Below are 54304 nucleotides of genomic sequence, written 5' to 3' on the forward strand. Positions count from 1 at the left end.
GGCGTGCAGGTCAGGGTAGTACGCATCGGCCTACTTGCAAAGGAGCAATCCAGTGAAGATCAGAGTGGAAATCGAGGAGGCGGAGCTGGGGCGGCTGGAGCTGAGCCCAGACGATTTGGCCGCTGCAGTCCAGCGAGCGCTGGAAGGAGGGTTGGACCTCGACGGCGAGGGCATGCTCTACCTCAATGACGTCCGGGTTGAGGTGGAACCCGTAGGCGATGCTGCCGGGGTCCCCATCTAGTCGAGTCACGCTGGCCAGCGGCCGGTGCTTTCAATACAGGAGCAAAAAATGATTCTCGCCAAGAAGAACGGATGGCTGATTGCGGTTCGTGTCCTGCGCAAGACGCGCTACGGTTCGCACGTGCAGCCCATTGACAGTGCGCACCCCCAGTTTGTGTCCAAGCGCGACGCCGACAGCATGCTGTGCGAGAACGTAGCGACGGCAATGGCTTTCATCAACGGCAAGTAGCGATGGCAGAGTTCCAGATCACCGCCGATGTGCGCGAGGTGCGGTCCGGGGTTACGCAAGCACTCGACGCCAACCAGGTGGTGGAGGTCCACTACGCGGAGCTGCCCATCGGCGACTACCTCCTGGCGCCGCACGTCTGTGTCGAGCGGAAGGCTGCGCACGACTTCGTGGCCAGCATCTTCGACAAGCGGCTGTTCGGCCAGGTCGCGCAAATGAAGGCCACATTTGAGCGAAGCATCGTGCTTGTCGAAGGCGATGTTTTCGCGACACGATCCCAGATTGCTCCGGAAGCGCTGCGCGGCGCTTTGTCCTGGCTGGCCGTGATCGAGGGTGTCACTCTCATCCAGACCCGCAATTCCGTGGAAACAGCGGCCTTCATTGAGGTGATGGCAAGGCACGCGCAGGAAGGGCTGGGCTATGAGATTTCCATGCGAGGGTCCAAGCCTAAGGACTTTAAGGTGCTCGCGCAATACGCGGTGGAGGGGCTGTGTGGCCCGGCGACGGCTAAGAAGCTGCTCGCACACTTCGGTTCCGTGGAGAAGGTGTTCGCGGCTACAACCGACCAGCTGTGCGAGGTCAAGGGGGTTGGTCGTAAGACTGCGGAGCAGATTCGCGAACTCGTCACCTTCCCGGTGAACGGCTGAGCAAAAGGGTTTTCATGTCCACTGAATCGAGTCCCCAGCACAACCCGAACAACGAACGCCTGAAGGCTTTGGTTGCTGGCGCTGGGCTCACCCAGGCAGCGGCAATGACCGCATTCAACAAGGGGATCAAGGTGCGCCCGCTTTCCGAGTCGGCGTGGAAGGCGTATTTCTGCCAACCGGGGACTGCCCGCTACAGGAACTTCCGCGATGACCTGCTGGTGCATGCCGAAGCGGTGTTCGGCAAGCTGCAGAAACCTGAGGAGATGCGGTGAAGGTGATGGCGCAGGCAAGCGCGTTGGAGGAGGACCGCCATGGCATTTGAGGGGATTGGCGGCGGCCGTCGCTTGGTCATCATTGCTGCGACGGTTGTAGCCTTGCTGGCGGTGATGATGGTGATTGGGCAGGAGTCCGGAAAGGCGGCTGCAATGCGGAACGTCGCGCGCCTCGACGCCGACTTGGGTTTTTCGGTGATGGGATTGCCGCAGCCCGCCCGCGCGCTCGTCGCAATACTCGCCCTGGACTGCGATCTGGTTTCCAAGCCACCGGGTCGAATCGAAACCCTGGCGTGCCTGCGTTCGGCCGCGTCCTCACGTGCGGCCGATGATCAGATGTTGCCGAACGCCGCTGGCCGCCTCGAATCGGTGCTCTCTATCAAAACCGACCGAAAGTAGACCTTGAGCAGGTCGGGGGCTGGGGCTCTGCCGGCATTTCCGATACACTCCGAACCTGGAATGGTGGCAGTCTGCGATTGTGCATCACAACCCTTCACCCGGATGCCTCGGCTCCGGTGGATACCGGTAGCTGGCCGTACCGAAAGGTGAATCAGCATTCAAGGCGCCACCGCGCGCATTTCAACCCACCGGGGAGTCGATCCCCACGACGGGTTTTGCTCCTCGAATTCACTGAGGAGCACAACATGAACCAGCAGCGCACCCTTGGTGCCAGCCAAGAATCCCCGCCAGAGAGCTAGAAACGCGCCCAGAAGGGCGGGGAAACCGGTCCCAATGGGGAGTGGTACCCGGCAGGGTCCTTCATCGCTACAACGGACCTCCCAAAGCGGACCCAAGAGTGGCTGGCCAGGCGGTCGTGGGATCGGCCCGTGGCGGTTGAGCTGGCGACTCGAACAACTGGGGCGAAACTAGCCGCTCGGGAAATCGGCATGAGAGCCATTGCGGAGGCGGTCTCGGATGTCCTTGTCTACGGCGAGTCCATCAACGAGACCTACCTTGCCTACCTCCGGGCACGGGGGGCATGGCGCCTACGCCGACCAGTTGCTCGATTGGCTACGGCTGTACCGTTCAGGCGTTCGCAAGCTGAGCCTGTACGAGCACCCAGCGATCGCAAGGGTCGAGGACATCGTCCTTCTTGCGATAAGTGGACGAGCTATTCCAGATACCTTGTTGGAGAAGTTCGAGCCCAAGATTCGTACACACGTCCAAGCCATCGTTCAAGCCCGATCGCGCTAGCGCCACAGGCATCGAGCAGACAGCTATATAAGACAGCACGTACACCTCAATCGAGGGTGCTTGCCCAGCCCCCCCCCCTGTTGGGGCTCGGCAAGCATTCAAGCCCAGTGTCTACGACACGCGGCATGACGGCAGCTGGCCAGGTCATTGACCAACGCAGCATTCACCGTGTTCGCTAGAGCACATCAACTTTGACCCCCGGGGATTCACCATTCCTTCGGGGATGGTGGTCTCCTCATTTCAACAGGAACCATCGACATGAGTATCTATTCCTTCCCCGACCGTGGCCCGTGGGGCGACTCGAAGTATCGAGGCAACTGCTCCGGGCACGTGTACAAGGAGCTGTACGAGCAACTCAAGCCAGGCTCTGTATGTGATCCAATGATGGGATCGGGCACGTCCATCGAGGTGGCGCAGGAGATGAACATCAAGGCTTTTGGCTTGGACCTGAGGCTTGGTTTCGACATCCTCCGAGAGAGCATCGTTGAGCGCATCGGCCAAGAGGTAGAACTTTGTCTCTCTCATCCAGCGTACGGAGGCCAAATTAAATTCTCAGGGGAAGTTTGGGGCGACCCACACCCCAGCGATTTATCTCGCTGCAAAGATGACAACGACTTCCACGAGAAGCTCCACATCGCGATGCTGAATCAGCGGACCGCAACGGTCCCGGGCGGCATCTACGGCGCGATACTTGGTGATTGGCGCCGGAACGGCAAGTACACCTCCTACCAGGCCGAGTTGATCGCGCGGATGCCCAGCGATGAGCTGGCAGCAGTGTTGATCAAGGCTCAGCACAACACTACGAGTGCGCGGCGCAGCTATGGCGCCATGCGGTTTCCGTTCATATCCCATGAATACGTCCTGCTCTTCCAGAAGCCCAAGAAGGTGTTGTCGATGCTCACCGATCTTGCGTCCATGGCGCGGCAGCAAAGCACTCGACTGACGTCAACTTGGAAGGCCATCGTCCGCTCCGTGTTGATGGGCCTTGGAGGTTCGGCAAGTTTGTCAGAGATCTACGCCAAGGTCGCAGAGCACGCGCCTGACCGTCTCGCCGCCAACCCCAGTTGGCAGGCGAAGGTGCGTCAGACGCTCAACTCGAACTTGGACTGCTTCGCGCCCGTAGATCGTGGTGTGTGGAAGCTGGCCGCATGACAGGCTCAGCGCACTCAAGTGCTTTGAGCGCCTGGTTCGCCGGCAGCAAGGTAATTGACGACGATGGATCTCCGCTGGCGGTGTTCCATGGCACGCGCGAGCGCTTCTCGACTTTCAGCCGAGGGCGTTGGCCAGGCACCATCAACGATCTCGGGTTCTGGTTCGCGAGCGACCGGCAAACAGCCGCAGCGTTTGCGTCTCCTGAAGGCCATGTGATGGAGGTCTACCTCAAGATCCACCGACCCTTCTACATCGACTCCACTGCGGAGTTGGTGGAGGTTTGGCAGCAGGTCGCAAGGGGTGACGCTCGTTTGAGATACGGTGACAACGAAGCCATGCGTGCATGGCTTCGGTCTGGGGGCTTCGACGGCATCTCGATGTCGGCCAAGCTCATGGACGGTTTCGCCAACGGTGTGTATGTCGTGGCGCTGGAGCCCGAGCAGATCAAGAGTTCCACAGGCAACTGCGGGCTCTTCAACTCTCGGGACCCTGACATCAACGGCTAGTTGCCGCCAGGCCGCACAAGCGGCATTGTTCAACCCTGCCGGGGCTCCTGACCCCGGTGAGGGGAGGGCGCTCCGGCTTTTACCGGAGATGCACATGATCAATGAAATTTCGCACGTGAGGGTCACCTTCGCGTCGTTCGCCACAAGCATCCCTCCTGCGGACCAGTGGATTGCCTGGCACTACCGAAACCTGGACCGTGCATACGCAACGCTCGCATGCGAGCGCTCGGAGGATGGCACCGAAACGTGGCGCTGCATCGACACCTCACTGACTCGCGTGAACTCGGTCCTGTATGAAGCCTTCAAAAAGGGCGCTCTCTACGAGGCTGAGATTGGCGTGCGGTTGGTCCGTGGCCAGAAATTGTCTGCAGAGCGCTACTTGGGCTTTGTGGATGGGCTGCAAGGCCAGGACGTTTCTGGGCTCAGCGGGCGCGTGCTGGCCACTGCCAAGTTCCCAGCTGGGAACATGGCGCAAGTGGTTGGATACGACCGACACAGGTGGGACCATAGCCGATCGGCGATCGTCGAGACGGCGGAAGGTATCCAGGTGGATATACCCCTGGACACCGCCGAAGCGCTCGCATTCGTTGAAGTGGCGTGCGATCGCGTCGAACTATGCTACGAGCGCACTGCCGGCGTGATGGACGATGAGAACAATCGGCGAGCGCAGCCGCAGGAAACTGCAGAGCTGTTCGCCTGAGGAGAACCCCATGAGCATCACCATCTACCACGATGTTCGCGTGGTCAGCGTCGCTGCGGCTGCGCTGGATGCCTCGGATGCCCATCTAGGCCTGCTGGTACTGGTCGGAGATAGCAGAAGCGCGGCACGGCGCTGGGTTCTGCAGTTCTTCGCGCCTGAGCAAGCTCTGGTGGCATACGCGGTGGCGAGCAGCTGTTACTTCCGCAAGGGCGCAGCTGCCTGGAAGACGCATCGCCGGGACTCCGCTTTCGATGCCGCCAAGTGGATCACACGGGTGCGCAAAGCGATTGCCGGGGCAGAGGCGATCAACGAAGCGCTCCTCGACCGTACGCTGACCTCTTGCGGCAATTTGCTGCTTGAGGGGCGATTCGAGTTCGAGGGAAAAACGATCCGTGAGGCCTTGAAGGCTGCACGCGATCATGCATGCATTGACACAGGCGAGCCAAGCCACGGCTTCGTGCGTGTGTATGGCCCTGACGGGGTCAAATAGGGCTGCAGGCCGTCCACCAAAGAGTGGGCGGCCCGTCAGCTCCCAAGAGACCGAAAGGTGTCTTGGCTCAGGGCTCTCCGAGTCCTGCGCCAAGGTTCCTGCCGCAGTCGTAAGACCGCGCGCTTGATGCACCCAGCTGGGGTGCCTAAACACCAGCGTACCTCGGCACTAGCCGAACAACCCGCCTTTGGCGGTTTCATCAACCCGAACGGGGCCAATCCCCCGTGGGGTGCGGCTTCGTGTTTTTCAGGAGAGAAGCATGAAAGCATATGAAGCAGTAAAGCTCGGCGAACACCGAGGCAGTCCTCGCCTTTGGCTGCAGGGCATGAAAGCAAAGATCGCAGGGTTCCTGCCAGGCATGCGCTTCAACGTCCGCAAGGATCCCGAGAAGTTCATGCTGGTGCTGGAGCTGAGCGAACACGGTGACCGCGTAGTCTCGCGCAAGTTGCAGGGCGAGAAGGTCATCCCGATCATCGACATCAACTCCCACGAGACACTGTCGATGTTTGAAGGGTTCGACTCGCTTCGCATCACGATCGAAGAGGGCGGCATCACCCTGCAGCCTATGGCTGTGGAGATTGCAAAGAAGGAGCGACTGGCGCGCCTGAAGGCAAAGCTGCAGGCTGGCGAGCCACTTTCCGTAGGCTCTCTGGCCCACGGTGGCGGCGTCCTTTCGCATGCCCTGCACAGGGGCCTTGCGGACGGCGGTGTTGCGGCGCGCCTTGCGTTTGCCAACGATATTCGTGCAGACCTGTTGGAGCATGCTCACGAGCACAACTCGGCATGGGACGCAGGAACAATGCCGCTGGCCGCGCCAATGCAGGCTCTCGCTTTCGACGAGGCTGCTATGAGCAGGCTTCCGAAGGTTGAACTCGTGGAAGCTGGAAGTCCTTGCACGGCTTACTCACTTTCTGGACGGGCACGTCGCGGCGGGGGGCATCCAGAATCGCATCCGGACGTCGGCCATCTAGTAGTCGCGCTGATCAACATCATCGCCAAGGTCCAACCTGCGGCGGTGCTGTTCGAGAACGTCAAGCCATTTTCGACAACCGCTTCCATGTGCATCTTACGGACTTCCCTGCGGGAGTTTGGCTACGAGGTCCACGAGACGGTGCTGAAAGGGAATGACTTCAACGAGCTCGAAGCACGCGCGCGTCTTTGCATGGTTGCGGTGACTGAGGGGCTCGACATCGACCTCGCACAAATCACCATGCCGGAGCCCGTCGCTCGCACCATCAGTGAGGCCCTTGACCCGGTTGCGGCCGATGATCCGAGCTGGGATGAGATGGCATATCTGAAGCGCAAGCAGGAAAGCGATGCCGAGAAGGGACGATTGGGCCGGAAGGGGACAAACTTCAAGATGCAAATCTTGACCCCCGAGAACCCAGCTTGCCCAGTGATCGGCACGTCGTACTACAAGCGTCGCAGCACTGAACCGAAACTGGCCCACCCCACAAATCCGGCGCTGCTTCGGCAGTTCACTGTGGCGGAGCATTGCCGCATGAAGGGCGCACCGCTCGACCTGGTGGAAGGGCTAGGGGTGACCATGGGTCACCAACTGCTGGGGCAGAGCATCTGCTATGGCCCGTTCCGCGCAGTCGGGCGATTGATCGCTGACTCCCTTCAAGCCTTCAAGGCAGGTGCGGCGATCGCTAAGCGCCCCAGAGTTGAGCAGGCCCAGGGCGACCTGTTCTCCTACGATCTTGGGGTTCCCGCATGAGTCTCGCTGCAAATGAAGAGCGAGTGGGGAGCGTTCTGGCTTTGCTCGAACGCTACGAGGGTACTCCGCTGACGCGAATCGACGGGTTTTCCCTTTTGAAAGCAAGAACGTCGGGCACGCGAAAGCGGGGCATCTTCGTGATCGAGGGCAACTTGAACCGGGACGGCTTCAAGACTTGCCATGAGGAAGCTCGTGTCGCCGGGTTGGAACTGGACAAGCTGTACATCTACGGCCATCTGGGGCTCTACTCGGGGAGAATGATCGAGTTCACCAAATTCGAAGATCTGGGCCTGTAGGGCTCACAGTGCTCGCGCATCAGCGTCGAGCTTTCATCACCACCCCACGGGTCGCCCCGTGCGGGTGCCCGTGACTTTGCATGGAGGGACCATGTCCATTCGTACCCCTGTAGTCAAGGCCAACGCCAACGCTGTCGCTGAGCTGCTGATCCGAGCCGCTGCCCACCTGGGCAACCTCACGGAGGAGGAGCTGGCCCACGTCGAGCACACCACTGGATTGCCTTCGGCTATCCGAACGGCGTTCGGCTGCGCAAGCAAGCTGAGCGATACCGCTCAGGATTCGCTCAAGCGCAACCCACCCAAAGGGTTCGACCTCACCTGAAAAGGCATTTCGACCCCCGACCAGTATTGCCTGGTCTAACAACGGAACGCCCTTCGCTTCGCGCGAGGGGGCTTCCCAAAGGCTCTCATCTGTGGGATCCTTCGGGAAGTGATTTTTCAACCGCTGGTTTCCTCCATCGGTCGTCGCTCTAGCTGAAGAGTCTAAACACGCAGCAATCAAGCCTGGCGCACGCCAGAACTACCAACCCAATGGGCCAGAGCCCAGTGGGCCATGGCCTCAAACCGCAGGCCATGTCATGGAAACTGATTTCACCGGAGAATGGAATTTCTCCGATGTGCTCGCATATTGCAACCGCCTGAAGCAGACCGGGGAGATCAAGTCTTTCCTTGTCAGCTGCGAATCGGATCGCGGGCGGCTCATCCACGTAGAAAGCGACAGCGGCTGGAATCCGGAACCCCTCTTTGAGGAGTTCCCTGCAGAGTCGCTGGATCCGATTCCAAGTTAACTTTTTTCAACCCACGTCGGGCGCAACTTGCCCGAATGGGCCAGTAGCGCTCGTCGTCTTTCACCGAAAGGTAATACATGTGCGCTACTCGTTTCCCCCGTGATGCCGAGTACCGTGTCGCCGTCAATGGCGCCACGGTGCTCCAGGGTTCGCCCCACGACATCGGCTTGTTGTTCTTTAAACTGATCGGCATGCCCTTCGTGGGTAAGCCCAATGGGTCGGAGAGTCACGCGAAGTGGCTGGCCACCATGAACACGTCTCTCGTCTCGAAGCTTGGCCTTGGCCATGCCGTCGAGATGTTCAACCCTGAAGGTAAGTTGCTGGATGCTGGCGCCATTGGTGATTCCTTGGCGACTGCCCCCGTAGTCGAACCAGCGGAGTGTTGACGTCATGGAACTCGCAAATGAACCGCAAGCGGAACTCATCGTTGATGGCGTGCGCTTTGAGCTGGGGACTTCCACCACCATCGGGAAGCTTTTCGTGAAGCTGACTGGCGAGCACTTCCTCAGCGATGAGGACGCAGGCTCCAAGCTTGTGCAGTGGCTCGACATCCTGAGCATCGTGTCGCTGGTCAACCTGTCTGTCGGTCAGGCCATCCAAGTGAGAGACCACCTCGGTCAAATCACCCTGGAAAGCTACATCGGCCAGGCGGTGGCCATCGCAGAAGAGCAAGTCTGAATATTCATTTTTAACCGCCGTGGGCGCATCCCACGGTGGGGTGTGCTCATGGTCCTTTACTTCTAGGAGATAACCATGGCAAACGCTACCCCCATCCTTCGTTCGTTCAAGGCTCAAGCAGCCTCGGACCAGACCAACGTCAAGAAGGATGACGCATTCAAAATCCCCCCACAGGACCTGATGGAGGAGCCAGGCTTTAACGAGCGCGACTACAACGACCCGGACGTCATCGCCCAAATCGAAAAATTCGCGGCTGCCTTCATCGCTGGCGAGTTCATACCGCCTGTTATCGTGCGAATCGACCCCGCCACTGGAAATCGCTATGTCGTGGAGGGCCACCTTCGTCGCAAAGGCGCCCTGCTGGCCATCGAGCGCGGGTTCACCGTGAGCTACCTGATGTGCATTCCGTTCCGAGGGAACGATGCAGATCGTGTGGCCTGCATGATCAATAGCGCTGAGGGCCTGAAGCTGAATCCAGTCGGTATTGCGCGCGGCTACCTTCGTTTGCTGAACATGCTGCAGGACGTCGGCGCAGTTGCGAAGCGAGTGCATCGTACCAACCAACAGGTTGAGGCCATGCTGGTCCTCGCGGAAGCCAGCACGTCTGTGCAAAAGATGGTCTCCACGGGCCAGGTATCTGCGACAGCTGCCATCGAGCTGGTGCGACTGCACGGTGACCAGGCCGGGGAGCATCTCGAACAGCTGCTGGCGCAGGCCAAGGCGAGCGGTAAGTCGAAGGTGAAACCTTCGGCGTTCCGTGAGTGGGTGCCCCCGCGCAAGCAGTCGTCGGCAATCTACACGTCGTTGGGCGTGCTGGCTGCATCGCTGAAGTCGCAAGGCGTCCCTCACTCGATCCTCAATCCCGGCGAAGTCCTGAACACAGAGGCCCTCACGGGTCAGCTCGTCCAGGTCGATGCCGGCGCTCTGGCGCAACTCCTACAGGCTTTCCAGCAGGCGGAGCAGCTCAAAGCAAAACGGGAGGGTGGCGCCACCAGCCAAGAAGAATCGGGTGACAAACCCGACGCAGACCAAGTGCCTGCCTGACATCAAACCGTTCCCTTATGGGAATACCGCCGCGCGCACCTGGTGCTCGCTTTTTAACCCTAGCCGGGGAGTCTCCCTGGCGGGGGCGACTCCCGGCGAACTTTGAAGGAGAAACCTATGGTCCAAACCATCGGATTGATCCTGCTCTGCTCGCCTTTGGCGGTGCCTTTCGGACTCGGAGCCTTCTGGCTTCTGGGGACGTTGGTTCGCGCTTACGCGCGCTCCCGGCACGCTTGGCTGGCGTCTGTGCTGCTTCTGCCGCACATCGCCTCCAAGGTCCTGGATCGCATCGTCGATGCCTGCCTTGCAGGAAACCTACTGGATGCGGCGATGCTCTCGCTCCCTCTGGTATCCATTGTTGTAGCTCTCAAGCTGCTTCTGAACGTGCATGACAGTGCGCAGGATGATGGGCAGTCAAAGACGCTTCCTTGAAACGCCGGGGAGACCCGGTCCACTGAGGACACATCATGAATGCACTCATCACTGATCCCAACGCAATATGCCTCCTGACAATCAGCTTCGTGTTGATCGTCGGCCGAGCAGCAATGCGTCTTCAGGACAAGTTTGAGAAAGAGCGATCAGCAAAACGGCGCAAACCCTGCCCGTGATGCTGGAGGACTTTTCTGGCAATTGCCAGGGGGGTTCCTAAAGCCCCTGCGCTGGGGCTTTGGAAACCTCGCCGCCGAATGCGAGGACTTGTTCACGTGCACGCATACCGCGCGCACTGATTGGCAGCTGGCCACGCGGCATCGCGAAATCAGCACCTACCGCACATCCGTGCAAATCATCAACCTGCGGGTACTTCATGCCCGCTGAGGCATGAACTCCTGCGTTTCTTTGGAGAAATCATGTCCAACCAACCCAATGCCTTGCCCGCCACGGCTCCGGCAGTTGCCGGCAAGCAGCCGGTGTTTGTCCGCGCAATCGCGGATGCGCTTGAGCGCTACCTCGCCAAGGCCGAGACCAGCGTTCACTGGGTCTGCGCCTCCGGAGACGCCAACTCATGGCAACGTCCGGTTGCGACCTGGCCAGAGGAGGAATTCTTGCCCGTCGTCGCAGTGATGGACGGGGCGAACGAGGGGTCCCGCATCGAGGTGCTCTTTGAGCCGACGAGAAAAAGCGGCGTGTACAAGCCGCTGCTGCGAGTGAAAACTCTCAGTGGGATGCGGCGGGCCTTCGAGGAGGCCGTTCATGTTCACACCTTCCTCCGCGAACTCGACCTCGACGCCTTACGCGAGAAGAGCGACCTGCGTTCTAACGAACTGGCTGTTGCAGCCTAAATCAACTCTCGGGCCCCCTCGTGGCGGTCCGGATCGACTATAGGAATCCCATGTCAGAAGAGACCAAGACGCTTCCGCGCGTCATGAGCGCGACCGAGAGATGGTCCGCGAGGATAGTCGCAGCATCGCGCGCAGGTGTGATGGTGGGCTATGCAGATGTGGCTGAACGCGTGCTCAACGGGGGCACCGTTCCCGAAGACGTGGCCACCTCATTGTGTCGCGAGGCGGCAGCTCTGAATCACCGCTTGTGCGACGACGAAGGCGCTGTCCACGAGGCCAACGAAATACTGGCGGCCGTGCTCGATGAGTTCGGTTTGTCAGAGGTTTGAGGAGCCGCGATGCGAGCCAATACGGTGCTGCTTGCGCGAGCAGGCATCCAATCGGTCCAAGCGCGGTCGATCTCCGACGACGACGTCTGTTCGGGCTGCGCGCACTGCGCGTTCGAGCCCGGTTCATTGAGCACCTGCTCAGTGGGCTGGCCAGGATCGGTGGACGCAGACGGCTATGTTCAGGAGTGCAGCGCACTCCAGTCGGCGGAATAGCCGCAATTCACCCCCCCGGACGGGCAATCCCCTTCCGAGGTGGTTGCCCGCCCTTCACGTTTTTGAAGGATATTGACATGGCAATTGCCCCGACACCCCATTCGATACTCGCGCAGGCGCTCCAGGCACTGGAATTGGCCAGGGAGCGAGGTGATGAGCACCAGGCTACCTTCGCCCAGGCCCACATGGGCCTCAGAAGCGCGGTTGAGGAGATCGTCCAATACGACGGCAATCTCGACTGGCGCGAGATCTCGCCCACGGGCGACGACTACAACTGGCTGCTGCAGCGGCTCGGTTTCCACGGAGCTTAGTGCCCTTGGAAGGCCGATGCGGTGCAGTCGCACAGAGGCTATGAAGAATGACACCATTCCCATAGCCTCCAAATCTTCAATCAACTATAAGGCCCCTGACTCTCCTTTCGAGGAGATGACGGGGCCTTTTTCATTGGGGAATCATGCAGAGTTCATTTGCTGGTGATAGCATGCTTCGATGAGCATCAAACACCCTAAGATCCTGCCCGTCATTCATCACCTTAATGCGCGGACGACAAGAGAGCAGGCGGGGCTGGCGCTCGAATGTGGCGCCGATGGCGTGTTCGTTATCTCGCACCATGGCGACGATAAGGCAGTGATCGGGATGGCCCGGGAGCTGAAGGCGCTTCACCCCACGGCGAGCATCGGTATCAACTGCTTAGAGACGGACACGCTCCAGGCAGCAACTCTTGCCATCGAGGCGGGCTTGGACATGGTCTGGGCCGATTTTATGGGCGTGGATTCGGCAGGCCTGACCGAGCAGGGGTGGGCACTAAGTCGGCTTGCTGCCGAGCATCCAACCATCGGATTTTTCGCTTCCGTGGCATTCAAATATCGGCCGTTCGAGCCCGATCCCGTAGAAGCAGCGCTCAAGGCCAGGAACGCTGGTTTTATCCCCACCACGAGTGGGGCGGCGACCGGCGCGCCGCCCGAGTTGGGAAAGATCGCAGCTATGGGAATGGGGGGCTCGTTGGCCGTGGCCAGTGGCATGACACCTTCCAACGTCGGCGCCTTCGCGCATCACCTAACCCACATCCTTGTCGCAACCGGTGTTTCGGCGGACGAGCATCATTTCGACTACGAACTGTTGACTGTGTTCCTTGCGGCCGTGCGCGGCTCGCATTGAGTTATCCACAGTGAGTGCTTATAACTCGGCCGTATTAACGCGGCCGTCCCTCGCGGGCCGGCGCCAGAACACGTTATAGTCACATTGCGTAAAAATTAAGCGCCGCCCGCCAAACGGGCAGCACAACGCCGCGTCATTGGAGCTTTCGTTCTAGGGAATGAACATTTATATTACATGATCTGCCAAAGGCGTAAATCTTATCCTGTCTCCATTTGAGGGGCTGACGATTGCCATAACAAAGATGGACGATTGGATAACAAACCTGGATCAAGAATGGCATTTGCCTTGGTGACAAGGTCGCCATATGCCTACATAATCGGGCTCCATTCCTCCAGGAATGACCATCCATGCTTCATCCCATTCATCCCTCCGTTCAAGAACCGCGCCCGGAAGAGGCCGGCCTGCTGGATTCCTGGCTCGCTGCGCGCGCGGCTTCCGACATGGATGTGATCAGGGACCGCGAGACCTACGACCATATGTGGAGCACCTGGTGCGGTTACCTTCACGACACGGGCCAAAAGAGGGGGGGTAAGCAACCCATTCGCTGGTTCGATGTGACGCCCGAGATCGCTAAACATTTCCTTGACAACGGGCCAGTGAATCGCAAAGTCAGGATTGAGGCCTCCAAGAGCCAAACGACCAAATATCGTTACTGGCGGCTGCTTGATCGCATTTACAACTTCGCGAAGGCGAAGAGATGGATAGATGCCAATCCCTTGGCTGGGATCGAGGAAGGCGATCGGCCGCTGCACAAGGACACCGAAGGAAGCACTCTGGATCCCAAGGTGTGGGCCGCCGCCGAGCGATTGCTGGCGAAGCCGGAGAAGTTCGACGCGGTGTCGGTCCGGAACAGAGCCATCCTGCAATTGCTTTTCGCGCTCGGTCTTGCGCCGCTAGAAATCAGGGGGATGCAACTGACCACACTCGTCTTCGAGGCCGTGCGAGGCGAGGGCAAGCGGGTCGTCGCGGTGCAGACAGATGGACCCGGAACTCTACGACCACGCAGGCTGCCGCTACGGTCGTGTCAGGCGGAGGTGGTGGAGGAGTGGCTGAAGGTGCGCCCCCTCATCGCAACCGAGGCCTCGGGCGAACTGCTGTTCTGCACCCCGAAAGGCCCCGTCAGTTCCGTGAGCCTCTTTCTCCTGGTACAGAGCTTTTTGACAAAAGCCAGCGAAGAAGCGGGACGCCCTGAGCCAGCGCAGAGCGGGCCACAGACCATTCGAAACTCGCTGTTGGCTCGCCTACTAAATAGCGGTGAGCACTCGGCCGTCTGGGTGGCCACCTTTGCGGGCCTGAAAAACGCGAAAGGGCTTGACCATCTGTTGCACGTATTCAATGAGCCCGCGAAGCTGTCGTGGCAGAAGGCTAGGGCGGGGCGCGAGTAGCTCTGTCAGCGTTGCGAAGCGATCGCAGCAAGGCGGTTATTTGCCGCACGTTTTCCCAGTTTCAAGAGCTGGCGGATCTGCTGCACTTGGTGCGAGCGAGGCTGGACGGTGCCGGTTTCCCACTTGTAGACGGTTTGGCTGGACACACCCACCAGCGACGCGACTTGCGCCTGGGTGAGGCCGAGGGCCTGCCGCTTCGTGACCAACGTTTGTGCGGACACCGAGCGCATTGGCTTCGCCGCAGCTGCCTCATCATCTGGCGGCACCATGAGTGCAGCGGGAGCCGAAGTGGCCTTTTTCAAACGCTTCACCTCGGCCTTGAGTGCGGAAACCTCGCGTTTGAGCGAAGCGATTTCGGATCGGTGTGCCGTTGAATTCTTGCGAATTTGCTCCAATTCCTTTTTGAGGTGCTGGCGAGCAACACGGCCGATCTCAGCCTTGAGTGATTCTTGGAATGCGGTTGCCAATTGGGGTATCCCTTCGCCATCTGGGGCCAGTTTGTTTCGGGAGTAGGATAACCGCAGTGGTTTGAAAGCCGGGTACTAGACCTGGCCTGAGTTGGGAGGTTGAAATGGTTGCTGGAGAGAGGGTTGCGCGCAATCCGCGCGATTTCTGGATGGCCACGTGCGGCATCGACACACACGCGCGGGGTTCTGGCAATGCTCGGAACGACACGCCGTGGGTCGCCTTCACGGCTGACCGAAAGGGCTTGGTGTGCACGATCTGGGAAGACCAGATTGCACGGGTCGTTGATCCAAGGGACAACCGCGCCCGCAGCTTCGTGATGCTCGGAGGGAAGTCCACCGCGTGGAAGGCCGGCGCTGTCAAGCGAGGTCGCGAAGCGGAGGTGGCCATCACGGCAGCGCGGACCGCGAGCATTCCAATCTTCGGCTTCGAAGCGGTGGCGTGCGTATGCCGGGCGCACCTGAACACCGAGTCCATTTCAATTTGAACACTCCGCCGGCGCCAAGGACAGGTGAGCAGCCGCCCAGTCCAGTCGCTCCTCTACGGCAGAATTCGGCCGACAGCCGTCCTTCAACCTTCCGTCATGCCTAACCACATTGAATTGCAGATAGTCAAAGCTACGCGGAGCCAAGTTGCCGCCATAGTCTCCGTGCTGACAGACGCGACGAGGTACAAGGTTGAGCGCGGCGATTCCGCTTGGGGTAGTCACGGTCCGACCGAAGCCGCTGTCCTGGAGCAGATGAAGAGCGGCGAAATGTACGTCGCGCTGAACGACCGCGACGTCATCGCCACCGCCCGCCTCCAATGGGAGGATGAGCACTACTGGGGGAAGCAACCCCCTGTGGCGGGCTATCTGCACGGACTGGCCGTCAGGAAAGATTCCCACGGCAAAAACGTGGCGACGCACCTTCTAACGTGGGCCGCGCAAGAGGTGGCCGTGCGGGGCCGCCAGTACCTTCGGCTTGATTGCACCTCAACGAACTTCGGCCTTTGCCGCTACTACGAAAGACAAGGCTTCAGTCAAGCCGGGCAACGCGTTCTGCAAAGCGGCTGCATAGCTGCGCTATATCAGCGACACGCTGCTTTATGAAATGAGCGTGCAGTTCTCCAAGCTCCCGGGAGAACGAACGCCTGGGACCAACCGGTACAGCCGCTAAGGGCCCTGAGCCGTCGTTCAGCAACGACGTGCAGATTGAGCGTCTTATGATGTTTGGCGTATAGCATGGCCTAACCCCGTGCGAAAGCTACGCCTTATGAATCAAGTTGCAGAGCCATTCGAGATTCGCCGTCTGGGCGCTGATGACGCTGCGGCGTTTTCGGCACTACGGCAGGAAGTCACACGAGATAACCCTGTGCCTATGGGTTTGACGTTCGAGGAAGAGCTTACTCGCACTTTGGATGCTTTTCGAGCGCAGCTCTCTTCCCCTCTTCCGAATGCTATGTTCGGTTGCCTTCTCGGGAATGAGCTTGCGGCAACAGCGGCGGTCAGCCGCGCAGGTCAGTTCCCGTCTTCACATCACAAAATGGTGATGTGGGGTGTTTTCACTTCGCCGCGCTATCGGCGACGAGGCCTGAGCCGGCAGGTTGTAGACACCGCGCTTCAACATGCCTTCGACCACGGTGTGAATCGAGTCAACTTGCAGGTGTACCTGCCCAATGAACCGGCAATCGCGCTGTACAAAGCAATCGGCTTTGTGGAATACGGAGTTGAATCTGATGCCGTATGCCTTGATGGCTACTATCACGACGGGCTTCATATGACGCTTGTTAGAGCCAAGCACAACAAGCCGCGACCTCCGACCGCCCCCGGCAGCAGCTGAGCGCCGATATTGACCGCTTTCATTGGCGGTGACAGACCGTTCTTGGCCGCCTGCGACCGTTGACGGAGGATACCTGCTACAGGTGTTGATGGTGCCGGACTGACTGGTCATCATCACCGGAATGCGCAGTGGCGGCCGGTGATGATCCCGGTAAGGTGACTCGTCACGTGAAGCATGTCAGCCTTGATCGGGTCCATTTGCTCAAGCCTATTTACGGCCGCGCTGACGACGATCCTGGGGTACGCCTGAACCTGGCAAAGGAGCTTCGGGACCGCTGGAAAAGCCCAGATGTCGATGCGCTCGAAACGGCGACACTCTTCGAGTTGGTCAAGGCGCCTGGCAATGTTCCCGGGGCTACGTGGAGCCCATTGCTGTCCCCACCTGCAGGGCGGGACGAGGCGGCGGAGTATGCCGGAAATGTGCTCGCAGCCCGGATGGTTCTGCCGTTCCTCGTTGAGCACATCCAGACGCAAACAGATGGCATCATCAAGCCCGTCACCTACTCCGATTTAGCCCGTTTGGTGGGCTGGGTGAAGGCAGATGGCAATGCGTACGCAGTGGGGGTCGGAAAAGTCCTGGGTGTGGTGATCGACCTGATTGCAGTTGGTACGCGCGACTGGCCTGAAGAAATGCGGCCACCTCACATCACCTCGATCGTGGTCGCCAAGTCGGGGGCAAATGCGGGTCTCCCGAGCGATGGGGTCAAAGGCTATTGGCCGGGATTCGAAGCGCTGACGCCTTCTGAGAAACGAGCAAAGGTTCGGGATGAACATACTCGCATCCTGGCGTACGGGCCGAAGTGGCTGGAGGTCCTCGATAGTGTGGGCCTCGGACCTCTGCCGGCGCCTGTCGTGCTAGATCCCTCAAACGGCAAGCACAAACGCTACGGCTGGGGAGGGGGCGAGTCCGAGGAGCACAAGCAGCTGCGCCTTGATGTCTTGGCCAGGCCTGAGTTGTTTGGCCTGAAGGATACGCTGCTCTCCGAGACCGAGTATCCGCTGCTCTCCGGAGACCGGCTGGATGTGTTTTACCGCAGCCAAACACGATGGGTGGGTGTCGAGGTGAAATCCATCCGCTCGGGCGACGATGATTTGGAGCGTGGCATCTATCAGTGCGTGAAGTACGCGGCCGTGATGGGCGCACAGGCGGCGGCAAACGAAAGCGACAGCGCGGAAGTTCAGATCACAGCCATTCTGGTCGTCCAGAAGCAGCTTTCCGACGACCTTGAGGCGCTGGCTATGAAGCTGGGGGTGAATTGGATGGTGCTGGCACCGGGGCATTTCTCTTGACCCATTCCGCCAGAGCGCCTTTCTCTGTCCCCATCGTTCGCTCGATGTAGGTTACACCATCCTCCTCGAACTCGGAACACTCCTCAAGAGGATGGTCCCTAAAGCCCAACCTGTCGTAGAACAAGCGGGCGGCTGTGTTGGGCTCCCCATCCCGGTAGCACGTTGCTATCGCGCACCCTGTGTCGCCTAGGTACGCTGACACGCGCCTGACACACTCGACGACGAGTCTCAGTCCGATCTTCTTCCTGCGATATCGACCATCGACCGCTAAGCCCTTGAAGTACCAACACGGGGCGTCGTCTTCGTAAGGCGCTCGCTGAAAATATCCGTAAGTCACAACTCCTACCAGACGCTCAGCGTCATACATCCCGAGAGTGGTGGACCGGCCCTGAAGCTCGTCTCTCACTGCGGCTGTGTCCAGAGCAATGCGTCGATCCTCGCGCTTACCTAGCGTGGGTTCGTTGTCCATGCGGCTGCGCAGAGCGATCAATGGCGTCAGTTGGTCGGGACCCAGTACCAGGATCTGAAGCTGGCTGGCAGAGCGGTGCATTTTCGGATCAGCAGCGAAGGTATTCGGTCGATGAGGTTCAGATTGCATAGGATGAGCCGCGCCACAGTGTCCTCCCACCTGTGGGAAGCTTTGCGCCTGGAGTAAAGAGAATCGACGTTTCGGTGCAGCTGGACCAAAACCAGCTAAGTGAGTTACTTTTAAATCAACAGCTTAGATGCATTTTTGCGATTGATGAAGGGATCCCGGCCGACCCGCGCGGCCAGCAAGCGCCAGGCCCGTCGCCGCACCAGCTCACGATCTGCGTAGAGGCTTCCGCTTCAGGGGTGCCGGCCGCGCCGATATCCGTGCAACACCAGCCTTGGCCAGCTCCCTGACCCTGTCCTGCAACTCAGCCACTCGGCCCTCCAGCGAAGCAGTCTGCGCTCTCAACTCTGCCACCCTGCCCTTTGCGGCGGTGGACGCCTCCTCGGCGCTGTTCATGCGCTGGCGATAGGTCGCCACCTCACGCTCCCTATGCCCTTTCTCGGCATTCAGCTGCTCACGCATTTCTTTCTCAGCGACGCGTGCGGTGTCGATCTGCCGCTTGGCGAAGTTGATCTCCCCTGTGAACCGATCGGCCTCGCGAACGCGCTCGGCGCGCTCCAGCTCAAGCTCGCGGGAGAAGCGCGCCTCCGCCTCGTGGCGTGCAATCGCTTCCACTTCGAGCTTTTGTTGCCACGAAGACAGCGAACCCTGGAGGCCAGCTATTTCTCCTGCCTGGGCAGCGACTCTGCGCTCGGCTTCGCCCCGGCGTTCCCGCTCGGCAAGCAACTCCGCCTCAAGCAGCGCCAGTCGTTCAAGCGTCCTGTCACGATCGCGTTCGGCACCAACTCGCGCTTCGCTGGCACCCTGGACCTCAAGCCGGCACTGCTCACGCGCTCCTTCGAAGTGCTGCGTGGCCGCGTGCTGCGCCAGGCCCCAGATCTTAGCTAGGCCTTCGCCAAACGCGGTAGCCAGTTCGTCAGGAATAAACGGGGCATTGAGCTGCACTCGCATCTTCTTTCGGACCTCAGTCCAAAAGTCCCGTAAATCGCGATTGATGTCCGTCATCGAGCCCTGGCTGGTGTGGTCGTGCACCACCTTGGCGGAAGGATAGATGCCGTGATCTATCAATAGCAGGTTTGCCACCAGCAAGGTTTTGTCGCGGCGCGAGGCCTTAGCTGGCAATGCGTCCAGTGCCGCCTGAATCGACTCCCGGACCTCGATCTCATTGAATTTCGACTGGATCATTTCGCACCTAAAAAGGAACCAAGTTACTTGATTTTACGCCATCCTTTAACGGTGTATCCATTACGAAATACGTATCATCTGCAACCCTTGGCAGTCGATGTTTTATGATAACCTATCTTATCAATACAAATGCGTGCTATGCTCTCGGCGAGCGCGTTTGAGAAGTTAGAGTGTTTCCGGTGAGCGCCGTGTAGCGGGCTCATCCAGCTTCAGCGCGGTAGAAAAAACGCTTTGCAAATCAACAGCTTATGAATTTTCAGACTGCCGCGCGGCAGCTCCGAATTCCTGTCATAGTGTCCAACTGCATGACACAGTCGAAAACTGCCTTGACCGGCCTGCGGTTCCACCATGGGGATGCCTCCCATCCACTGCCTCTTTGACGTCTGAACTTCGCGCTGTGTCAAAAACGCCAATCGTCACCACTCGCCTGACTGCCGAGGCCAGGCCGCGGCAGCGTGCGGGCGGCTTCTTGGCGGAACGCCTGCGCCGCAAAGGCTGGGCAATTCGTGACGCCGCTGAATACCTGGGTGTGTCGCGCCAGCGACTCTACTACGTTTTTGGCGACCCGTCCCGCGCACGGCTCTGGGAATGTGCAATAGATGGCATGCCGGTATGTAGCCCGGAGTTGACCGCCCAATTGCGCGCAGCGCGCGCGGCCAAGCCAGGGCGGAACAAGCCGACAACGCTTGTGATGGGAGAGTTTGAGATCGGCGACGAGGTGATGGCCACCAGGGCGAGTGGCCTCGCCGACGAAGATGGCACGGGAGAGATCGCTGCCATACGGGGCACAAAGAAAGGGAAGGATCTCGCAATCCTTGTCCGCACGGATGTTGGAGAGGACTGGTTCCCGGAGGTCGATTTCCACCACTACTTCGCAGTCACGGGCTTGAACCGCCTGAAGCCCTAAGGAATTACCATGAAAACACGCCACGGAACGAGGGTTCAAAGCGCCTACTTGGAGCTAGCACCAGAATGAGTATTCCCGCCACTCGTGTCCATGTCGTTCCAGTGGAGAACGAGCCACTGCCGGCGACGGTGGTCAGTCCGTACGTCCAGGACGATCTGACAGCAATTGGAATTTTTCTGGCGACCTACTCCAGGAAGTCCCGCCACACCATCCGCTCGTACAAAAAAGAGGTCTACCGTTTTCTACTTTGGCTCCGCAGAAGGCGTCCGCCTGGCGATGCTTTGCTCCCTGATGTGGAACTGGCAGACATCAACGCGTACGTTGCCTTTCTCGACAACCCGCAGCCATTCGACGAGGACTTCTTGCGGTCCCAGGGCTGGAAGCACCAGCCCTTTCGGAAACGGTTGGAAGCCGAAAGCGTCACCCACTGCCTTACCGTACTGCACAAGCTTTTCCGTACGATGCGGGAAATGAAACGGTCACGCAAGGAAGTCTACTGTCTCACCAATCCGGTGGAAATATCCTATGGTGTCAATAAGTCCAAGAAGAATGAGGAGCCTATCGAGCAGGCACTCACGGAAGAAGAGTTGGAGATCGTGCTGCAGGTGATCGAGTCCTTGCCACGAGAAACCGAGCGGGAACTCAAGCACTACCACCGCGCAAGGTGGATCGTGCAGCTGCTGTACCGGGCATTCTTGCGGCGGGAGGAGGCGGCCAATCTAAGGATGTCCAACTTCGAGCCTGTGAGGGACGGCTGGGTAGTCCGTGTGCACGGAAAAGGTGACATCGAGAAAGTTATCGTCGCGACGAAGAAGCTCATGCAAGAACTGGGGGTTTACCGGATGTCGATGGGGCTATCCCCGGTTCCCGGCCCAGACGAGGACACCCCCGCTATCCTAGCCGTGACCGGGAAAAACAAAGGTGTGACCGATCAGGTGGTCTACCTTGTGTGCCGCGAGTTGTTCCAACAGGCGGTGGAGGTGGTCAAAGGCACCGACCCTTGGACCGCTAGGCGGCTTGCCGCAGCAACAACCCACTGGTATCGGCACACCGGCATTTCACACGCTATGGAGAGGGGTGTGGGCCCGCGTTACGTCCAATCCCAGGCACGCCACTCCAGTCTGCTCGTGACCGCGCGCTACGACCATAAAAATTCGGTGGCTTGGCGCAAGGCTTTCGAGGATTCCGACAAGAACGGTTAGCAGGTCCTGAGAGTTTCCCGGGCCGCACAAATGCGTCTAAAGCGGATCCCAAATGCCCTACCGGCGCACTGTGCGCATAGAAGAGTTCCGCAGCAAGAGCACCGAACAGCAGCGGGGAAAAAGGGCCTAAAACTTCATTCTTCGACATTCCGAGCCTGATCGGGGCGTGTTGCCCCGAAAAGGAGTCTTATGTTCTATCGTCCTCTCTTCCCGAACCATTCAATCCCGCAACTGAAACGTACCGTGGCCCAATTCCTGGCTGAGTTCCCATCGCAGCCAATTGACACAATTGACCTCCATGTCCGTTATGGTGGTGGCGGGTGTTCAGACCCCGGAACGACAGTTATGAAGTCGCGTCTAGCGGCTTTTGGGCGATTTGTCGCCAAGCACGCAACTGCCATCGGAATACACAAAATCGACAAACGCAAAAACCGTTGCGATCCAACAGGTAGACGCACAACCTGTGCAGTCTGGATGCCCCAGTCTTAGAGGCCGACGTGCGCCCGGGTACGCGCGGGCGCCAACGGATGCGAAAGTATCAACCGTGCTGCTTGGTCAGTCCTGGAAGACGGACACACGCAGCAGCCTTTTCCCCAAAACGACCACTTCCGCGCTGGCGACCGAGTAGCCACCGAGTTGCCATCGGCGGGTACCGTCTGAGGACCGCTGTTGCTCCCCGAAGGCACCTACCATCCGCTTCTCGAACGCAGACATGTCCTCGGCCGTGACGCTGCAGGTCACACTCACCATGCCCCGGCGCGGCTGGAAGTCGAATTGCACAGGCCGGTCCACCGAGCAGGGCACGAACCCGTCGCTCAAACGGATGGGCGGCGGCATACCGGCCTGGTAACCCATTCCGCACCCCATGCCGCCTCCCAACGAAAAGGCGCTGCAGTTGCGGACATCGAAGCCATAGAGATCGCCCGCATCCCTGGGGGACATCCCCAGCGGGACGGCGACCGACACCCCACCCCCATCCCCCGGCTTGGCGATGTAGACCATCTGAGCCGAACCGCAGCTCGGGTAGAGCCGCACCTTGTAGCTGGTGCCGTCTTTGAGCTGGCTGGACACGTCGAAGAAGCCCTCTGTCGAAAACGAGGTCTTCACGTTCCACGGACCCTCGTGCTCCAGCACTTTGCCGATGGCCTCGATGAGGCTGGACTCACGGCAGGAGCCGCTTTGGGTCGCGGCGAACCAGGTTGCCTTGGCCTGCGCCGATGTCGTCACGTCATCTGTACAGCGCAGCCAGGACTTGTCCGCGTTGGCGGCGGCATAAGGGCCCCAGCACCACCCACGGGCCTGCACCAACTCCTCTGCAAGGTTCGCGCGGCTGCACGGCGATCCCGGCTTGTCGGAATCCTGGGTCGCGGCGCGGCACTCAACTCGCTGGTGCAAGGCCTCAGTCTGCAGCTTTTCGTCGCTCATGGCACCGTAGGCCTTGCGAAGGTCTTCGAGGGTCGGTTCACCACAACCCGCCAACACCAAAGCTGAGGCTGACACAAGAGGCAACAGAAGAGGAAGTTTCATGGGGCCGGAAGCTAACAGGAAGTCGCGAGCTTAGCCGGGAGCATGTTCAGCCGGACGCACATGGCGCCCAGTCCAGTGAACTTGGTCACATACCCATCACATGCAGGAAGGGGCGCAACAGCCATATTTCTGTTGCAGCTGGAAACACCGCACGGGTATCTTGCAGGTCCACCAACATGAGAGGGCTTGCTGTGCAACATTCACCCACATTCACATCACTGGCCGCCATCCTGACCGCCGTCCTCGGAACAGGTTGCGCGACCACTTCGCCTGGTATTGCCTACTACGACATGAACCGGACGGATGCGCCGCGACCAAAGGGCGGCGTCAACGATGTATTCGTGTTGGACAAGGCGATCTTGAAGTTCGCCTTTCCCGAGGGCTCTAAATCGTCGCTCGCTAAAACGAACACGACTGGGGGTGTAGGCGGAACCGAGCCCGCTACAGGCCAGGCTGGCGCACCCTCTTCAAGCACGCGGCCTCTTCCCGACTGGAAGACTATTCCATCGCCGATCAACGCAGGAGCCACCCGTACACCGGCGAAAAAAATGGAATCCGCTGATCCGAGCCAAACACAAAACCAACCTCCGGCGCAGAAGGCGCCCGAACCACCCAAGCAGGTAAAGGTTACCGTTGAACTAGCTGAGAGCAGCCAACGAATCGGCTTTGCAGGCGCTAACGACTTTCGCAAGACCACCACCTTCAACATTGTTAAACGGCCGGACACCGAACTCGTGCAGAGTGCGGGAGCCAGCACTACCGCGAATCTCCAAACCTCCATCAACAAAATCGGAACGCTCCTGACAGGGCTTGCGGGTGTGTTCCGGACTGTTAAAACAAACGACGAATGTGATTCATTTGGCAAGGATGTCATCACAGCCGTGAATCGAAATGCCCAGACGGGCCTCAACGCCGGCAACTGCGCCACGTATGAGCTGGGAGCTATCCCGGCCGACGCTATTCCTGTTCAAGAGATTCCGTGGGGAAAAGAGGTCTCGGATTTCTACTATTCGGCTTGCCGAACCCTTAAGGTGACAATTACCGCTCAGGGCGCTGACAAGGTCGAGCCATTAACCTTCAAGATTCCCGACCCTAACTTTGTGCAGGCTGTACGAATTCCATTTAAGGGTTCAATCAACAAACATGCGACCTGTGGAGTCTCGACAGTGACTGAGGCACAAGCGAGTCCAACGGCGTCAATCGAGGCACTAACCGAGCTGGTCACTCAGCTCAACGCGTATCAAGCCGCGAAAGACGACAAGAAGGATGGAAACTGATCTATCGATTTGCCATGCTGCTACGCTACAACGGATTTTCCATCGACTGCAATCAACTTGAATGAATTAGTTAATGGAACTACAATGGAGTCATCAATCAAATCATCGGAGGTTTGTATGGCAACAGTAAGTATCGGGGCGGCAGCGCGAATGATGGATGTACCTGTCGAGTGGGTGGCGGGAATGATAGAGGCCGGCGAGATTGAGGCTTTCGATGGTCCGTCTGGGCCTGAGGTCGAGGCCGATGTCATCCGGGGCCACGGGTGGGACGTTCAGTGTGAGCTGGACGCGGTACCCTACGCACACACCAACGCATTGCTGGTAACCCTCAGCCTCCGCGTTCTGCATTGAGTTACCCCTCCGAGGTCCACCAGGCCTCTTAGCCACGCCCCGTCCGAAGGCGTGGCTTTTTTTTGTGCCCTGACCACTGGCAAAGGTGACCACGCATGAAATGTCGCCGGCAAGCGGGGCACTGGACGACGACCCCGCTGCCCTACTTCATTTGCGGAGCTAGCCATCAGCCCATCACCCTTTACCCCCCTTGGCTTGGCCAAGCACCATCCGAGCCGACGCAGCCGCCTGCAGATCGAGGAGCACCTGGGGTGGCGGGGACCAGGCGAGAACGCAGTCCGGATAGAAGCCTGTCGGAGCACCGTGCTCATTGACGATGTATGGCAGCTCACCGCGCCGGATAACCCGGCCAAAAATGCCGGTGAACCCAGGCTTTAGCACAGCCGCAATGCCAAGGTGCGCCAAATAGGGAGCAGGGTCCCCCGCCACCACCTCCAGGTATTTTCCGTTCAAAGTCCCCGACCATTTCCGGCAGGCCAAATAGCACGGTTCGTCCGAAGGTGGATATCCTAGGGTCCACTGTGGCAATAAAAGCGAATTGTTTTCAGGCATTCTATTTTGACAAAGACCGAGCAAAGAACGAAAGAGACGGATGGGCGGTATTCGGAGCCGTCTCAGCAGGTGCAACAGTAGAGACCGTATCTACCGGTGATGGCGCTGGAGAAATCACAGGTGCTGCTGTATCCGGCGCCGGAGCAGGTGCAACCTTAGGCCGTTTTGTTACCCGACGTTCTGAAGGTGGATTTACAGCCGGACCCGGTGAAACCACCGGGGCGTTTCCGAGCATCTGAACAGGTGTCGCAACGAGTCGGCCACCCGAGCTTCTTCCTTCAAGACAGGCCAGCCCAAAGGAAGCAAGATGCCGTAGGCGCTCGGCTCGGGCGCGATAGGAGGTATTCTCCAACTCTCGCTTTAACTCGCGCCAAGCATCACCCACATCGACCACAACCCGCAGCGGTTTGTTATCAGCATCTTCGGCTTTCACTATCACTGCCCACTTGTCAAAGCGCCCATCAACCAAAATCCGGTAGCATTGGCTTGAACTGGGTTAGCCGGCATTACTACCTCCAGTCGGCTGAAAGCGTTCGCTACTGCATTGCGGAAGAACGGGGCGCCACCTCCCACCATCACCACGATGTCTGGCGAAAGGTTCTCGATGCGAAGCGACTTCTGAATCGAATCTGCGGTAACAGATTCCAGATTTTCGGAGGCCTTTTGGATATATGGCTGAAGCTCCACTTTGGCACCCATAACAAGAATACTGGGTTTGTTGGAGCGCATTGCCGCCTCAAGCGACTCGATGGGAGGGGCCGCTCCGTGGTCTTCCGCAATCAATTTGGCGGCAAGCTCCAGAAGAACGGATGAGGCTTTCACACTCGTACCGCTTGAATGCCGCTGCACCTCGCCGTTGCTTACCAATACCCAGTCCAACGAATAAAACCCCGGATCCACCACCAAAACTCGTGCGTCATCGTCAATCTGCAGGCCAACCTTGTCTTTTGCGTGGGCCTGTTCATTCATAAATGCCAGGAGACCACCAACCGGCTGCGGAATCACCTTAACGGCCTTGACTTCAACTGCACGCTTTGGAGTCACTTGGTGGACGCCCAAGAAACGCTGCTCGATTGCTTTTACATGATCGCCGTTTTTAAACTGGGAAACGGGAAGGCCAGTCACCAGGGTATCCACCTTGTCCATTTCGCTCAACAGTAAGCCAGCATGGAAAAGCGCCTTATATGAATCGGTAGTTGGGTAGTCTGCATGAAGCGGACGCTCCCACATTGCAGCGCGATCGGAAGATACACCCGCCACAAATGGCACATCTCCGACGAGCACGTGGATGAAATCGTCCTGGGCTTTGCCGTCGAAGCGAGTGCCAAACCGGTCTGCTGGAGCTGCGCCAGCAGGACGGACAACCGTTTTCATGCGCTCGTCCGATTGCCCATAAACCATCTTCAGATTAGAGTAGCCGATGTCAAGACCGATAACTTTCTTTGCGGATGCCACAATGATTCCTTGATGAATGAATTTGAACTTTCATTGTAATGGAAATGAATGGGAAATTGGGCCCGGCTGTAGCCTGTTTGTAGCCCGCTTGTGCACCTCAGCCGAAGCACTTTTGTTGCGCCTCGACACCCACCCGCCCCTCCTGCACCACACGCCGCTGGGTTCCACCGCCTCAGGCACCGGGAAATGCCAATCCACCGACCCAGCGATCCTGTCCAGATCCGCTTGGGGCCTATGGCAGTCCCGAAACATAGCACTGGCAAGGTAGGAACGTTGTCGTTCCCTTTTACATGTGAAAAGGAACGTTAACGTTCCTAGAGGCCATGGCTGATATCCTGCTTCCGGCCGGGGAGCGCCCCCTGCGCTCGAAACGAGGCCCAGCAACGCGGGAACGTTAACGTTCCCTTTGACATGCGAAAAGGAACGTTAACGTTCCCCTGCCGATTTGATCTAGTTCAGGGAAGAATGCTAGAATCGCATCCCCTCCCCTGATCTAATAGTTCCCTTTTACATGCAAAAAGGAACGTTAACGTTCCTGGGCAGACCGGTGGATTCTGCACCTCACTAATAGTACCTTTTGACATGCGAAAAGGAACTGAAAAGGGGCCTCGATGCCCGATTTCCCAGTTCCTTTTCGCATGCGAAAGTGCTATCAGTAAACATTCCTTTTGGGCGGACAAATGAGCGAGAAGCACGAGCGACTGATGGCGGCACTGGAGGTTTGTTTGCACGACCTGCACCGACAGGGCGTGGAGGTCGTCGCGGATCACTGGGACCGCATCAAGGAGCAGGAGCGAGGTGCAACCAGCTGGGAGCACAAGAGCAGGCTGCAGCTTGTGAGTCACAGACAGGGCTCCAACATCCAGCTACGGTGGGTGGGAGCCAAGTGGTACGGCGTAGGGGCGAACCGCAAGTCGATGAAGGTGACCATCAAGCGTAGCGGACGCGACCTTTCATACACAGAAGCTGCATTGGCAAAGTGGGCACGCGATTGGGAACTGAAGATCGTTATGGAAACGGAAGCTCGATTGACTCCGATTCGACGTCAGGCAGCTCATTACGCAAAGGCCATTATTTCTGCGCGAGCTGCGCACGCGATTGCCACGAAGAGTCCCCTCCCTGCCGAGGACGTTCAATCGGATTCGGATAGCGAGGATTGATTGGTTTATGGCTTCTGCCCCTCCTCCGTCTTTTCCCCCTGCCCTCGGACCCACTGGTAAAGCGTATTTGGCCTCGCTTCATGCGGAGGCCTCATCCTGGAACCAGACTCCCGTTGATTTGGATGCAGATTGGGCGGACCTGATGTTCTTTTACTGCCTAGACTCAGCGACCTCATTTCGTTGGATAGGGCTGGCGACACATTCCTCGTTCTGCGCATTGCTGGCTGAGGTGAGGAGTGAGCCTGAAACATGGCAGGAACATACCGACGACTTGGATAGCCTCTTGTCGGCTTCGATCCACGAACGGGAAACATTGCAGGGCAGCGATGGTTTTACCGCTGCTGATTTGGTTCCAACGGAAATGAGCGTGATGCAGTCCCTGGCCTGCATGGCAGCTGCATCCGATTTATGCGACGCTTCCGGGGTTACGCACCCTGGATGCCATTTCATAGTTGTGCGCCACGCAGGGACACTGAAAAGCAATTTCAGGACGTTTCTCATGCCGAGAGATGCGTTGGAACACCCCGGTCCGCTCAGCGAGGATGAGTTTTCGGTTGTCGCCGAGGCTATCGTTGCTGAAGACAGGAAAAATCATCCGGATTGGTTTGAATAGCCTCCTGGATGTGCTTGCCGCTCCGGCGTTGGGTTTACTTCGCAAATCGATGGCCGTGTAAAAACGGACCCGAAAACAGGGTTGGCTTTTCGGTGGGACAACCACCCTGACAACCGACTCCCGCTCGTACAGATCGTATCGATCTCGTGGAATAGGACTCGACTCTGGTTGACGGGCACATTGGTGGGTTTCGGCGGCTCAATTCCGTGCGAATCTCTTGCTTGGTGAGCCTCCATCCCGAACCGGGCATTGAAATCCTCCCGGCTTCAATACTGTCTCTCACTGGATGGAAGGTGTCCGAGTTTGTTCTGGAAGATTGGCTAGATACCAGTAGCCGTGCCGGTGCCGGCGATGGCTTTCAAGGGCGGTCAGGCCGCAGCAGCAATTCGAGGGAAAATTTGGCCTGGACAACCAGTGTTTACCGCCTGCCATCGGCTTGCGCGGTGCAGCGTTTCAATATCCAGCCCTCGGTGGCAGAAGATGGCCTGAAGGTTTTGCATGCGGCCTGCGATACCGACAGTCAGCTGAACTGGAGTTGGGTTTTCTTCTCCCGGGGTCGGGATATTGAAAAGGGCCTATTAGCCACGTGGGCAGCCGGGGCTTAGAGAATGAGAAGAGACCTCCCGCGCCGAAAACCCATTTCTCGGGCTTTGCCTTGGCCTGGACTTTAATTCAGCTGCCTGAGAGGCCTGGGGCTTTCTACGATCCCGTCAGGCCGTATTCGCCAGCTGGGCTCCGGCCTTTCTCCAACAACGTGGCGTAGTCCATCAATCCGCTCCACGTGGACCCGTCGTCTTCGTCCTCCACCTCGACGGTCTCGTCCGCGTGGTTCACAACGGTCACCCTGCCGGTCGCATATTCACCGTGGCCTGTCTGGTACTCCACTAGGTCCCCGCGTTCGAACGTCATGCGTTCTCCCCTGCCAATGCACCCTGGATGGGCTTTGCACCCTGGATGGGCTTTGGATCGCACCCCCCTGCCCCCTGGAGCCACATGGCCAGCTCGGGGTACGCGGGGAGCCCCCGGGCCGTCGCGTATTCACCGGCTTTTACGGCACAGAAGCCCGCGTGTGAGAGCCCGTGGATCCCAGGATGGGTACCTGCCTTCAGCCCGACCCGCAAAAGGCCTCCAGTGCCCTCGTAGTCCGCATCTCGGATCACCAGGTGGGGCTCAAGCCCCAGGTGCATCCCCGCTGCCCAGGCCCATGCCGTAGCCTCCTGGTCGCCACACTGGTTCGCTGCGCGGGCCAATGGAGTGTCCGGGTCTGAAAAATCCACCTCGGCGAACATGGCGTCCATCGCCTGGCCGAGGTCTCCGCAGGCCTGCCGCCGATACGCCGCAGGCATTAGCGCGAGATGACCGGCTTCGTGGAGCGCCGAGCCCACACTGACACGAGGATCGAGCAGCAATGTCCCTTGCGCTATCTCCACCCGTTCCAAAAAGCCGTCTGCACCCCTTTTCCAGCCCCATGGAAGCCCGATTCGGTCGAAAAAGGCCACACAGGTAGCCAACCCCCTCGAAACGCGCTCTATGGACGTCCTGTCGCTCACTTCAACCTGCTGCATTTACTGCCCTCGCTGTCACTCGCCGTTCTGGCATCTCTTTCCCGGGAAAACTCCCACCGATAAAAGCTCCTCGCTCGGATGCCGGGCCCCTCGCACGCCACATGATGAGCCCCGAGGCCTACCGAACAGCACCGCAATCACGCCGCACCCTTCTGCGCCATGGAAAGTCGCCGCGCGATCGAGAAAAGCACCGCACGCTCACGTTCTGGGCAGGCTGCATGCTGAAACGCTGGCCAGTCACCGATCCCCTCGCCTGGAGGGGACCATAGATTCCCCTGCGGACGCACCACGTCCACCACTTTGCCCTGGACGGCATGCAAAAGCCCCCAGCGGGGAGGCAGGTCACATGCTTCGATCACCCCTGGTGGGGCGATGTAGAACCGGTACAGACCGAGACCGGGGGCACCATCGACCCGTTCTGGCTTGCATCGGTCGGCCAAAAAATCCCCCCGCGTCGCTTTCGCCTCAATGAGTGCCGATGCAGTGGACCGAAAGCCGATCACATCCGGCTGCTCGCGGCATCCCACCACGGTGATCTCCTCGGCCACCACCGAAAACCCATTGGTACGCAGCCAGCGGGCGCCCAGCGAAACAAGCTGGCTGTGAAGTGAGCCTCCAGGCATAGCGAATGGAGCCTATGAAAGTTCTATGGAACATAATTTTTATGGATGACGGATTTCATTACTAGAGGAATCGCCGCCGTTTCAATGGATAGCTACAACTTGAGCACCAAAAATGCCCCCATTTTGTAGTGCGAAGCACTCTAGAACGATAGAACGGCCTGGAATGAAAGCGGATTTAGCGATTCAAAAGATCATGTAATTTAAATGATCAGTGGGAGGCAATCGGCGTGAATGAACTCAACAATGAGAAGTGTATGGCCAGAAAAACATTGACGCGCTCCGGATGGCCCGACAGACTTTAGTTCTCAACATGGGAGGGGTATGAAACCACAATCGATTCGCAACGTAGCTACGGCGTCAATTTGCGCGTTGTCGCTGGCCTGCAACACGGCGCACGCCAACGTCCTCGGGGCATTCTTCTACGCGCACGTAAAAACGGAATCTGAGGTCCTGGCGGGACTTGATGAGCCCACTCGCAAGCTCATTGAGTCCTTGCCCGCCAATCTGCGCACCGAGGCCGTGAAACTGGTTCAGGAGGCCATGCCCCTAATCAACGACAGCATGGAGAAATTCCTCGCGGACGTGGACACGCGCCTGGCCAGTCGGATAGATCACATCGCATGTCTGCTCGGCGGGCTGATAGATGAGGCCGGCAACACCGTGAAAGGCCCTTTCGCCGACAAAACGCCTGTGGCCACCCTGATGAAGGAATATCGAGCCCGAAAGGAGTTCGACACATCGACGGCGGAGAAGATTACCTACACCTACATCGACTATGTGAAACATCTTGCCCGCGCTGAATGCACCGTGGGGGCGGGCGACCGCACCGCAAAAGCGGTTCTCACCGTGGACAGACTGGATGCTGTGGAGCGGATGTCCACCTGGAACGAACTCAAGCACTTCTGCTCGACACCAGCGGACTGCCTGGTGAAGCGCGTGCCCTACATGCGCGAGCTGGTCAAGAACTCGGACTCGCGCGACGTTGACTTCACCAGGGCCAGCGCCAAGCTCGAACAGGTCAAGGCCACCCCGGTCTCCAAGCATGCCGCGAGCTGGCTCCCTGACCGCTCCCTGAAGTGGGTCGCCGACGAAAACGAGCTGGTCAAGCTGCACCGCATCGAGCGGTCCCTGGAAGCTGCCCAGGCACTGCGTAGCACCAACGCCAAGCTCTACATCCGCGATGCCGGCATTGCGCTTGCCAAAGCGGACGAGCGCCTGGCCGTGGCCAAGTCGCACCTCAGCTCCAGCAACAAGGACGAAAACAACCTCGCCGGACGCATTGTCGAGGAAGCGCTGGCGCTGCGGCAGAACGTGGTGGGCGCGGCGACGGCCGCGATCGCGGCGCACGACGTCCAGAAACCGGAAGGCGAACGCGTGCTCGCGCGGTTCGCCCAGGTGGAAGCGGAGGCCGCACAGGTCAAGCGGGCTGGCCAGGACAACAACGATGCGATCGACCGCCGTGCAGCTGCAGCGGCCAAGGAAGCCCAGGACAAGGCCGACAACAAGGTCGAGTGCCATGGAAAGAACGGCTGCGTGGGCCCCAATAGCAAGTAGCCTCAGCCCAGGAGCTCCACCGACCCGCTGCATGGTGAGCCCCCTCCCCTCCTCCGACCCGCATTTGCCTGCTTGCAGCCTCGCTGAGAATCGGCCGAGGGCTATACCGGGGCGAGACATCGTTCGCTTCAGGGCCCCGAACCACAGTTACTCAATTCTTCATACACACATGGACCGTCGATTTGTTTTCAAGCACTACTGGTGGATAGCACCAGCCCTCGGGGCCGTCGCCATCGGCATCGCAATTGAATTCGGGGGCGCTGATCGGATGGCGCTCATCGGATCAGCTGTCGCCGGCACACTCGCCTTTTGCTACTTCGTCCACCAGCAGAAGCTGGCAGAGACAGTGCTGTTCCATCAGCTGTTCACCGCCTTCAACACACGCTACGACGCGCTCAACGGCAAGCTCAGCAGCATTCCCCCAGATGCACACCTGACGGAAGAGCAAAGCCGGTGGGTGGCCGACTACTTCAACCTGTGCGCTGAGGAGTATCACTTTTACGAGCTTGGCTACATCCCCGCGAACGTCTGGCGCTCATGGTGTCGTGGTATGGCCTGGCATCTGCGCCGCCCGAAGATGAGGGAAGTCTGGAACGATGCGATGCAAACCGACTCCTTCTACGGCCTGACTACGAGGGCAATCCTGACTGGGGCGGGCTACAAAGACGGCGAAAAAGTGCCCGGGTGGTAAACAAAGACAGATCACCGAGCAAAGATGGACCACGCGTTCACCAGCCAGCGCGGCCTCGGGCGGTGTGATCTGCCTTTGTTTCGCCACTTCGTGATCCATCTATGTTTCACCGTGATCTGTCTTTGTTTTGCACCCGCGACCGGATTTCACTTGGTTTCGAGCTGGAGCCACGGTGAGCGCAGGCTGAGCCCCTTCGAATCGGGTTGCAGGGCGTAGAGAAAGAGCGCGGCTACGAGGGCCACAACGATGAGGTGAAAAAGGGTTTTCATGCGCTTATGGTGCGCATGAAGCCCCAAAACGCACTGCGGCACAATTTCGCCGCTGGCTACTGCTAGCCCTGGCTGGCCGGAAACCCCGCCGCTGTCAGGTCGCGGTCGAGCGAGTTGTCCCAGTAGTCGCTCAGGATCTCAAAGCCAGAAAGCACCCCGTCGCTCGACACGCTGTAGTTGCCGTCCACGCGGGCGATCGGATAGGACAGCGGGCGACGCCCACCGACAGGTGCGTATCGCGGGTCGTTGGACTCGCAGGTGAACGATCGGCAGTCCTCATCCGCGCAGCTGCAGCGCGCGGTGATGTACAGGTGTGGCAGCTGGGACAGCAGGTCCGGCCGGTCACATTTGAGCGTGGCCTCGACATCCTCGTAGAACCGAGGCAGCGCATCCTTCAGGAACTTCTTTTCCATCTCGCCGTTTTATCAGGACTCCACCCGGATCTCCACCGGGAAAGGACGCGCACTGCGCTGGATGGCGACGCCCACGGCGATGAACGACTCCATTTCGCTCGCGTCGAGGCGGTCGGAGATCGATGCGAGGAGGTGGCTGTAGATGACAGCGAGGTCGCGGGCCCGGGGCATGGGCGCTGAAGGGTCGGACATCCGTTCAAGAATGGCGGTAGGCTCCATCGGCCCAATCATGCACCAAAATTGTGCAATCACGTTCGGGATGTACCGTTGCTTACAGGGGCCGCTGCGGTCGAGCATATCCTTCAGGCACTCCAGCTTACGCGGTGCGCCCGCCTCGACTCCCATGCGACAACGCCTCGTCCTCATCTCCCTGTTTCTGCTCGCAGGATGTGCTAACGAGGCCGGCACCGTCAACGTCCGGATCCTGCCGACCGAGTACACCGTGGGGAGTGTCAAGTCGGGGCTCGCTACCCCCGTGGTGGACGAAGTCGTTCGGCTCCAGCCCCAGCGGGTTCATGTGTCGGCATGCCACGAAACGCCACCAGCCAAGGTGCTTCAGTTCAATACCGAGCTGCAGGCGCGCAGCGGAGCAAAGATCACTGGTGGCCTGTATGAAAAGTGTCCTGGCGGCATCGCAAGCCAGCAATAAAGCTATCAGGTCACCACGATCAAGCCAGGCTTGAGCGGGGCGGGTGACGTGCGCAAAGGATGGTTGAGAAACAACCGCCTTCCAGCACATCTGACCAGAAAACTTTAACCGGTTGAAGTTTGATCCGAACATGTGCGAGCGGCCGCCGCGCACTGTGCCGGCGCGCCCTTACCCACGATCTACAAGTGCTTACAGCTCTTGGAGCCCTGGCCGCCTAGAAGGCTCCCCGTAACCGGCGCCATACCGCAAATGTGGTATGGGAAACATGTAGTTACTGTCGGACACTCCTGAAACCAAAATCCCAAGGCCAGCATGCTCGCAAAAACCGCAATTCTTTCGGCGTTACTCTCACCTTGTCTGGCATTTTGTCAAATCGGGGTGGAGATGCCGTCCAGCCCGCCGCCTGACGCCGCTGGACCGAGTTTGGAGCAGACGGTAGATTGGATTGCTAAGAAACTGGATGCGGTCCCATTACCAACCGTGATAGCACCGAAAGGGCGCCCGGAGTTTTCACCAAATAAACTTTCAGCGACCGGAGAAGGTTGTACTGTCAGGATAACCAACTTCCACAGAAACGCATACGGCTCATCGGAAAGACATCAATTATTCAACTATAAGGATCTTGACCCTCGCTCAATTAAAGTCTATGACTACGCGTACGATGGAGTTCAAATGGTAGCCATCCATGCAGACACCCTTGGCGACCGAAGGGTTATCGATGATATCGACCAATATTCGAAGAAATTCCAAAGCTCTCAGCTAAGAATTAGCAACATGATGGTAGATATCGAATATGGCGAAAGCCTAAAGAGGGGATTAATTCACGCTCAAAAGCTTTGCACCCAAAAAGCCAATGCCGAAAAGCCCCCCAAGCCGAAGGACCTTTTCTGATGTACTTCAATGCAAACCATACACCTATATTGCGGGCGCGCTGCTGGGTGGTTTTATTGTTTGTATTTTTTATTGAAGCCTTATCGGCTGCTGAAGCGGGTCAAGCAAAGTTTCTAGAGCCCGCTGCAGCACTATTGCAGGCTGGAAAATTTGAAGAGGCGTACGCTATTTATATAACTCATGCTCGCCAGGGTAATTCTGAAGCGCAAAGGGTTGTGGGAGAAATGTACTTCCGTGGCCAGGGTGTACCAAGAAGCTACGAAGCCGCATACCAATGGAGTCTGCGGGCTGCAGCCCAAGGCGACCATTTGGCACAGTACAGCGTCGGCTATTTAAATGAAACCGGCTTGGGGGCACCTCAATCTCTCAGTCAGGCACAAGAATACTATTTCCTTTCGGCCAAGCAAGATTACGGTCCAGCGCAAGAAAAACTAGGGGACATCTACAATGCCACCGGCAATAAAAATCAGGCCGAGGCGTGGTATCAAAAAGCCGCTATCAATAACGTGCCATCTGCCGGTACAAAATACGCAAAGCTAGCGAACGCCACTCGCGCGGCGGCTGAAAAATCAGAAAGGGAGTATACCGATGAGGTTGCCCGGGAGGAAGCGATTGATATTGCACGTAGCTGCAGTCAATGCCGGGGCAACGAATACCGCCTGTGCACGGAAAAACAGATTCCCTTCTGGTCATGCAACCAAACGGCGCCTTCGTTCGGCGACGCCCTTAGAGCGAACTTGGCGCAAGACAAAGCGAATCTGGAGAACTCACGCCGCCGTATAGACGCGATCACAGCGCAAGCGCTTCAAGAGCCCAACAGGCAGCGGCCCGCCCTTCAGGCCAACCGAGGACCGGCCGACAGCACCAGTCCTAAAGACGCCGCCGACGCTGCCTCCGGCCGATCACCAGCTCGGAACCCGCCGACTGTCGCTACGCCATCCTCCAGCGCAGATGCGGACGTCATCGAAACGAACAACTACGAGCGGTTTCCCACCTCCGAAACCTGGGGTGATCCAGTTCCGCCTTGGATGGCCTTCAAGGGACAAGGCCCGTCGCGAGCAGCAGCCTGCAGTTCCGCCACCAGCCTGCGTGAAGCCAGAATTTCAGAGGACATTGCGAGGGGCTTCGTTGAAGTCAAAGACCGCACCGAGTGCGTCTGCCAAACCACACCGCGTCAAAACTCGACCATTCGCCTGCAAAAAGGCTGGCTTTGTGTCGCCTACTGGAGTCTTACCGACCTCAGGAAGCGTCGAGGTGACTCTTCTCGGTGATACCTGCCTTTTCAACGCATCAATAGAAATGGGACGACGATGAAACAATGGTGCTTGCGAGTTATTTTTGTGATGGCCCTATCAAGTTGCCTGATTGGGTGCGGTGCCATTAAAGCTCTGCATGCTCATAGCGAAGTCCACGATGCAAAGGAAGGCAAGCCTGGCAACGATGTCACGTTGCCAAATGACAGCAATGACTGGTTTCTATTGGACATGTCCCAGAAGTACGGCCTCATGTCGGTTTTTGCCCTGACCGCATACCGCCTTGATATGACCGCTTCAGATCGCGACCAATTTGCTTGCGACTATCTGAAGCCCACATACGCGGGCGACCGGGCCTTCGGCATGCCACGCCACGCTGCGTCGGAATCGCGAGCAGAGTTCTGGGAGCGCTGGGTCCCAAGGGAAACCCGGGTTGGTGACGAACCTCCGTGCGTGAACGATCTCAGTGACGGCCTGTTCTACGAGATCTATGTGCGTCGCAATGCTGACGGAAAAATCCTCGCGTTTGTTATCACCTACAGAGGTACAGAAAATAGGAAGGGCCAGTGGGCAATAGATTGGCGCTCGAACCTTTCAAACGTTTTCGGATTTGAACCTGCGGCGTATGCCAATGCACGCGGGCGCCTCGAAGGACTCGTCAAACTCATGCGAAACGAAGGCCCCGATGCGAGAATCTACGCTGTCGGCCATTCGTTGGGCGGTGGTTTGGCCCAGCAGGCTGGATATATGTCAGATCAAATTTTTGAAGTCTACGCCTTCAACACCTCGCCGGTCACGAATTGGACAAACCTGCGACTTCAAGGGAAGGTGAAAAAAGGCTACCCGATCATTCATCGCGTCTCAAATGGCGGAGAGGCCCTAACCTCAGTGCGATTTCTAACCGCTTCTGCCACCGGAACTAGCCATGGACGCCACGACACCCAAATTCAGTTCGGGCCGAAGGCACTTATTAAAGGGCATTCTATGGGCCTACTTACCTGCAACTTCGCCAAAATCCTGAGCGACAATAAATCAGAATCGGCGCATCACCTGTATCCAACAAGCTATATTGATGAACACGTCCTTCGTCCCGATGGTGACAAAACGCCTGGAAAGCGAGTTTGCGACGAGGTTTAACTATGCATCGCGGTAGCCAGGGAGACGATCCGGAGCGAGCCATCGAAGCACGGATGGCCTTGCCCTGCGGATACGCGCTGGCCCAGGGCCTACCCTGCAGTCACCGCGCACACGCGCCAAGCGCTCACTCCATTTGCAGCGCCTGAACCAACTGCACAAGCTCTACCTGACGATGGCATCCTGTCTTCGCCATCAGGTTCCTCGCATGCGTGCGCGCCGTGTGCCAACTGCAACCTTCGGCCACAGCGAAGTCCTTGATGGACTTGCCAGCAGTGAGAAGCAGAGCGAGGCGGGCCTCGGCGGGAGACAGGCCCAGCATCTCCCCCACCACCCTGTGGTCTAAGCCCCCCAAAGCCCCGGGGACCACCAAGATGACCACCGCCATGGGGATCTGCCAGGCTGAGGCGAGCGTATGGCTGGCTTTGAGTGGCAGGACTGACGCGACGAGCCGGTCCATCTGGGGGTGGTTGCTTCGACACTCCAGCGCACCCGCGCGGCCGGGGCTGGCACATGCAGTCCTCACCAGCTGCTGAAGACGCGCCTGGTGCTCGCTCTGGACACATTGCAACCTGCCATTGGCAGAGCGCAGTGGACTGGAGGGCCCGAGACAACGTTGCACAGCGGTGTTGGCGTACTCGATGCGGCAATGCGCGTCCATCACCAGCATTCCTTGCGGGAGGCTATCCAGAGCGGAAAGACCAAGTGCGGCCTGCCGAGACAGGTGACCCACCAGTGCTCGAAGTTTCGCCGCCCGGTTGATGTGGGGCATGAGCTGCTCGATCACCGCCTTGTGCTTCGATTCATAAGCCCGCCCATCCAAAGGGCGCATGAAGCTCAAGAAGTCCTGCGCAGATCCCTCCGCTCGAACCATGGACGCGGCAGTGTGCCGCAGGCCCAATGGCGCGAGCCAGTCGTTGTACAGGGCATCGCGTGAGAAGTCCCTGCTGCCGATGTGTTCGTGGTCCAGCATCACCGCGCCGACTGGCATGCGCAAGGTAGCCGCCATGCGCAGGTCTGTACCGGCGTAGCGCTGCTCATACTCGGCCATGCGGTCTCCAGTCAGTCCCGTGCGCTCCGGATTGCCTGCGCTCTCCGGCACGCGCGCTCCGCTCGTATCCAGGGTGAAGTAATGGAATGCGACTGCGTCGATGTAGGTGCAGAGGCCATCGAGCGCGGCATGCCACGACTGGGGCGACAACACCCCGTCGTACAACTGACCGACAGTGGTTTCGATCTGCTTTTCCATGTTTCGACTGCTCGCAATTCGCAAATAGCCTGCGGATGGACCCAGGATACGACTTCAAACAGCCATACCCGGGCGGGCACCTGGGCTGCATGCCGGTTCGAAGTCTATTCAGGCGCGAATGGGGTGGGCCAGGTCACCCGTAGACAGCGCCAGCTCAGCTAAGATGTTGTAACAAAAATCTTGAGGGAGCTGGTGATGGCAGCGACAAAAACGACATCTGACCACACCGCGCTGTGGCTGTACGCCATGTGCGCCGGCTTGTCGGCGTATTGCTACTACGCGATGACCCAGACCAAGGTGTACGTGCTGCCGGCGATCATCCTCGTGGCCGCCCTGGCAGTGCTCCTGCCCCCTTCCCGCAAGCGGTTGAAGATCCGCCTCGGACTGAAGCCAAGTATCGCCCTGGCTGTGGCCTTGTTCTTCGGCATAGCGCTTTCGGCGGGATATCAGAAGGCCAAGAGGGAAGAAGCGGCCCAGCTGAAACTCCAGCAGGAGTCGGCGGCAAAGCGGGCCAAGCAAAAGACCGACCGCGAGGCCGAGTACGCCGCGAACAAGACCAAAATCATCGCCGAGGTCGAGCAGCAGCTCGCGTCAAACCAGCCCCGTGAGGCGCTGGCGACGATCACAAGGTTCATGACCGTGACGAAGGACCCTGACCTGGGCAGGTTGCAGCATCGCGCCTCAGTGCAGGTGATGCGTCTGGATCTTGAGCAGAACGAAGCTGGGTTGCCGCCTGAACGGCTCAAAGCCATCTACACCACGCTCATCCAGGAAGAGCCAGGTGGCAGGGACCGCTATCAAGCCAAGCTCAAAGCGATCGAGGACAAGCTGGAAGCGCAGCGCAAGGTCCAGGAGGCCGCCGCCCAACGCGCGGCGATGGATGCAAAGCTGAAAAGCCAGTTCTCAGCATGGGACGGGTCCCACAGGAACGTTGAGGCCGCCATCAAGGCGCGCTTGAAGGATCCCAAGAGCTATGAGCATGTGGAAACGAAGTACGTGGTGAACACGAACTCCATCACCGTATTCACGACCTACCGCGCGCGCAACAGCTTCAACGCGCTCGTCCCCGGGACCGTCACTGCAACGGTCGATGCCGATGGGAACGTGCTGAGCCTCAACTAGCCGAGATACCTGATGAATCGAATGGCATCGAAAACTCTCTGGGCTGCACTCGTGTTCGCCGCCCTGCCGGCAGGCCCTGTAGCTGCACAAATCCGCGACGGCAGCTACTCGGGCACCCTTCAGTGCGGAGACATGGTCAGCAATCCGTCTCAGAAGGGGTGGACCCATCCCGTGCGCCTCACGGTTTCCGGTCGTTCGGTCGCCTGGGAGAGGCTGGACGACAGGCTCACCGAGCGGGGCTCTGCCCAGCTGCAGAAGGGCCGCGTCACCTTCAAGCTGGATGGGCAATGGAACCCCGGCCAGCGAAGCACAGGCCAGTGGCGCAATGAGGCGCGCCTGGAGCTGAAGGGCAGCACTTTGTCTGGCCCTGCGACCATCTATGCGGCCGGGAGCGATCAACGCCTCAGAGACTGCTCCGTTCAAGTCGCCGTTACGACGGCGAGCCCAAGCGGCACCCCACCGGGGGGAAGCGCGGAGACCAAGCGCAGCCCGAACGCAGTACCTGCTGCGGGCCCAGCACAGAGCGCGCATGCAGCCCCCGACGCTCACTCCAGCGACGGCGACGCTATCCGACGCGAGCACCAGCGGCGGCATGAGGAACGCCTCGCTCAGACCCGTGAAGAACAAAAACGGCGGGGCGAACGCACGTGGGAGGAAGAGCAGGCCGACTACCAGCGCCAGCTGCAGGAGAGGCGCAAAGCCAGCGAGGACGCTGACCGCAAGCGCAATCAGGACTTCGAAAGGGAGCAGGAGCGAGCGGCCCAGGAACGCGCTGCCTCGGCTGCGAAGCAGACTGCTCTCGGCACCGCTGCGGCTGGCCGCCAAGCCGCTCGCATAAAGGCGATGGGGCTTTCGGCGACGCTTTCCAAATCCGTGCTGTACGTGAACTACATGGGCAGATGGACGGAGTTCATGCCGGCGACGCACTGGGTGGCCCTCATGCTGGAGAACCCGCTCATTGCCTCCGTCGAGGCGGCGAACGTTCGCGGCTACCCCGGGATCCTGGTGAAGCGAAGCGGAGTACCGTCCACGACCTTCCTGTTTCGCACGGAGGGCTCCGAGGCCTACATCCACGCGCTGGCGTCTGAAGGGAAGGCCGAGGCGCTGCGCACCCCCACCGACTTCAGCACAGTAGCGGCGCTCATGCGGGCCCTGACCGACCAGAAAAACATGCGGTAGGGCCATGTCCCTCTGCGGGGCTCCCTCACCTCAAAGAGCCCCCTCCTCCGACAACAGCTGGATCAGCATCTGGGCGTTCCTTTGCCCTTGGTCCTCGTTGTTGTTATTGAAGACCACCTGAACACGATCTGCCCGCGCCGCTAGGTGCTTGATGCTCGGGACCAGAGCCGCCAGTTCCTCGGCGCTGTAGTCGTAGTTGAAGCGATCTGAGGCCGCATCGCCCTTGATGTTCCAGGTGCCCTGGTTGCGGCCGTGAAGTCGCACGAGCGCTAGCCGCGTGCTGGTGATGTCCCATACTCTGTCCACGCTGTTGGAGGTCTCGGTCGGGCTGTCAACGATGACATGGGCCACACCGAGGTCGCGCTCGAACTCCAGCGTTTGAGCCCGATGCACTTCGTCAAGCCAAGTCTTGTTGCGGAACTCGACCGCGACGAGCTGCTCGCCCATGCGCTCCACGCACTCCTGCACGTGCGCCTGGCCGTCCCGGTTGTTGATGATCCAAGGGGCGAACTGGAAATGAACCGCGCCCAGCTTGCCGGCGCTGGCCAGCGGCCGAAGCGACTCTTTGAACCGCCGCCATAGCTCATCGACGATGGGCGCGGGCATGTCTTTGTAGTAGAGATGTTTCTTTTCCTTCAGCGCTGCCGGCAGCGCCTCGCGCAAATCCGTGTGCAGGACCTTGGGCTGCGTCTGGTGGCCCGTGAAAAGCCGAAACGCCTTCACGTTAAAAATGAAGTCCTCGGGTGTTCGTTCGGCCCACAGCTGCGCGGTCGAGGCCTGGGAATGGCGTAGTAGCTGGAGTCCACCTCGACCATGGGAAACACGCTCGCGTAGAACCGCAGGCGGGCCTCGGTCTAGGTGTCGTATCCCGGACGATCATATGGCCGCTTCAGAAACAGATCCGGGCGCTCCTGGTACCACTCTTTCATGGCCTGCATGGGCGTCTTGCTGCCCAGCGCTGACTGCGGCAATTGGTGGTTGTACAGCGCCACATAGCCTGCAAGGTCTGCTGCATGTCCTCGCGACTGTTGAAGCGGTGGCTCTTGAGCACGCCTGCGATGCGGCGATTGAAGCGCTCCACCATGCCATTGGTTTTGGGCGTCCTGGGCCTTGTCAGCCGGGGCTCGATGTCCAGCTCCTGGCACAGCTGGTCGAACTCGTGATGGCCACTGGGTTCGCGCTCCTTGCTGGCGAACAGGCGGTCCGTGAACCCCTTGCCGTTGTCGGTCAGCAGCTTGTTGATCTTGATCGGACAGGCCTTGGGCAGTGCGTTCAGAAAGGCCTTGGCACTGGCCGCTGTCTTGTGGGTCTTGAACTGCACGAACACCCACCGCGTGGCCCGGTCGATGGCCACGAACAGGTAGCGCCGGCTGCTCTCGTCTTGCATCTGGGGCAGGTACTTCACGTCCATATGCACATAGCCCGGCTGGTAGCTCTTGAAGGCCTTGTGGACCACCGCCGGCTCGCGGGGCTTGAGGTCGTTGAGGTTGCCCGCTTCATGGCGGCGCAGGCACCGGTCCAGGCCCGAGCGCGAGACATGGGCGCAAATGAACTCGCGCGTGAACGCCAGCAGGTCATCGAGCGGCAGTAGCAGGATTCGCCTCAGATGTACCACCACCGTCTCTTGCGTGGGCGTGAGCACCGTCTGCAGACGATGAGGCGTGTGCGAGCGGTCCCCGAAGACCTCGCGCTTCTTCCACTTGTAGACCGTCTGCTCGGTGATGCCAAAGCGCTGGGCCAGGACGCTGGCCGTCTCATGGCTGGCCGCGATCTAGGTACGCACGGCAGTCATGGTGCGGGCGTTCTTGTGCAGGGCTATCAACATGGCTTCGCTCCCCGGTATCAACTCTTGCAAAACCGAGCGAGCCATGAAGAGTGGGTAGCGTTTTGGATCTATGCAATCATCCGGGATGCGACGTCTAGGCATATGCTCAGGCCTGAATAACACTGCTATGGAAGATTATTCTTGAAGCTCTAGAGCGCATTTTTATTGTTCACCAATTCGCACTGGCGCCTCAGGATCTGTGGGAACTCTAAGAAACACCGTCAAGTTCGCATCGGCCTACCTTTCATTGTGGCGGCAAGCATGAATAAAAAGAACATATAGCAAGCAGCCGCCCATCAGCCGAAAATTCCCTGCCAGAGTATCGTTTGCCGCCAAGAAATTCTCCCTCAAATTTTCGCCCGTCTGTATAATGATATACTCCCGCACCGGATAGTTGATCGTTAATAAATTCCCCAACATATCTATCGCCATTGACTTCAGTCAATATTCCGGGTCCTTGACGCATACCATTCTCGTAGTTTCCCTCAAATTTCACGCCCGATGCCCATTCAGCTTGCGCTCGACCGTGAATTTTCCCTTCATTGAACGACCCTTTGTAAGAGAAAAGAACCTGCCTTCCGGCACCGACTAGAGAGTAAGAGCCTTCGCCTGCTACCTTACCTTCCACGCAGACTCCATTCCAGACCAAATCCATTGAGCCCGGTTCCACCAAGATGTGAAGTTCGCAGCCATCAGCAATCGGAATCCAAGTCCGAGCGCCAGCCATCGCGGCAAACGCCTTTTTTCGCGCATCAGCTATTGTCCTGTTAGTGCTGGCTATTGCGTCCGCATGCATTTTTGGCGCTACCTTCAATGTCGATATTGCAATTCTACGAAAGATTGCTTTCGAATTGTCATTTACATAACTCGTGGCGCGTTCTTCGGCGTTGGGTAACGATGGGTCCAGTCCTTTCAACTCAGCTATCTCCCCCTTCGAATAGAGCTTAAGGTGGTCGTATTCACTAACCAGTCCTGCGAACTCACCTTTCTTTCCGAAAACCGCAACGCTCTCCATTTCATCCACGACCAGCGGCTTGAGCAGATTGCGAGCAGCTTGTTGATGTCGGGGCTCTACGCTGGCGCGAATGATTAGCCGATAGATCACGGTTGCAGCCTTTACATTCCCATCTTTTAGGTGAGACTGAGCTTCCACAAACAAGGAACTCGCATCCCTTATTTGCAGCGGCTCGGTAAGCGGTGGTGAGATCACGCGGTTTGCAACGCGTTTCTTGTTATACCAGTCAGTTGCATTCCGCTCCGCCAGCGAGCGCCTTGCCTCGGCTTGCTGCTCGTCCAAACGCCTATCGGCATCTACCCGCTCTAGTCGCTCCCTCCGAGATGCCTCTTCCTCTGCGCGTCGCCGGTCATCCGTAGCCTCACAAAGATCATATTGCGCCGAGCATCGAGCACTGCAAGCTTGGGATTGCTGGAGATCTCTCTGCCCCTGTTGATAAGCAGCGCTGTTTCTCCCGAGAGCCCCTGCCAGCCCCACCACAAAACCAGAGGTCATCGAAGACTCGCAGTTAGCTGAACAACTCTGCATTACGGATGCGCAATCCGCCTTAGCACACAGCGGATTGAACAAGCCAACGCAGCTAAAAGTGAGAAACTTTGCCAATTTCAAAAGGCGGTGCACAGCCTACTCCTTCTCATACACTTGAATTGAACGAGTGTTTCTCTCTAAATTCTCCGCCGCGTGCTCACTTACATTCTTAAACGCAGAAGCCAAGCCAACACTCACCCATCTTCTATCACGACATACGTAATAATATTTTCCGTAAGCCACGTAAGAGTTATCCGCATAGGCATTCAGCCCCCCTCCATCCACCCGAACCAAGGGAGCCGTGAAAAACACACACGGCTCTCCAGTATGATTAGCCTGAGGATTCTTTGGGACGAAAGTCGCTCCGCTAGCTGCGATCTGACGAATCAGCTGATTGCCGTCCGAATCGTCATCGGTGTCGTAGAGTGATTCGCGCGGTGCCAGCTTGCCTTGCCCGGTCGTCACGGTTGCAGCGGTTCGAGCTAAACGAGCAGCCCTTTCCTCCGCCCGCAATCGTTCTTCGCTTCGCCTCGTGTTTTCCCGCTCCATCCTCTCAGCAGCCTCCGCTGCTCTATCAGCATCGTGTTGCGCTGCGTCGCGTGCGGCTTGCTCAAGATAGGAACCGACAGCTTCAAGTGCCCGAGCTGTTTGACCGCCCGAAGAACCGGTACGACCTGATTGGGGCGTAGCGTCCGGTGACGGTCCCCCACGAGGGCTACAGCCGGTTGTGGGGCACTCGCGCAGCCCCCTAGTCTGTGCGTCCACGGGTAACTGGGATTGGAGAGCTAGAGCCGTACAAAGAACAACAAAGTGAGTGGTGCGCATAGAGATCCCTCGAAGGTCTGTTCAGCTGATCGGCCAGGTGTTTTTTCGAGAATCAACGACTAGACCATAGCCGCCGTTTACCTAACAGGGTTACAACCAAAATTGATCTAACTCTACATCGCGAAGATCTGTTCGCACATCCCACAAAAGGGGGAGAGGTTGCCCGGCCCCTGTCCCGCTAACGTACACCAACGAAGCTGAGAGAAAAGCGGATTTCAGCGGATACATGGTGCGGAAGCCGGATTTCGGCCTGTCGCTACAAAGCCCCCGGAAGACTGCATGCTTCACCATCCCCTCCTTCCTCCAATCCGCGAAGGAGACCTCGGCCAGCAGCTCGGGACGCACCCAGTGCGCGGCCGTCTCGACGGCCTCCGGGTTCGCGAAGGGACTGTTTGGCGTGCGGATCGCGCTGAGCCGCTTGTGCAGGTCCACCAGTGTCTTGTCGTCAAACCCGGAGCCCACGCTGCAGGCGTAGTTGAGGGAGCCGTCGCTCCCGTGCACCCAGAATGAGCGAGCCCAGCCCCTTGCGGGATCCCTGCGGGTCAGAAAAGCCCCCGATCACGAACTCCTGGCGGCGGGTGCACTTGAGTTTGATCCAGTCGTCGCTGCGCCGCGAGACGTAGAGCCCCGACTTCCTCTTCCCGATCAGCCCCTCAAACCCCAGCTTGCATGCCGTGGCCAGCAACTCCTGGGGCCGAGCGTCCAAGCCCTCGCTAAACCGGTGCCGACCGCCTCCGGCGCTCTGCAAGACGCGGCTCAGGGCCTCTCGGCGCTGCTCGTTCGCTACCCCGCGCAGATCAGAGCCGTTGCAGAACGGCATGTCGAAGGCGAAGAAAACCATTATCTTGGAGGTGCGGCCGTCGAAGGCGTTCTGCAGGGCCTGGAAGTCCGGAAGCCCGTTGTGGTCCAGGATCACCACCTCGCCATCGAGCCAGGCGGCCTGCACCGGCAGTGCGCCCAGTTCGCGGGCAAGCTCGGGCATCTTGCTCGTCCAGTCATGGCCATTGCGGGTGAAAAGGCGAGCAGCACCGCTCTCGACGCGGGCCATGATGCGGTATCCATCGAATTTGGTCTCGAAGGTCCACTGCTCGGGGTCGGCCGGGGGGCCGGCCACCAGGGTGGCGAGCTGCGGCGCCAGCTTTTCGGGGAGTGGCACGGCCCTCGCCGCTGCGGGCGCGGCGCGCTGCGGTGCCCGCCTGGTGGCCATGCCGGCGCCTACCGCTTGGAGAGGTGCTGCCGGACTGCTTCGGCCGAGTTGCCCACAGCTTTGACCGCCGCGCGCAGCTGTTCCTCGGTGCAGTCGAGCGACTTGCACCAGTCGCGGACCTCGTAGTCCTGCTCCAAACTGATGAGCTTTCGGTCGGCTGCTGTGGCTTGTTTGTTGTCGGACATGGGGGCTCCTTGGGTGAAAGGGGCCCATCCTAGGAATGCGTGCACATGGCCGGTGTAGGAGGTCGCCCAGTGCAGATACCGTCCCCTGCCGGACCCTATGCGCGCTAGGGGCCCGCCGATCAGGTCTCCTCGCACAATTGGGTGATTCCCGGTCGCACAGCGCATCAACATAATGCGGATACCCGACTCGCAATCATCGAGGGAGCGGTACCCGCAGGACTGGCGGCCGGAGTGACGCGGGCAATTCAGGGGGGGATCTAAATGCTATTTCTATTTATTCTGTTGCCTTTTTTGATTTTCTACGTCATGAGGGTTGCGCTGATCGATCCGCGAGAACCGAACGACGAATATAGCAAGCTTGGCATGACCATTACTATCGTGCTTGGGGTATTGCCAACCCTGCTATTCTGGGCACCAGCATCCGCTCTGTTTAATGCTTCGCTTGTCCTCGCCCTGTCTGCAGTTATGACACCGATTGCGTTTTCGAGCATGAAAACAGATACCGCTGGCGAATGGGTCAAGGACAAGTTGTTTCTGGTCGCAATCCGCACAATAGTGGCTGCGGCACTTGTAGGCGTGCTGACATACCTCGGCTCTGGGTGGTTTTTAGCCGTTGCTGGATTTGCTGTATTCCTTTTCCTGAGCCGGCTCGGGCTCTGGGTTGCTGCATCCGGCGACCCTGGGAGGTACTGGCGCGCACTTTTCGGAAGCGCCATTTTGATGGCAATTTACTATGTCATGGTAGATGCATCCCAACTGACCCCCAAAACATGGATGGACTGGAAAATCCATCTGGAGCCATTTTTCGTCACAAGCCCTAGCTGAGTCCAGCTGAAAAAGAACCCGGCAGACCACTGGGAGGACGCGCTCAAGCGCTGCGCACCTGCGGCGTCGCCCTCGCATCCACCGGCCTACGGACTCCGCAGCCCCGGAGCCCCAGAGAAACAGCCGCCACCTCGCAAACAGGGCCATATTGACCGCGTTTCGCACCACTTTTCTCTGGGGGGCTTTTGATAATCGTTTCTGACGTTTGAGCGCTGGCCTCTCCAGCTCAAGCAACTGCGCGAGCACCGCAGGCTTCAGAAAGCGATTTTTCAATGCATCAGAACCTCCCGTTGCAGGGAATCCGAGTGGTCGATCTCAGCCGCATCCTCTCTGGACCTTACTGCGCTATGCTGCTGGCCGATTTGGGCGCTCAGGTGTTGAAGGTGGAGTCACCCCAGAGCCCCGACCAGGCGCGTACCTGGGGGCCTCCTTTCCACCGGGAGCAGGTGGCACCTCATTTTCTTGCCGCCAACCGAGGCAAGAGCCTGCTGCACCTGGATTTGCAGGATGCCGGTGATATCGAGCACGTCCGCGCTCTGATCGCCCAGGCGGATGTGGTGGTCGAGAACTTCAAGGTGGGCTCGCTCAAGAAGCTGGGGCTCTGCAAGAGCGAACTCATGGGGGACCACAAGCGCTTGATCTGGTGCTCGATCACCGGCTTTGGGGGCTCTGGGCCGTTCGCACAGCGGCCGGGGTACGACGCAATCGCCCAAGCGGCTTCCGGCTGGATGAGCCTCACGGGCAACGCCGACTGCGGGCCCATGAAGGCGGCGCCACCGATCCTGGATCAGTCCACCGGACTTTTTGCTGCGCTGGGCATCGTGGCCAAGCTGCACCAGCGCCAGGCTACGGGTGTCGGCGGACTGGTGGAGGCAAACCTGTTCGCCTCGGGCTTCGCGCTCCTCGGGCCGTTTGCGCAGTCCACCCTGCTGACCGGACGCAGCCAGACGCTTGTGGGCAACGCCAACCCGTTCATCAGCCCTTTCGGGCGGTTCCTTTGCGATCAGGGGTCGTACCTGATGCTCACCATCGGCTCCGATCAGCAGTTCACAACGCTCTGCAGGCTGCTCGGGGTGGATGAAAGCGTTGCCCAGGACTTCGCTGAGCACCATGTGAGGCTGGACCGTGCCCACGAGCTCAATGGCGTCCTCCAGGGCGCCTTCTCTCGCCTCGCCGCCCAGGAGTGGGAGGGCATTCTGGGAGCGCGCGGCATCGCCTGCTCCAGCGTCAATTCAGTTGCCCAAGCGTTGGCCCATCCTCAGGTCGAGCCCCTGGGGCTGGTTCAAAAGGATCGCCTTGGCCAGCACCAGATTGCCTCCCCCATCTTTTTGGAGGGAGCCCCCCTGTGTGCGCATTCGCCGGCACCGTTGAGCGATGAGGCCATGAGCCCAGTGGAGGCTCGCCGCTGGTTCGCTAAGCAACCAACTCCCAGCGCGGTGCATTCTTAGCGGTCAAATACGCGTGGATCTTTCGGAGCGTTTCTTCAAAGTCATTTCGATTCAGCCAATTGAGCATCAGCGAGTCGTCGGCGACCTTGACCGTGCTCATCAACGAAGACGGGACCTCTTCAAACCGATACCCGAGCTGCTTCATCGCCTCGATGTTCGGCGTCCCTTTCGCCTGGGAAGAGCAGAAGAATTCCAGGCCATCCTGCAACGCTTTCTCTACGAAGCAAGCGCGCAGGATGTGATTGATGCACATGCCACGGGCATTCTCGGCGGTGGCCAGGCGCATGACCGTAGCGCAAGGGAAATCAAGGTCCCGGCCTTCCAGGCTCGCGCCCACCGCGTTTTCCAGAGCCTTCCTATCCTGGGAGACGGCGATAGCCACGGTGCCGAGCAGCGATCCGGGCTGGTCATGCGGCTCAGCCACCAGGACGAAAGTGCCTTCGGGGTCAGCAGCGACTTTGAGGCGGTCGTAGTCATCGGCGGTAAACCATGTGGCGCTTTTGTAGGCGCCAATCCTTAATTGATCTACCGCTTCTATATCTTTTTCTGTAGCCACACGAATAGTCAGTTTTGGAATGTCTTTTTCAGGCGACTGCATTTATAATGATAGGTAATTGGGGGTTTGATGGATAAGTTAGGCTTGCTTTTCTTTGCAGCCCATGCAACCGGGATTATTGCATTGATCTTGAATGTTGTGGGGCTTATTGTCAAAAATGACACTGCATTGCGCAGAAACGCATTTTGGGCCTCCCTTTTCACCATTGCACATAATGCCGCGATTGGCTCTGCAACTGCTACTGCGTTGTGCTCAATAATATTTCTGCGGAACTATATGGCTATTCGCCCCAATAGCCTGACCGCGCGGAAGAAGGTGTTGCTATGCGTCGCGTTCGTGGCGGCAACTTGGGCGGCGGCAGCGGTCACGTGGAGTGGACCAATATCTGCTTTGCTTGCGCTCGGCAGTTCATGCGTCACCTACGCATTTTTCTATTTGGGCGGCGTCCGGCTGCGCCTGGTGATCGGGATGAATTGCCTAGCTTGGCTGTCGAACGCGATCATCTATGAATCGCCGTGGCAATTTGCCACTGGGTGCTTGGCTGCGGGTGCGGCGTTCATAGGCGCGTGGCGTATTCACAGCAGCAGCCGACAGTCCCTTCCCGCTTGATGTCCACGTTCTTCGAATCCCCACCGGCCTCGGCATTTCCTCCATAGCGGCCTCACGGATGGAGGCGGCGGCCAAGGGTGACGCCGCCTCCATCCATCCCGTTCGCGGTGCGACCGATATGCGAAAGGGGCTACTGCGGCTACTGCGCCGGTTTTTGACCGGGGACAGCACTCTGCTGGTCGCTCGCCTGCTCCCGTTGCGCAACGCCCTCATAGTATTTGTTGTACACCGAGTAGAACCACAGGAGCGGAGCAGCCAGTATCACGAGCAATATGGCGTATGTGGCCAGCTTCTTCCATCTTCCCTTGCTTTTCGATTCTTCAGCTCGTAGCATCTTTTTTCCCTCAAAATACCCTGGTTGAAATAAAACCTGCGAAGTTGTTTCAGCGCGATCCCCCGCTACCTCTTCGAAACGAAGGACTGCTGCTCTTCATTAAGCAGATCCCCAATGGTCAGCACAGATAAAATGTCACGCCCGAGAACCCTGCTCTGGGACTTGTGATAACTTAATCTTTCGATGGCAATCGATGCCGGCGTAAGGACATACTTTTCGCAGCGATCGTAATTTAAGTTATCGATGGACTTGTTCTTATAAAACTCTTCGAAAACTATCGCAATGTTATCCAAGGACAAATGATTCGGCCCCAGATTATTGGGATAGCATACATTTTCGCTGCTTATATTAAAACTGGCATAAGGCGGCTTCAGGGTGATAGACCCATCAACATTCTTGGGGTAGCTTTTTCGCAATAGGAAGCCATATATATTCATCTGTGTTTGGAAGGCCTTCCCATTGGCACTTTGGAGAAGGTGGTGGAAGTCGCCTATCGCGTCAAAACTAGCAACGGAGCTAAACTCAAGCCCATAGCGAGTCTGCCTTACGGCGATGGAAATATATTTACCAAGAAGAAAATCCAGGCTTTCGTCATTGGCAATAAATAGCTTGTACAGTTCGCACAATCTCTTATCGACTTCCCGGGATGGCACGGGCTTCGTTGCCCTCAGCTCATTGTTTAGCTGGATCTCGAACAGCTGGCATCCACTGTTGGTTTCACGAACGTTCGCCCCGGTTACTTTGTAAATATCGCCCATATCGGATTACATTAACGACAAGTATCACAGTCTCATTGCCCGACTAGAAAACGCAGTTCGGGCAACGGACCTCGCAAAGAATGGCGCTCTCCGCGCACGTTAGAAATCGCACAGATGGCGGTCAGCGGTCGCCCCACGACGAAATCTCACGAAAATCGATAACCTTTCGGTCCCGGATGCCTTGCAGCGCGTTTTCAAGGCTCGGGTAGGAGCCCCAACTGGTGGAGCGATCCCACGCACCGAAGTCCAGGCAGCGGACGTCATATCGCACGCCCGTTGGCCAGGCGGTTTCCCATTTGTGGCGCCATTCATCCAGGAGCAACTCGTCGCGCGGCGGGCTGAAACGGGCCGTGACGATAAAGGGACGCATCGCCCAGCGTTCCACATCCTTGACCATACGGTCCTCGTTTGGGGTGTGGTCGAAGGAAGCGGGCAGCGCCGGATTGACCAGCACGCCATTGATGCACGCTTCCGCCTCGAACTCAAATCCGTCCAGTCCAAAGTTGGCCATGTCTGCTCCATTCCCTGTTGGGAGTTTGATCGCTCATCAGCCATCTCAGCTGAGGCAAAGCGTCATTTTGCCCGTTGGGTACGCTCGCAATCCGCGCTCAAGTCAAGCCGGCGTCGGTCAGCAGCTGCCTGTAGATCAACTGGGCCTCCATGGGGAGGAAGGCCTCTAAAGGGCTGGACGTGACGGTGGTGGATGAAAGTCCGGAACCCGGATCAAACTTCGACAGGCTCATTCCACACCAAACCAAGCTCAGGTCCTTGTCGCTTGTGCACCACATGGCGTTCTCGTCCGGCAAAACCGACAAAAGGCTCGCGAACGCCTTCAGCGCACGCATGTCGCACATAGCGTTGTAGGCTTCCTTTCGGGTGTAGGGTGCCTTGACGAATTTGAGCGCTCGTTTTGCGGCGTTGCGACCGTGCCGCACGCCAGCGGCGCTGATCGCGCACATTACCGCAGGGTCCCTAAGGCTCAGGCCCGTGGCGCCGGCATTCGCTGCGATTTGGGCCATAACACCGGGCAGTCGCGCTCTACTGACAGGATGCCGCAACAGGGGCTCAGTGCTCAGCAAAAACTCGATCGTTCGCTCAGAGGCCGTTTGATGCTGCTCCGAGAATGCAAGTGCTGTAAGCGCCTTCAACATTTTCGGTGAATCGCCGATCACAGTGGCGTTGGGGATAAGCGCGCGAAGATGTCCTGCGTGTTCTTTCATTTGCGCCTCAATGGCATCTGCCGACGGGTGCTCGGTCTGATTCCCCTCTAACGCAAGCAGTGCGGGGCTGAGCTTGACATTGGGGTCGTCCAACCAGTCCACAAAGTCCCCGCCGCTTGCCTTTGAGCCACCCGGCTTAAAGCGCCCTTTGAGTTCGGTCAGGGTGCACCTGTCGATGAGAATCACACTGCCAACCGCTTGTTCGAGCCCGGCAGGAAACCACCCGCCCCTTACTAGGCCAACGTGCCTCACAGCCAAGTGCGTCTCAATGGTCGTTTCCAGAGGCTTTGACGGGCCTACAGGAATCTCAGGGATCGAGCTGGAGATGACATTGGCATTCTGGATCCTCAGATTGAGTCTAGAAGGTTTGCCCAACGTTCTTTCCAGCAAATCGGTATGGCCGAATGGGACTAGTTCGCCATGGATGGTGGCCTTACGGCCGGTAGGTTTGCCGCTGGGTGATTTCTCGATGTACTGGATTTCATTCATTGCGCCTGACCTTAGCTACAGGTGTGGATATAGAGCTGCGGCCGGTTTTCAAACCTGGCCCGGATAGGTGTTGGCGCGGCTGAACTAGCGCCATTCCTAGGAGTGCCCATGCCAGCCGCCCCCAAAAGCCGAAGCCCGACAGCGAGCCATCAATCTACCCCTGGGCTTCAGGGATTAGAGCAACTTCTTCATGCACACCCGATCAAAGACCTGGCCACCGCGTTCATATGCGTTCTCGGAGGTATACCAGGCGTCAAAGCCGAGCGACTCATACAAGCGTCGGGCGAGGGGGTTCGGGACGTTCACTTCCAGCAGAACACCCCTGGCCCCTCTGTCGGCCGCGAGGGTGAGGCATGCCATCATGAGTTGCCGGCCGTAGCTTCGGTTGGAAAAGTCTGGATGCACCATCACCCCAGACACACCAAACCAGATGCCGCCGTCATCATCCCACGGGTCTTCAGGCATTAGCGAGAGAGTCGCTGCCCCGACCAAGACGCCATCAATCTCCCCTCCGAGCGTCTCGTGCGGTTGCTCCAACAGGGCTTCGATCGTCTCAAGACGCAAGGCGGTCTCACGCTCTTTGGGAGAGCCCATGGTCCCGGTCACATCCACCACCTCACGTAGGGCACGAAGGTGAGAAGCGCTCTGGGTATCGAGTTGACGGATGATCATGTCGCACCGTAGCTTGAAAACACTTTTCGAGGATCGCCGGGTCTGCGTCGGCCCCCCTACCCCGCCCCCGACTCATCGTCCATGTTGTCATGGAGGGGGTAGGAGCCAAACGTCCCGTTCGTGTCACGGAACCGGCCGCCCCAGGTCCTGCGAGCGTCCATGGCCTGTTCTACGGAACCGGTATCGGCTCGGGCGCTCTCAATGCCCCGCGCAGCTGCGGGGCCTGAGCTACCTCGCGTGCGAGCAGTCCTTCTCGGTGTGGGAGCGCTGGGCGCACGGCGCGACGGGCGCGGGCTTGGATCCAGCGCTTGTTTAGGCAGCGGCTTATTCGCAGCCCTAGCGCCATTGCTCTCGGGTTTGGGATGAAACAGTTGGTTGTGCTGTTCCTGGTTGTAGATCATCGAGCCGCAGAGACGACACGCAAACGGCCTCTCCCTCGCCACTGGCGTCGAGGTGTCTCCCGTCTTGTGTGCTGCGGACAGTGCGCGGTCTTTTTTTCC

General features: G+C 58.7%; 66 protein-coding genes and 2 pseudogenes (1 of these 68 cut by a window edge). 43 read left to right on the forward strand and 25 right to left on the reverse strand.

Annotation, left to right across the window (positions count from 1 at the left end):
* Positions 1-52 precede the first annotated feature (52 nt).
* From KW835_RS12580 to KW835_RS12640, 13 genes are all read left to right on the forward strand, one after another.
* Positions 53-241, forward strand: coding sequence for a hypothetical protein (locus KW835_RS12580; RefSeq protein ID WP_218382831.1), 189 nt, complete (start codon positions 53-55; stop codon positions 239-241).
* Between the two features lie 48 nt (positions 242-289).
* Positions 290-469 (forward strand): hypothetical protein, encoded by a 180-nt coding sequence (locus KW835_RS12585; protein ID WP_218382839.1) that lies wholly within the window; start codon positions 290-292, stop codon positions 467-469.
* 2 nt (positions 470-471) lie between these two features.
* Positions 472-1113 carry an ERCC4 domain-containing protein gene (locus KW835_RS12590; protein ID WP_218382841.1) on the forward strand — a complete coding sequence of 214 codons (642 nt, stop codon included), beginning with the start codon at positions 472-474 and terminating at the stop codon, positions 1111-1113.
* Positions 1114-1127: 14 nt separating this feature from the next.
* Positions 1128-1385 (forward strand): hypothetical protein, encoded by a 258-nt coding sequence (locus KW835_RS12595; RefSeq protein ID WP_218382843.1) that lies wholly within the window; start codon positions 1128-1130, stop codon positions 1383-1385.
* Between the two features lie 39 nt (positions 1386-1424).
* Complete coding sequence (locus KW835_RS12600; RefSeq protein WP_218382845.1) at positions 1425-1784, forward strand: hypothetical protein; 360 nt, start codon at positions 1425-1427, stop codon at positions 1782-1784.
* A 1053-nt stretch (positions 1785-2837) separates the two neighbouring features.
* Positions 2838-3731, forward strand: coding sequence for a hypothetical protein (locus tag KW835_RS12605; protein ID WP_218382846.1), 894 nt, complete (start codon positions 2838-2840; stop codon positions 3729-3731).
* A gap of 23 nt (positions 3732-3754) precedes the next feature.
* Positions 3755-4237 (forward strand): hypothetical protein, encoded by a 483-nt coding sequence (locus KW835_RS12610; RefSeq protein ID WP_218382848.1) that lies wholly within the window; start codon positions 3755-3757, stop codon positions 4235-4237.
* A 94-nt stretch (positions 4238-4331) separates the two neighbouring features.
* A complete protein-coding gene (locus KW835_RS12615; RefSeq protein ID WP_218382850.1) occupies positions 4332-4937 on the forward strand; it encodes a hypothetical protein in 606 nt (201 codons plus the stop codon).
* A gap of 10 nt (positions 4938-4947) precedes the next feature.
* Entirely contained in the window at positions 4948-5427 is a 480-nt protein-coding gene (locus tag KW835_RS12620) for a DUF2855 family protein (protein WP_218382852.1), read from the forward strand.
* A 259-nt stretch (positions 5428-5686) separates the two neighbouring features.
* Positions 5687-7147 (forward strand): DNA cytosine methyltransferase, encoded by a 1461-nt coding sequence (locus KW835_RS12625; RefSeq protein WP_218382854.1) that lies wholly within the window; start codon positions 5687-5689, stop codon positions 7145-7147.
* The gene (locus tag KW835_RS12630; protein WP_218382856.1) at positions 7144-7443 is read left to right on the forward strand and encodes a hypothetical protein; all 300 of its coding nucleotides are present in this window, start codon (positions 7144-7146) and stop codon (positions 7441-7443) included. Before KW835_RS12625 ends, KW835_RS12630 begins: the two co-directional genes overlap by 4 nt.
* 91 nt (positions 7444-7534) lie before the next feature.
* Positions 7535-7765 carry a hypothetical protein gene (locus KW835_RS12635; protein WP_218382858.1) on the forward strand — a complete coding sequence of 77 codons (231 nt, stop codon included), beginning with the start codon at positions 7535-7537 and terminating at the stop codon, positions 7763-7765.
* Between the two features lie 256 nt (positions 7766-8021).
* Positions 8022-8231: a hypothetical protein gene (locus KW835_RS12640; RefSeq protein WP_218382860.1), complete on the forward strand. Its 210-nt coding sequence runs from the start codon at positions 8022-8024 to the stop codon at positions 8229-8231.
* Here KW835_RS12640 and KW835_RS12645 read toward each other — a convergent pair.
* Complete coding sequence (locus KW835_RS12645) at positions 8228-8623, reverse strand: hypothetical protein (protein WP_218382862.1); 396 nt, start codon at positions 8621-8623, stop codon at positions 8228-8230. The two genes, KW835_RS12640 and KW835_RS12645, sit on opposite strands and share 4 nt — an antisense overlap.
* On the opposite strand from KW835_RS12645, the gene KW835_RS12650 reads away from it, so the two are divergent.
* The 9 genes from KW835_RS12650 (at position 8622) to KW835_RS12690 (ending at position 14318) form a co-directional block, all read left to right on the forward strand.
* Positions 8622-8909 carry a hypothetical protein gene (locus tag KW835_RS12650; RefSeq protein WP_218382868.1) on the forward strand — a complete coding sequence of 96 codons (288 nt, stop codon included), beginning with the start codon at positions 8622-8624 and terminating at the stop codon, positions 8907-8909. The genes KW835_RS12645 and KW835_RS12650 overlap by 2 nt on opposite strands.
* A gap of 75 nt (positions 8910-8984) precedes the next feature.
* On the forward strand, positions 8985-9953 hold the full coding sequence (locus KW835_RS12655; RefSeq protein WP_218382871.1) for a hypothetical protein: 969 nt from the start codon (positions 8985-8987) through the stop codon (positions 9951-9953).
* A gap of 117 nt (positions 9954-10070) precedes the next feature.
* A complete protein-coding gene (locus KW835_RS12660) occupies positions 10071-10385 on the forward strand; it encodes a hypothetical protein (RefSeq protein WP_218382873.1) in 315 nt (104 codons plus the stop codon).
* Between the two features lie 35 nt (positions 10386-10420).
* On the forward strand, positions 10421-10561 hold the full coding sequence (locus tag KW835_RS12665) for a hypothetical protein (protein ID WP_218382874.1): 141 nt from the start codon (positions 10421-10423) through the stop codon (positions 10559-10561).
* 240 nt (positions 10562-10801) lie between these two features.
* The gene (locus KW835_RS12670; protein WP_218382876.1) at positions 10802-11233 is read left to right on the forward strand and encodes a hypothetical protein; all 432 of its coding nucleotides are present in this window, start codon (positions 10802-10804) and stop codon (positions 11231-11233) included.
* Between the two features lie 50 nt (positions 11234-11283).
* Entirely contained in the window at positions 11284-11562 is a 279-nt protein-coding gene (locus KW835_RS12675; protein ID WP_218382878.1) for a hypothetical protein, read from the forward strand.
* Between the two features lie 290 nt (positions 11563-11852).
* Complete coding sequence (locus KW835_RS12680) at positions 11853-12086, forward strand: hypothetical protein (protein ID WP_218382880.1); 234 nt, start codon at positions 11853-11855, stop codon at positions 12084-12086.
* Positions 12087-12264: 178 nt separating this feature from the next.
* Positions 12265-12933, forward strand: a complete 669-nt coding sequence (locus KW835_RS12685; protein WP_218382885.1) for a hypothetical protein — start codon at positions 12265-12267, stop codon at positions 12931-12933.
* 347 nt (positions 12934-13280) lie between these two features.
* Positions 13281-14318 (forward strand): hypothetical protein, encoded by a 1038-nt coding sequence (locus KW835_RS12690; RefSeq protein WP_218382886.1) that lies wholly within the window; start codon positions 13281-13283, stop codon positions 14316-14318.
* Between the two features lie 5 nt (positions 14319-14323).
* Here KW835_RS12690 and KW835_RS12695 read toward each other — a convergent pair whose 3' ends face one another.
* On the reverse strand, positions 14324-14785 hold the full coding sequence (locus KW835_RS12695) for a helix-turn-helix transcriptional regulator (RefSeq protein ID WP_218382888.1): 462 nt from the start codon (positions 14783-14785) through the stop codon (positions 14324-14326).
* A gap of 104 nt (positions 14786-14889) precedes the next feature.
* Here KW835_RS12695 and KW835_RS12700 point away from each other — a divergent pair, with 104 nt between their 5' ends.
* From KW835_RS12700 to KW835_RS12715, 4 genes are all read left to right on the forward strand, one after another.
* The gene (locus KW835_RS12700) at positions 14890-15270 is read left to right on the forward strand and encodes a hypothetical protein (RefSeq protein ID WP_218382890.1); all 381 of its coding nucleotides are present in this window, start codon (positions 14890-14892) and stop codon (positions 15268-15270) included.
* Positions 15271-15366: 96 nt separating this feature from the next.
* Positions 15367-15873, forward strand: a complete 507-nt coding sequence (locus KW835_RS12705) for a GNAT family N-acetyltransferase (RefSeq protein ID WP_218382892.1) — start codon at positions 15367-15369, stop codon at positions 15871-15873.
* Positions 15874-16036: 163 nt separating this feature from the next.
* Complete coding sequence (locus KW835_RS12710) at positions 16037-16603, forward strand: GNAT family N-acetyltransferase (RefSeq protein WP_218382894.1); 567 nt, start codon at positions 16037-16039, stop codon at positions 16601-16603.
* A gap of 167 nt (positions 16604-16770) precedes the next feature.
* On the forward strand, positions 16771-17892 hold the full coding sequence (locus KW835_RS12715; RefSeq protein ID WP_218382896.1) for a hypothetical protein: 1122 nt from the start codon (positions 16771-16773) through the stop codon (positions 17890-17892).
* Here KW835_RS12715 and KW835_RS27135 read toward each other — a convergent pair.
* Together KW835_RS27135 and KW835_RS12725 are read right to left on the reverse strand one after the other, a co-directional pair.
* The gene (locus tag KW835_RS27135; protein ID WP_370633623.1) at positions 17840-18490 is read right to left on the reverse strand and encodes a GNAT family N-acetyltransferase; all 651 of its coding nucleotides are present in this window, start codon (positions 18488-18490) and stop codon (positions 17840-17842) included. The genes KW835_RS12715 and KW835_RS27135 overlap by 53 nt on opposite strands.
* A gap of 204 nt (positions 18491-18694) precedes the next feature.
* A complete protein-coding gene (locus KW835_RS12725) occupies positions 18695-19672 on the reverse strand; it encodes a DNA-binding protein (RefSeq protein ID WP_218382900.1) in 978 nt (325 codons plus the stop codon).
* 376 nt (positions 19673-20048) lie between these two features.
* Here KW835_RS12725 and KW835_RS12730 point away from each other — a divergent pair, with 376 nt between their 5' ends.
* Positions 20049-20579 (forward strand): hypothetical protein, encoded by a 531-nt coding sequence (locus tag KW835_RS12730; protein WP_218382905.1) that lies wholly within the window; start codon positions 20049-20051, stop codon positions 20577-20579.
* Between the two features lie 65 nt (positions 20580-20644).
* Positions 20645-21781 (forward strand): site-specific integrase, encoded by a 1137-nt coding sequence (locus tag KW835_RS12735; protein WP_218382906.1) that lies wholly within the window; start codon positions 20645-20647, stop codon positions 21779-21781.
* 555 nt (positions 21782-22336) lie between these two features.
* On the opposite strand, the gene KW835_RS12740 is transcribed toward KW835_RS12735, so the two are convergent.
* Complete coding sequence (locus KW835_RS12740; RefSeq protein ID WP_218382907.1) at positions 22337-23206, reverse strand: MFS transporter; 870 nt, start codon at positions 23204-23206, stop codon at positions 22337-22339.
* Between the two features lie 293 nt (positions 23207-23499).
* Here KW835_RS12740 and KW835_RS12745 point away from each other — a divergent pair, with 293 nt between their 5' ends.
* Positions 23500-24585, forward strand: a complete 1086-nt coding sequence (locus KW835_RS12745; protein WP_218382908.1) for a hypothetical protein — start codon at positions 23500-23502, stop codon at positions 24583-24585.
* A 1338-nt stretch (positions 24586-25923) separates the two neighbouring features.
* Here KW835_RS12745 and KW835_RS12750 read toward each other — a convergent pair.
* The gene (locus tag KW835_RS12750) at positions 25924-26943 is read right to left on the reverse strand and encodes a ParM/StbA family protein (RefSeq protein ID WP_339385540.1); all 1020 of its coding nucleotides are present in this window, start codon (positions 26941-26943) and stop codon (positions 25924-25926) included.
* 680 nt (positions 26944-27623) lie between these two features.
* Here KW835_RS12750 and mobI point away from each other — a divergent pair.
* The 3 genes from mobI to KW835_RS12765 all read left to right on the forward strand — a co-directional run bounded on the left by mobI (position 27624) and on the right by KW835_RS12765 (position 29321).
* On the forward strand, positions 27624-28103 hold the full coding sequence (mobI, locus tag KW835_RS12755; RefSeq protein WP_218382910.1) for a conjugative transfer protein MobI(A/C): 480 nt from the start codon (positions 27624-27626) through the stop codon (positions 28101-28103).
* A gap of 7 nt (positions 28104-28110) precedes the next feature.
* Positions 28111-28716, forward strand: coding sequence for a hypothetical protein (locus KW835_RS12760; RefSeq protein WP_218382911.1), 606 nt, complete (start codon positions 28111-28113; stop codon positions 28714-28716).
* Between the two features lie 293 nt (positions 28717-29009).
* On the forward strand, positions 29010-29321 hold the full coding sequence (locus KW835_RS12765; RefSeq protein WP_218382913.1) for a hypothetical protein: 312 nt from the start codon (positions 29010-29012) through the stop codon (positions 29319-29321).
* Positions 29322-29415: 94 nt separating this feature from the next.
* Here the strand turns inward: KW835_RS12765 and KW835_RS12770 are convergent, their stop codons facing one another.
* The 3 genes from KW835_RS12770 to KW835_RS12780 all read right to left on the reverse strand — a co-directional run bounded on the left by KW835_RS12770 (position 29416) and on the right by KW835_RS12780 (position 30904).
* On the reverse strand, positions 29416-29625 hold the full coding sequence (locus tag KW835_RS12770; RefSeq protein ID WP_218382914.1) for a hypothetical protein: 210 nt from the start codon (positions 29623-29625) through the stop codon (positions 29416-29418).
* Positions 29622-30281 carry a hypothetical protein gene (locus KW835_RS12775; protein WP_218382916.1) on the reverse strand — a complete coding sequence of 220 codons (660 nt, stop codon included), beginning with the start codon at positions 30279-30281 and terminating at the stop codon, positions 29622-29624. Before KW835_RS12775 ends, KW835_RS12770 begins: the two co-directional genes overlap by 4 nt.
* Positions 30282-30418: 137 nt before the next feature.
* Positions 30419-30904: a hypothetical protein gene (locus KW835_RS12780; protein ID WP_218382917.1), complete on the reverse strand. Its 486-nt coding sequence runs from the start codon at positions 30902-30904 to the stop codon at positions 30419-30421.
* A gap of 321 nt (positions 30905-31225) precedes the next feature.
* Here KW835_RS12780 and KW835_RS12785 point away from each other — a divergent pair, with 321 nt between their 5' ends.
* Entirely contained in the window at positions 31226-32458 is a 1233-nt protein-coding gene (locus KW835_RS12785; RefSeq protein WP_218382919.1) for a hypothetical protein, read from the forward strand.
* Positions 32459-32627: 169 nt separating this feature from the next.
* Positions 32628-33149 carry a hypothetical protein gene (locus KW835_RS12790; RefSeq protein ID WP_218382920.1) on the forward strand — a complete coding sequence of 174 codons (522 nt, stop codon included), beginning with the start codon at positions 32628-32630 and terminating at the stop codon, positions 33147-33149.
* A 146-nt stretch (positions 33150-33295) separates the two neighbouring features.
* Here the strand turns inward: KW835_RS12790 and KW835_RS26845 are convergent, their stop codons facing one another.
* From KW835_RS26845 to KW835_RS12800, 3 genes are all read right to left on the reverse strand, one after another.
* On the reverse strand, positions 33296-33418 hold the full coding sequence (locus tag KW835_RS26845; RefSeq protein ID WP_255593509.1) for a hypothetical protein: 123 nt from the start codon (positions 33416-33418) through the stop codon (positions 33296-33298).
* 62 nt (positions 33419-33480) lie between these two features.
* The gene (locus KW835_RS12795) at positions 33481-33831 is read right to left on the reverse strand and encodes a hypothetical protein (RefSeq protein ID WP_218382927.1); all 351 of its coding nucleotides are present in this window, start codon (positions 33829-33831) and stop codon (positions 33481-33483) included.
* Positions 33832-33843: 12 nt separating this feature from the next.
* On the reverse strand, positions 33844-34023 hold the full coding sequence (locus tag KW835_RS12800) for a hypothetical protein (RefSeq protein WP_218382929.1): 180 nt from the start codon (positions 34021-34023) through the stop codon (positions 33844-33846).
* Positions 34024-34174: 151 nt separating this feature from the next.
* Between KW835_RS12800 and KW835_RS12805 the strand changes: the two genes are divergently transcribed.
* The 4 genes from KW835_RS12805 (at position 34175) to KW835_RS12820 (ending at position 37761) form a co-directional block, all read left to right on the forward strand.
* Positions 34175-34480 carry a hypothetical protein gene (locus tag KW835_RS12805; protein WP_218382931.1) on the forward strand — a complete coding sequence of 102 codons (306 nt, stop codon included), beginning with the start codon at positions 34175-34177 and terminating at the stop codon, positions 34478-34480.
* A gap of 312 nt (positions 34481-34792) precedes the next feature.
* Positions 34793-35371, forward strand: coding sequence for a hypothetical protein (locus tag KW835_RS12810; protein ID WP_218382933.1), 579 nt, complete (start codon positions 34793-34795; stop codon positions 35369-35371).
* Positions 35371-36642: a tetratricopeptide repeat protein gene (locus KW835_RS12815; protein WP_218382934.1), complete on the forward strand. Its 1272-nt coding sequence runs from the start codon at positions 35371-35373 to the stop codon at positions 36640-36642. Before KW835_RS12810 ends, KW835_RS12815 begins: the two co-directional genes overlap by 1 nt.
* 39 nt (positions 36643-36681) lie before the next feature.
* Positions 36682-37761: a lipase family protein gene (locus KW835_RS12820; protein WP_218382936.1), complete on the forward strand. Its 1080-nt coding sequence runs from the start codon at positions 36682-36684 to the stop codon at positions 37759-37761.
* Positions 37762-37885: 124 nt separating this feature from the next.
* On the opposite strand, the gene KW835_RS12825 is transcribed toward KW835_RS12820, so the two are convergent.
* Positions 37886-39007: a helix-turn-helix transcriptional regulator gene (locus KW835_RS12825; RefSeq protein WP_218382938.1), complete on the reverse strand. Its 1122-nt coding sequence runs from the start codon at positions 39005-39007 to the stop codon at positions 37886-37888.
* A gap of 195 nt (positions 39008-39202) precedes the next feature.
* Here KW835_RS12825 and KW835_RS12830 point away from each other — a divergent pair, with 195 nt between their 5' ends.
* Both KW835_RS12830 and KW835_RS12835 read left to right on the forward strand, forming a co-directional pair.
* The gene (locus KW835_RS12830; protein ID WP_218382940.1) at positions 39203-40129 is read left to right on the forward strand and encodes a hypothetical protein; all 927 of its coding nucleotides are present in this window, start codon (positions 39203-39205) and stop codon (positions 40127-40129) included.
* A 12-nt stretch (positions 40130-40141) separates the two neighbouring features.
* Positions 40142-41308, forward strand: coding sequence for a hypothetical protein (locus KW835_RS12835; RefSeq protein ID WP_218382941.1), 1167 nt, complete (start codon positions 40142-40144; stop codon positions 41306-41308).
* Between the two features lie 30 nt (positions 41309-41338).
* On the opposite strand, the pseudogene KW835_RS12840 reads toward KW835_RS12835, so the two are convergent.
* The 6 genes and pseudogenes from KW835_RS12840 to KW835_RS12865 all read right to left on the reverse strand — a co-directional run bounded on the left by KW835_RS12840 (position 41339) and on the right by KW835_RS12865 (position 46893).
* Positions 41339-42123: pseudogene (locus KW835_RS12840) on the reverse strand (DUF72 domain-containing protein).
* Positions 42124-42162: 39 nt separating this feature from the next.
* Positions 42163-43079: pseudogene (locus KW835_RS12845) on the reverse strand (IS481 family transposase).
* A 298-nt stretch (positions 43080-43377) separates the two neighbouring features.
* A complete protein-coding gene (locus KW835_RS12850; protein WP_218382942.1) occupies positions 43378-44430 on the reverse strand; it encodes an MORN repeat-containing protein in 1053 nt (350 codons plus the stop codon).
* A gap of 1161 nt (positions 44431-45591) precedes the next feature.
* A complete protein-coding gene (locus tag KW835_RS12855; RefSeq protein ID WP_339385543.1) occupies positions 45592-45933 on the reverse strand; it encodes a hypothetical protein in 342 nt (113 codons plus the stop codon).
* A 13-nt stretch (positions 45934-45946) separates the two neighbouring features.
* On the reverse strand, positions 45947-46657 hold the full coding sequence (gene ligD, locus KW835_RS12860) for a non-homologous end-joining DNA ligase (RefSeq protein ID WP_218382946.1): 711 nt from the start codon (positions 46655-46657) through the stop codon (positions 45947-45949).
* A gap of 59 nt (positions 46658-46716) precedes the next feature.
* Positions 46717-46893, reverse strand: coding sequence for a DUF3606 domain-containing protein (locus KW835_RS12865; RefSeq protein WP_218382947.1), 177 nt, complete (start codon positions 46891-46893; stop codon positions 46717-46719).
* 261 nt (positions 46894-47154) lie between these two features.
* On the opposite strand from KW835_RS12865, the gene KW835_RS12870 reads away from it, so the two are divergent.
* Both KW835_RS12870 and KW835_RS12875 read left to right on the forward strand, forming a co-directional pair.
* Positions 47155-47718 (forward strand): hypothetical protein, encoded by a 564-nt coding sequence (locus KW835_RS12870; RefSeq protein ID WP_218382948.1) that lies wholly within the window; start codon positions 47155-47157, stop codon positions 47716-47718.
* 272 nt (positions 47719-47990) lie between these two features.
* Complete coding sequence (locus KW835_RS12875) at positions 47991-49166, forward strand: CaiB/BaiF CoA-transferase family protein (protein ID WP_218382949.1); 1176 nt, start codon at positions 47991-47993, stop codon at positions 49164-49166.
* Here the strand turns inward: KW835_RS12875 and KW835_RS12880 are convergent.
* Positions 49132-49764 carry a hypothetical protein gene (locus tag KW835_RS12880; RefSeq protein ID WP_218382950.1) on the reverse strand — a complete coding sequence of 211 codons (633 nt, stop codon included), beginning with the start codon at positions 49762-49764 and terminating at the stop codon, positions 49132-49134. The two genes, KW835_RS12875 and KW835_RS12880, sit on opposite strands and share 35 nt — an antisense overlap.
* A gap of 42 nt (positions 49765-49806) precedes the next feature.
* Here KW835_RS12880 and KW835_RS12885 point away from each other — a divergent pair, with 42 nt between their 5' ends.
* Positions 49807-50331, forward strand: a complete 525-nt coding sequence (locus tag KW835_RS12885; protein ID WP_218382951.1) for a YgjV family protein — start codon at positions 49807-49809, stop codon at positions 50329-50331.
* A 399-nt stretch (positions 50332-50730) separates the two neighbouring features.
* Here the strand turns inward: KW835_RS12885 and KW835_RS12890 are convergent, their stop codons facing one another.
* The 5 genes from KW835_RS12890 to KW835_RS12910 all read right to left on the reverse strand — a co-directional run.
* On the reverse strand, positions 50731-51423 hold the full coding sequence (locus tag KW835_RS12890; protein ID WP_218382952.1) for a hypothetical protein: 693 nt from the start codon (positions 51421-51423) through the stop codon (positions 50731-50733).
* Positions 51424-51544: 121 nt separating this feature from the next.
* Positions 51545-51934: a hypothetical protein gene (locus KW835_RS12895; RefSeq protein ID WP_218382953.1), complete on the reverse strand. Its 390-nt coding sequence runs from the start codon at positions 51932-51934 to the stop codon at positions 51545-51547.
* Positions 51935-52031: 97 nt separating this feature from the next.
* A complete protein-coding gene (locus KW835_RS12900; RefSeq protein WP_218382955.1) occupies positions 52032-53132 on the reverse strand; it encodes a hypothetical protein in 1101 nt (366 codons plus the stop codon).
* A gap of 174 nt (positions 53133-53306) precedes the next feature.
* On the reverse strand, positions 53307-53804 hold the full coding sequence (locus tag KW835_RS12905) for a GNAT family N-acetyltransferase (RefSeq protein ID WP_218382956.1): 498 nt from the start codon (positions 53802-53804) through the stop codon (positions 53307-53309).
* Positions 53805-53860: 56 nt separating this feature from the next.
* On the reverse strand, positions 53861-54304 hold the final stretch of the coding sequence (locus KW835_RS12910) for a hypothetical protein (protein WP_218382959.1). It continues 492 nt past the right edge of the window; only the last 444 of its 936 coding nucleotides appear in the window; its start codon lies off the right edge, out of view; the stop codon is at positions 53861-53863.

The organism is Acidovorax sp. sic0104 (genome assembly GCF_019219095.1).
In the GTDB taxonomy this organism is placed as follows: Bacteria; Pseudomonadota; Gammaproteobacteria; order Burkholderiales; family Burkholderiaceae_C; genus Acidovorax.

Coding starts and splice junctions, on each gene's coding strand:
- KW835_RS12795 (WP_218382927.1), bottom strand. CDS start 33,831: ATGGAAAAGAAGTTCCTGAAGGATGCGCTGCCTCGGTTCTACGAGGAT.
- KW835_RS12665 (WP_218382874.1), top strand. CDS start 10,421: ATGAATGCACTCATCACTGATCCCAACGCAATATGCCTCCTGACAATC.
- KW835_RS12605 (WP_218382846.1), top strand. CDS start 2,838: ATGAGTATCTATTCCTTCCCCGACCGTGGCCCGTGGGGCGACTCGAAG.
- KW835_RS12630 (WP_218382856.1), top strand. CDS start 7,144: ATGAGTCTCGCTGCAAATGAAGAGCGAGTGGGGAGCGTTCTGGCTTTG.
- KW835_RS12870 (WP_218382948.1), top strand. CDS start 47,155: ATGCTATTTCTATTTATTCTGTTGCCTTTTTTGATTTTCTACGTCATG.
- KW835_RS12800 (WP_218382929.1), bottom strand. CDS start 34,023: ATGTCCGACCCTTCAGCGCCCATGCCCCGGGCCCGCGACCTCGCTGTC.
- KW835_RS27135 (WP_370633623.1), bottom strand. CDS start 18,490: ATGCAATCTGAACCTCATCGACCGAATACCTTCGCTGCTGATCCGAAA.
- KW835_RS12620 (WP_218382852.1), top strand. CDS start 4,948: ATGAGCATCACCATCTACCACGATGTTCGCGTGGTCAGCGTCGCTGCG.
- KW835_RS12640 (WP_218382860.1), top strand. CDS start 8,022: ATGGAAACTGATTTCACCGGAGAATGGAATTTCTCCGATGTGCTCGCA.
- KW835_RS12590 (WP_218382841.1), top strand. CDS start 472: ATGGCAGAGTTCCAGATCACCGCCGATGTGCGCGAGGTGCGGTCCGGG.
- KW835_RS12775 (WP_218382916.1), bottom strand. CDS start 30,281: ATGCAGCAGGTTGAAGTGAGCGACAGGACGTCCATAGAGCGCGTTTCG.
- KW835_RS12785 (WP_218382919.1), top strand. CDS start 31,226: ATGAAACCACAATCGATTCGCAACGTAGCTACGGCGTCAATTTGCGCG.
- KW835_RS12675 (WP_218382878.1), top strand. CDS start 11,284: ATGTCAGAAGAGACCAAGACGCTTCCGCGCGTCATGAGCGCGACCGAG.
- KW835_RS12875 (WP_218382949.1), top strand. CDS start 47,991: ATGCATCAGAACCTCCCGTTGCAGGGAATCCGAGTGGTCGATCTCAGC.
- KW835_RS12770 (WP_218382914.1), bottom strand. CDS start 29,625: ATGACGTTCGAACGCGGGGACCTAGTGGAGTACCAGACAGGCCACGGT.
- KW835_RS12735 (WP_218382906.1), top strand. CDS start 20,645: ATGAGTATTCCCGCCACTCGTGTCCATGTCGTTCCAGTGGAGAACGAG.
- KW835_RS26845 (WP_255593509.1), bottom strand. CDS start 33,418: ATGAAAACCCTTTTTCACCTCATCGTTGTGGCCCTCGTAGCCGCGCTC.
- KW835_RS12635 (WP_218382858.1), top strand. CDS start 7,535: ATGTCCATTCGTACCCCTGTAGTCAAGGCCAACGCCAACGCTGTCGCT.
- KW835_RS12650 (WP_218382868.1), top strand. CDS start 8,622: ATGGAACTCGCAAATGAACCGCAAGCGGAACTCATCGTTGATGGCGTG.
- KW835_RS12645 (WP_218382862.1), bottom strand. CDS start 8,623: ATGACGTCAACACTCCGCTGGTTCGACTACGGGGGCAGTCGCCAAGGA.
- KW835_RS12815 (WP_218382934.1), top strand. CDS start 35,371: ATGTACTTCAATGCAAACCATACACCTATATTGCGGGCGCGCTGCTGG.
- KW835_RS12890 (WP_218382952.1), bottom strand. CDS start 51,423: ATGGGCGATATTTACAAAGTAACCGGGGCGAACGTTCGTGAAACCAAC.
- KW835_RS12900 (WP_218382955.1), bottom strand. CDS start 53,132: ATGAATGAAATCCAGTACATCGAGAAATCACCCAGCGGCAAACCTACC.
- KW835_RS12625 (WP_218382854.1), top strand. CDS start 5,687: ATGAAAGCATATGAAGCAGTAAAGCTCGGCGAACACCGAGGCAGTCCT.
- KW835_RS12660 (WP_218382873.1), top strand. CDS start 10,071: ATGGTCCAAACCATCGGATTGATCCTGCTCTGCTCGCCTTTGGCGGTG.
- KW835_RS12600 (WP_218382845.1), top strand. CDS start 1,425: ATGGCATTTGAGGGGATTGGCGGCGGCCGTCGCTTGGTCATCATTGCT.
- KW835_RS12700 (WP_218382890.1), top strand. CDS start 14,890: ATGGTTGCTGGAGAGAGGGTTGCGCGCAATCCGCGCGATTTCTGGATG.
- KW835_RS12680 (WP_218382880.1), top strand. CDS start 11,853: ATGGCAATTGCCCCGACACCCCATTCGATACTCGCGCAGGCGCTCCAG.
- KW835_RS12740 (WP_218382907.1), bottom strand. CDS start 23,206: ATGAGCGACGAAAAGCTGCAGACTGAGGCCTTGCACCAGCGAGTTGAG.
- KW835_RS12615 (WP_218382850.1), top strand. CDS start 4,332: ATGATCAATGAAATTTCGCACGTGAGGGTCACCTTCGCGTCGTTCGCC.
- KW835_RS12805 (WP_218382931.1), top strand. CDS start 34,175: ATGCGACAACGCCTCGTCCTCATCTCCCTGTTTCTGCTCGCAGGATGT.
- KW835_RS12690 (WP_218382886.1), top strand. CDS start 13,281: ATGCTTCATCCCATTCATCCCTCCGTTCAAGAACCGCGCCCGGAAGAG.
- KW835_RS12905 (WP_218382956.1), bottom strand. CDS start 53,804: ATGATCATCCGTCAACTCGATACCCAGAGCGCTTCTCACCTTCGTGCC.
- KW835_RS12670 (WP_218382876.1), top strand. CDS start 10,802: ATGTCCAACCAACCCAATGCCTTGCCCGCCACGGCTCCGGCAGTTGCC.
- KW835_RS12895 (WP_218382953.1), bottom strand. CDS start 51,934: ATGGCCAACTTTGGACTGGACGGATTTGAGTTCGAGGCGGAAGCGTGC.
- KW835_RS12780 (WP_218382917.1), bottom strand. CDS start 30,904: ATGCCTGGAGGCTCACTTCACAGCCAGCTTGTTTCGCTGGGCGCCCGC.
- KW835_RS12585 (WP_218382839.1), top strand. CDS start 290: ATGATTCTCGCCAAGAAGAACGGATGGCTGATTGCGGTTCGTGTCCTG.
- KW835_RS12835 (WP_218382941.1), top strand. CDS start 40,142: ATGAATCGAATGGCATCGAAAACTCTCTGGGCTGCACTCGTGTTCGCC.
- mobI (WP_218382910.1), top strand. CDS start 27,624: ATGAGCGAGAAGCACGAGCGACTGATGGCGGCACTGGAGGTTTGTTTG.
- KW835_RS12710 (WP_218382894.1), top strand. CDS start 16,037: ATGAATCAAGTTGCAGAGCCATTCGAGATTCGCCGTCTGGGCGCTGAT.
- KW835_RS12705 (WP_218382892.1), top strand. CDS start 15,367: ATGCCTAACCACATTGAATTGCAGATAGTCAAAGCTACGCGGAGCCAA.
- KW835_RS12810 (WP_218382933.1), top strand. CDS start 34,793: ATGCTCGCAAAAACCGCAATTCTTTCGGCGTTACTCTCACCTTGTCTG.
- KW835_RS12725 (WP_218382900.1), bottom strand. CDS start 19,672: ATGATCCAGTCGAAATTCAATGAGATCGAGGTCCGGGAGTCGATTCAG.
- KW835_RS12865 (WP_218382947.1), bottom strand. CDS start 46,893: ATGTCCGACAACAAACAAGCCACAGCAGCCGACCGAAAGCTCATCAGT.
- KW835_RS12655 (WP_218382871.1), top strand. CDS start 8,985: ATGGCAAACGCTACCCCCATCCTTCGTTCGTTCAAGGCTCAAGCAGCC.
- KW835_RS12825 (WP_218382938.1), bottom strand. CDS start 39,007: ATGGAAAAGCAGATCGAAACCACTGTCGGTCAGTTGTACGACGGGGTG.
- KW835_RS12830 (WP_218382940.1), top strand. CDS start 39,203: ATGGCAGCGACAAAAACGACATCTGACCACACCGCGCTGTGGCTGTAC.
- KW835_RS12790 (WP_218382920.1), top strand. CDS start 32,628: ATGGACCGTCGATTTGTTTTCAAGCACTACTGGTGGATAGCACCAGCC.
- KW835_RS12685 (WP_218382885.1), top strand. CDS start 12,265: ATGAGCATCAAACACCCTAAGATCCTGCCCGTCATTCATCACCTTAAT.
- KW835_RS12820 (WP_218382936.1), top strand. CDS start 36,682: ATGAAACAATGGTGCTTGCGAGTTATTTTTGTGATGGCCCTATCAAGT.
- KW835_RS12595 (WP_218382843.1), top strand. CDS start 1,128: ATGTCCACTGAATCGAGTCCCCAGCACAACCCGAACAACGAACGCCTG.
- KW835_RS12760 (WP_218382911.1), top strand. CDS start 28,111: ATGGCTTCTGCCCCTCCTCCGTCTTTTCCCCCTGCCCTCGGACCCACT.
- KW835_RS12880 (WP_218382950.1), bottom strand. CDS start 49,764: ATGCAGTCGCCTGAAAAAGACATTCCAAAACTGACTATTCGTGTGGCT.